The sequence below is a fragment of the Bradyrhizobium erythrophlei genome, from assembly GCF_042430365.1.
In the GTDB taxonomy this organism is placed as follows: Bacteria; Pseudomonadota; Alphaproteobacteria; order Rhizobiales; family Xanthobacteraceae; genus Bradyrhizobium; species Bradyrhizobium erythrophlei.
Map to the genome: position 1 here is coordinate 1 of NZ_JBHMET010000036.1, position 54,619 is coordinate 54,619.

Consider the following 54,619-nt stretch of genomic DNA (forward strand, 5'->3'; position numbering starts at 1 on the left):
CACCTGCCCAAACACACAGCAATGCTTCAATTTCTGGGTTTTTCAGCAGACTGCTAGACCTGATACTCGACCCAGGACGAATCCACGACCACGTACTCGGCCGGGAACCAGTAGTAATTGTCGGTCAGATCGTCATAGACCCAATAGCCGTAATAGTAGACGTCGGCTTGTGCGAGTTGCATGCTCGCAAGGCTCAAGCCAGGGGCCGTCTCGGCCAGCTTCTGACGGGACCGCACCTTCTTCACCTGCATTCCGGGCGCGCTGATGCCCGTGACCTTGCCGTTGTTCACTTCGGCAAAGACGTCGACTTTCTTTCCGGTGGTGTGGATCTTGTGCTTGCCGTTCTTCTTGATGTTCTCGCCAAGCAAGTCCTTTCCGTTGAGCTGATGTTTCTCCTTCGCGAAGGCGATGCGAGACGCGCCGATGGTGCTGGCTCCGGCAATCGCTCCGAGTACGAGACGCCGACTGATCATGAACTTGCTCCGTTTGGGAATGGGTCTGCGCCGACAACGCCGCGAGGATGTCCTGCAAGCATTGCGACGATGTCAGCTTGGTCATTTGGACTGAACCGGCGATGAACCGGTCGACCACAGATAAGCTGCAAAGACTTCAAGAAGCCGACATCGAGTTGTGACGTTTTGTAGGCGGCTTGCGAGGTGCTCCCTCCGCAGGCGCACAATCGGCAAGGGTCTATTTGATCTTCGCCTCGGCCGTGATCAGCTCCCTGCCGTCAACAGTCCTGATCGTCAGTTGCACCCGATCGCCACTGCCGCCCGACGGAATGGCCGCGGAGATGCGGTTGCCGTTTTTCGGATCGGCGGTCACAGCGTCGTCGAACACGACGGCATCGCCGCGCTTCAGCGTGATCCGCAACGGCACAGCCGGCGCGATGCTGAAGAACTCGAGGTTCACGCGGGATGCATCCGCCGAAAGGTTGATCAGGACGTGCTCGTTCGCCTGCGTCACGCTGCTCATGCCGACGGTCGGGCTGTAAGTCTCGGCGACCGATAGTTCGCCCAACGCCGGAAAATGCGCATCGTGGAAAAACTGGTCCGATACGCCGGCCCACAATTCGACGTAGGGCCGCTGCTCGTTCGGCGCCTTGCGGGGGTCGGTTTCGTTGGTGAACGACTGATATCCCCACGTCCACATCTTCAGGCCCCGCGTCACCCTGTTGTCGGCGATGCGGATGATCCCCTCGTCATTGTCGTGGTTGATGACGCCCCAGAAATTGCCGCCCTGCATGTCGGGCGCGGCATAGGCGATGCCCATCGTCGACCAGTTGCGGAAGTAGCGCAGGTTCTCGAAGCGGCGCGTGCCCGGGCCTGCGCGCGCGTCGCCGTCAGCCAGATTGGCCGACCAGTCGGGCGTGGTGTAGGCCGTGATCGGCGCAATGATTTCCACACCGCCGGTGGCCCTGGGATTGTTCGGGTGGGAGCCTGGCGCCAGCGTCGTGCAGGTCCAGTACTCGTATGCGATCGGTCGAGGCTGCGTGTTCTTCAGCACCACGCGCGTGTCGAGCGCGGCGCGGTCGGCCTTCAGCGTCACATAGGTGGTCGCCTCAATTCCGGTCTCGCCCTTGAACCGCTTCGGCGCTGCGGGATACGCGAAATCATCCGTGAGCGACATCGCCACCGTCACTTCGCCGGCCGTCTCCGTCACCACTCGGAAATCCCAGGGCTTCAGCCAGGTCCGGCCGTGCTCGGGGTCGGGAAAGGTCGGGAAGATGCCGCCATAGACCATCAGCCAGTCGTAGTAAAAGTTTCCGGCCTTGATGCCGTAGGGCACGCCCACCTCGCTGCGATAAAGCTGTTCATGGCCGGTCGGCTTGTAGACGATCGACAGGATGCGCCCGCCGAATTCGGGCACGAGCGTCACCTTCAGATAGCGGTTCTCGAGCACGCGGGTGCGGAACGTGCGGTCGACGATCACAGTCTTGTCGAGCGAGCCGTCGACGAATCCATTCTCCGCCGTGGTGGCGAATTTGACCGTGCTCCAGGTGATCGAGGACTCGCTGAGCGACACACCGTCGGCCCCAGGCGATGCGGCGTGTGCTACCGGCGGAAGCGCGGACAGCGCCAGGGGCAAGGCAACCGCACAGCGGATTCGGAGAGATCGGGCAGTAGGAATTGCCATTGATGTCGCCTTTGCGGGAGCGGTAACTCTAGTCCATCGACGCTTCCGGCGACATGCATGCGCGGGCACGTGCGTTGCGGCCCGTCATTCCGTGCTATGGAAGGGTTGGATTCGCTTCGAACGAACTCTCCTTCATGGCCAAATCGACCCTCTCCTTCGTCTGCCAGAATTGCGGCGCGGCGTATAATCGCTGGCAGGGCAAGTGCGACGCCTGCGGCGAGTGGAATACGCTCGCCGAGGAAGACACGACAGGCTCCGTGCCGGTCTCGATCCGCAGCAAGCGCAAGGGGCGGACGTTCGCGCTGGAGTCGCTGTCCGGCAAGACCCAGGATGCGCCGCGCCTCTCCTCCGGCATGGCCGAGCTCGACCGCGTCACCGGCGGCGGCTTCGTCCGCGGCTCGGTGCTGCTGGTCGGCGGCGATCCCGGCATCGGCAAATCGACACTGCTGACCCAAGCCACCAGCATGATGGCGCGCGCCCGACATCGCGTGGTCTACATCTCCGGCGAAGAGGCGGTCGCCCAGGTGCGGCTGCGCGCCGAGCGGCTCGGGCTTGCGGATGCGCCGGTGCAGCTCGCCTCCGAAACCTCGGTCGAGGACATCGTCTCGACGCTGTCGGAAGGCACCGTCCCGCGCCTGATCGTGATCGATTCGATCCAGACCATGTGGACCGACACGGTTGAATCCGCGCCCGGCACGGTGACGCAGGTCCGCGCCTCGGCTCAGGCGCTGATCCGGTTCGCGAAGAAGACCGGGGCGGCGATCATCCTGGTCGGGCACGTGACCAAGGACGGCCAGATCGCGGGGCCGCGCGTGGTCGAGCACATGGTCGACGCGGTGCTGTCGTTCGAGGGCGAAGGCTCGCAGCAGTTCCGCATCCTGCGCTCGGTGAAGAACCGTTTTGGCGCGACCGACGAGATCGGCGTGTTCGAGATGACCGGCTTGGGCCTGCGCGAGGTCACCAACCCCTCCGAATTGTTCCTGTCCGAACGCGATCTCGGCAGCCCCGGCACCGCCGTGTTTGCCGGTATCGAGGGCACCCGGCCGGTGCTGGTCGAGTTGCAGGCGCTGGTGGCGCCGACCTCGCTCGGCACGCCCCGCCGCGCCGTGGTCGGCTGGGACCCGAGCCGGCTGTCGATGGTGCTGGCAGTGCTGGAGGCCCATTGCGGGGTGAAACTGTCCGGCCACGACGTGTACCTGAACGTCGCCGGCGGGTTGCGGATCCAGGAACCGGCGGCGGACCTTGCCGCGGCCGCGGCGCTGGTCTCCTCGCTGGTGAACGCGCCGCTGCCGACGGATGCGGTCTATTTCGGCGAAATTTCGCTGTCCGGCGCGATCCGCCCGGTGGCGCAGACCGCAGGCCGCCTGAAAGAAGCCGCCAAGCTCGGCTTCGGCCGCGCCATCCTGCCCGAATCAGCCCGCGGCGAGGCGAACGGCGATGCCGGGCTCCAGTTCAACAGCGTCGGCAATCTGACCACTTTGGTCGCCGAAATTGCCGCGCGCGGGACCCCTAGAGGCGGCCCGGCCGCGCCTCGGGACGATGACGCCAATGAGAAAAATGCCACACCGGCCCGATTCCGTCGCGAGAACGGCTAAAGCGGGCGTGACGTCCCAGGCCCTCGCCGCTATACATCCGCCGCGCGGGACAGGGTGTTTCCGGCCTTGCCTGATACCCCCGATCCCCCTCAGCTAGAACGGCAGCACGACGCCGATTCGCGAGAGCCTAAAGACCGTACCCAAGACGTACCAGCGGACCTGACCAGCCGATGCCCATAACGATACTTGATCTCGTCCTGCTCGGGGTGATGCTGATCTCGGGCCTGCTTGCCATGGTGCGCGGCTTCATGCGCGAGATCCTGTCGATCGCGGCCTGGGGCGCGGCGGCCCTCGTCACGCTGTATGCTTTCTCGAAGCTGCTGCCGACCGCAAAAACTTACTTCAATAACGACACGGTCGCCGCCGTGGTCGTGGTCGCCGGCACCTTCATCGGCACGCTGATCGTGGTCTCGGTGGTCACGGTGCGGATCTCCGACATGATCCTGGATTCGCGAATCGGGGCGCTCGACCGCACGCTGGGCTTCCTGTTCGGGCTTGCCCGCGGGCTCTTGATCGTGGTCGTGGCCTTCCTGTTCTTCACCTGGCTGGTTCCCGACAAGCAGCGCCCGGACTGGGTGACGGCGGCGAAATCCCGGGTGGTTCTGGAGGGAACCGGGGAGTGGCTCAAGTCGCTCTTGCCAGATGACCCCGAGAACACCATCTTAAAGAAATTCAAGAAGAATAGACCCGACGAGGATCAGGCGGACACCGATCAGGCTGCCCCTGCATCCGGCGACGGCTATAGTAAACCTGCGCGTGACGGCTTGAAGAAGCTGATCGAGAAACCCGCGGGCCGCTAATTCTATTGGGCCCTAACGAGAGGCGATGAACGAGATGCAGACCCCTTCCGATCACGCCGACCAACTGGATCTCGACCTCGGCCCGATCGAATTGCAGGACGATCTCCAAAACTCCGATCTCAGGCACCCCGATCTCGATGGCGACACGCTCCGCGAGGAATGCGGCGTGTTCGGCGTCTTCGGCCACCCCGAAGCCGCCGCGATCACCGCGCTCGGATTGCACGCCCTGCAGCACCGCGGCCAGGAAGCCGCCGGCATCGTCTCCTTCGACGGCAGCCGCTTCCACAGTGAACGCCGGCTCGGCCTCGTCGGCGACACCTTCTCCCGCCGCGAGGTGATCGAGCGCCTGCCCGGCAATACCGCGGTCGGCCACGTCCGCTACTCCACGACCGGCGGCACCATCCTGCGCAACGTGCAGCCGCTGTTCGCCGAGCTCAGCGCCGGCGGCTTTGCGGTCGGCCACAACGGCAACCTCACCAACGCCCTGACGCTGCGCCGCGAGCTCGTGAAGGGCGGCGCGATGATGCAGTCGACCACCGACACCGAGGTGATCCTGCACCTCGTCGCGCAGTCCAAGCGAAATCGCTTCGTCGACCGTTTCATCGAGGCGCTGCGGACGATCGAGGGCGCCTATGCGCTGGTCGCGCTCACCAACAAGAAGCTGATCGGCGCGCGCGACCCGCTCGGCATCCGCCCGCTCGTGCTCGGCGATCTCGACGGCCGCCCGATCCTGACCTCCGAGACCTGCGCGCTCGACATGATCGGCGCCCGCTATGTCCGCGACGTCGAGCCCGGCGAGATCATCGTGTTCGACGAGCACGGCGCCCACAGCCACAAGCCGTTCCCGCCGAAGCCGCCGCGGCCCTGCATCTTCGAATACATCTATTTCGCGCGGCCGGATTCCATCGTCGGCGGCCGCTCGGTCTACGACGTGCGCAAGGCGTTCGGCGCGCAGCTCGCGCGCGAGAACCATCCCGAAGTCGATGTCGTGGTGCCGGTGCCGGACTCCGGCGTGCCCGCCGCCGTCGGCTACAGCCAGTATTCCGGCGTGCCGTTCGAGCTCGGCATCATCCGAAACCACTATGTCGGCCGCACCTTCATCCAGCCGAGCCAGAGCGTGCGTGAGCTCGGCGTGCGCATGAAGCATTCCGCCAACCGCGCCGCGATCGAGGGCAAGCGCATCATCCTGATCGACGACAGTCTCGTGCGCGGCACCACCTCGAAGAAGATCGTGCGCATGATGCGCGACGCCGGCGCCCGCGAGGTGCACTTCCGCCTCGCCTCGCCGCCGATCCTCTATCCCGACTATTACGGCATCGACCTGCCCGATCGCGGCGGCCTGCTCGCGGCCACGCATTCGGTCGAGGAGATGCGCGAGATCATCGGCGCCGACTCGCTCGCCTTCCTGTCGATCGACGGCATGTACCGCGCGATGGGTTATCAGGGACGCGATCCGGCAAACCCGAAATTCGCCGACCACTGCTTCACCGGCACCTATCCGACCCACCTCACCGACCAGAGCGACGTCGAGCCGCAGCCACGCCAGCTCTCGCTGCTGGCGGAAGCGAGCTGAGGCGAAGCAGGAACTTAGGTTTTTTCTGTCATGGCCGGGCTTGTCCCGGCCATTTCTGTCTGTAATACCCGCCGCAAAGACGCGGACAGACAGACATGACAAAACCCCTCGCCTCCCGTATCGCCCTCGTGACCGGCGCCTCGCGCGGCATCGGCTATGCAACAGCCGTCGCGCTGGCCAAGGCCGGCGCACATGTCGTGGCGGTGGCGCGCACGCAAGGCGGGCTGGAAGAGCTCGACGACGAGATCCGCAAGGACGGCGGCAGCGCCACGCTGGTGCCGCTCACCCTCACCGACTATGAGGGCATCGCGCGTCTGGGCCTCGCGCTGCACGAGCGCCACGGCAAGCTCGATATCCTCGTCGGCAATGCCGGCGTCGCCGGCCCCTCCTCGCCGCTCGGCCATATCGAATTGAAGCCGTGGAACGACGTGTTCGCGGTCAACGTCACCGCCAACTTCCAGCTGATCCGCTGCATGGACCCGCTGCTGCGCCAGTCGGACGCCGGGCGCGCGGTGTTCATCACCTCGGGCGCCGCCCACAAGGCCAACGCCTATCAGGGGCCCTACGCGGCCTCGAAGGCCGCGCTGGAGACGCTGGCACGCTCCTGGGCGAACGAGACGGCCAACACGAAGTTGCGCGTGAACCTGTTCAGCCCGGGGCCGATCCGCACCCGGATGCGCGCGGCGGTGTTTCCCGGCGAAGACCCGATGACGCTGGAGACGCCAGACCAGGCTGCCGCATTCATCGTGCCGATGTGCTCGCCCGACTGGACCGAGACCGGCAAGCTCTACGACTACAAGGCGCGCACGCTGAAGAGTTTTCTGCCGCCGGCGTAGCGGCGCGCTCGTGTCCCGGGCGCTGCGCAGCATGAAGTGCATGCCATGGCCGGTGACACCAAGGGTAACGTCTATACCGCCGAGGTCGACACCGGAAAACGCGTCCAGAAGTTCAAGCTGACCTCAGATGCACTCAAATCAGGCGATCGCCGGAGGACGCGTCGACGCCTTCCGGCTTTAGACGGATTGCCGGTTGCCCCAAGACAGGGTAAGCGGGTGCCCGAGTTACCGGACCACAGGCTCCGCCCAAGAGAGCTGCCCGGACTTTTCACAGCGGAGGAAATTTTCATGACGACGACGCTCGCGCAGCGTACTGCCGCGCTTCTTGCCTGTACCGCTTTCGGCCTCGCAACACCCGCACTCGCCCAGGACAAGACAGTCAAGATCGGCGTGCTCAACGACATGTCGAGCCTCTATGCCGACATCGGCGGCCCCAATTCGGTGGTCGCGGTGAAGATGGCCGTTGAAGACTCTGGCCTCAAGGCCAAGGGCTGGACTATCGAGGTCCTGAGCGGCGATCACCAGAACAAGCCGGACGTCGGCGTCAACATCGCCCGGCAATGGATCGATGCCGACAAGGTCGACGCCATCGCCGACACGCCGAGCTCCGGCGTTGCGCTCGCGGTGAACAACCTCGTCAAGGACAAGAACTCGGTGCTGCTCAATTCGGGCGCGGCGACCGCCGACCTTACCGGCAAGGCCTGCACGCCCAACACCGTCTCCTTCAGCTACGATACCTACATGCTCGCCAACGGCACCGGCAAGGCGCTGACGAAAGCGGGCGGCGATAGCTGGTTCTTCCTGACCGTGGATTACGCCTTCGGTCATGCTTTAGAGCGCGACACTACGTCCGCCGTTGCTGCGACCGGCGGCAAGATGGTGGGAGGCGTCAAGCATCCGCTCAATACTTCCGACTTCTCTTCCTTCTTGCTGCAGGCGCAGTCGTCGAAGGCCAAGGTGATCGGCCTTGCCAATGCCGGCGGCGACACCACCAACTCGATCAAGCAGGCGGCCGAATTCGGCATCGTCTCCGGCGGCCAGAAGCTCGCTCCGCTGCTGATGTTCATCAACGACGTGCACGCGCTCGGGCTGAAGACCGCGCAGGGACTTACTTTCACGGAGTCCTTTTACTGGGATCTCAACGACAAGACCCGCGAATGGTCGAAGCGCTTCCAGAAGGTCTCGCCCAAGGGCTCAATGCCCTCGATGACGGTCGCGGGCCTCTATGCAGAAATCCTGCACTACCTGAAGGCGATGGAAGCACTCGGCGGCAATCCGCATGACGGCGCCAAGGTGGTTGCCAAGATGAAGGAAATCCCGACCGACGATCCGCTGTTCGGCAAGGGCCCGCTGCGTGCCGACGGCCGCCGCATCATTCCGGCCTATCTGTTCGAGGTGAAGAAGCCGGAAGAGTCGAAGGGCCCGTGGGACTATTACAAGCTGGTCGCCACGATTGCGCCGGAAGACGCGGCCAAGCCGTTAGAGGCCAGCGACTGCCCGCTGGTGAAGAAGTAAGCGATGCACCGTAGGGCGGGTTAGCGGGGCGTAACCCACCGCTTTCCTCGCGGCGAGAAAGATGGTGGGTTACGCCTTCGGCTAACCCGCCTTACGCTTTTTGCGCCGCCGTCGCGCGCCACGCGATCATGAGCGCCAGCAGCAACAATGCGGCTGCAAGATAGAACGGCGCGCCGGGCAGCTTCAGCGATACGCTGTCGCCGATGAAATGGGCAAAGGTCAGCGTGAACAGGAACGGGCCGATCAGCTGCGAGACGCTCTGCACGCTGGTGGTCGCGCCCTGCAGCTGGCCCTGCTGGTCCGGCGCGACGAGTTGCGTCGTTAAAGCTTGCGTCGCCGCACCCGAGATGCCCCACAGCGCCATCACGGGAATGCCGATCCAGAACAAATGACCGGTCGGCGCCGCGCCGAAGATGAAGAAGCCGGCCGCGCCGAAGGCGAGCCCGATAAACAGCGCCTTGCGCTCGCCGAAACGCTTGACGATCGGGCCGATCGCCGCGCCCTGCACGATCATGGCACAGACGCCAACCAGCGCGAGCGTCGCGCCGACAGTGCCGGTGTTCCAGCCATAACGATAGGTCGCGTACAACACGAACACCGAGGGCAGCACGACATGTGCAAGCTGCGCGAAGAAATTCGCCAGCGACAGGCCGGCGAGCATCCGGTTCGACCGCAACAGATGCAGCGCGCCGACCGGATTGGCGCTCTTCCAGCGGAACGGCGAACGGCGCTCGGCGGGCAGCGATTCCGGCAGGATCAGGAGGCCATAGAGTCCGTTGACAAAACTCAGGCCGGCCGCGACCCAGAACGGCAGGCGCGGATCGAACTGGCCGAGCAGGCCGCCCAGCGCGGGCCCGAGGATGAAGCCCGCGCCGAAGGCAACGCCGATCTTGCCGAACACGGCTGCGCGCTTGTCCGGTACCGTGACGTCGGTGATATAGGCAAATGCGGTCGAGATGCTGGCAGCGGTGATGCCCGAGATCACCCGTCCGACGAACAGCCAGCTCAGCGTCGGCGCCAGCGCCATCACGATATAGTCGGCGGCAAGCCCGAAATTCGACAGCAGCACCACCGGCCTCCGGCCGAAGCGGTCCGACAGCGCGCCCAGGATCGGCGAGCAGAAAAACTGCATCAGCGCCCAGATGGTGCCGAACAGCCCGAAGATGCGCGCCGCGTGCGCGGTGTCGTTGTTGACGAAGCTTTCGATCAGCTTCGGCAGGATCGGGATGACGATGCCGAGCGCGAGCGTATCGAGCAGGATGGTGACGAAGATAAAGATGACCGCGGCGCCGCGCACTGGCCGCTCGCCGGCTTGTCCGTTCCCGGCCAGCCCGCTCAAGACGGCCGCTTGCGCTTGTGCGCGAACGGGTTGGCCTTCTCGCGCAGCGTGATCCGAACCGGCGTGCCCGGCAGATCGAAGGCCTCGCGCAACGAGTTGGTGAGATAACGCAGATAGGATTGCGGGATGGCGTCGGCGCGTGAGCAGAACAGCACGAAGCTCGGCGGGCGCGCCTTCACTTGCGTGATATAGTTCAGCTTCAGCCGGCGGCCGGAGACGGCGGGCGGCGGGTTGGTCTGGATCGCCTGCTCGAACCAGCGGTTGAGCGCCGAGGTCGGCAGGCGCCTGTTCCAGACCGCGTAGGCCTCCTGGATCGCCGTCATCAGGCGGTCGATGCCCTCGCCCATCAGGCCGGAGACCGCGACGATGGGCGCGCCCTTGACCTGCGGCAGCCAGTGGTCGGCGTCGGTGCGCAGCGCCGAGATCTGGTTCGGCTTGCGCTCGACGAGATCCCATTTGTTGACGGCGAGCACGATCGCGCGGCCCTCGCGCTCGATCAGGTCGGCGATGCGCAGGTCCTGCTCCTCGAACTTGTTCTGCGCATCCATCATCATCACGACGACCTCGGCGAAGCGCACCGCACGCAACGCGTCCGCCACCGAGAGCTTTTCCAGCTTCTCCTCGATCCGCGAGCGGCGCCGCAGGCCGGCGGTATCGAACAAGCGGAAGGCGCGGCCCTGCCAGGAGATCTCGACCGCGATGGAATCACGCGTGGTGCCGGCCTCGGGGCTGGTCAGCAGCCGTTCCTCGCCGAGCAGATGGTTGATCAGCGTCGATTTGCCGGCGTTGGGCCGGCCGACGATGGCGACGCGGATCGGGCGCTGCGCGAGCTCTTCTTCCGAGAGCTCCTCATCGTCCTCGACCTCGTCGTCGGCCTCCATCGGCTCCGGCATCAGCGGGCTGAGCGCATCGTACAGCTCGCCCATACCCTCGCCATGCTCGGCGGAGATTTGGACGGGGTCGCCGAGGCCGAGCGCATAGGATTCCATCGCCCCGATCTCGCCATGCTTGCCTTCGGCCTTGTTGGCGACCAGCACCACCGGCTTGTTGGCGCGGCGGGCGAAGTCGGCAAAGGCGCGGTCGGTCGGCGTGAGACCGATGCGCGCATCGATCACGAACATCAGCGCATCGGCGAGCGCGATTGCTGTCTCGGTCTGCTCCTGCATCCGCGCGGTCAGCGAGCCCCTGGCGCCCTCGTCGAGGCCGGCGGTGTCGATGATAGTGAATTCGAGGTCGCCGAGCCGGGCCTGCCCTTCGCGCCGGTCCCGCGTGACGCCGGGCTCGTCGTCGACCAGCGCGAGCTTCTGCCCGACCAGCCGGTTGAACAGCGTCGACTTTCCGACATTGGGCCGGCCGATAATGGCGATCGTGAAGGACATGGATCATCCAGGCGCTGCGTCGGCAGCGCGCGTCAAACGAATTGAACGAAATACCTAGCGGTTAAACGAGCCGCTCGGTAGCGGCGCGGGGAACGGCGCTGCGGATTGCTGAGTGGTCTGCGCCGATGACTGCGCGGCGGGCTGCTGCGCCGGCTGGTCCGGCGGCGGCGCCGTGGTGCGGCGGCGAACGATCTTCTTGGGCTTCGGCTCCGCCGGCAGCGCGGCAGGTGCGCCCTCTTCCGAAGGCGCAGCGTCGGCATCAGGCGCCGGCGCGGCGGCTTGATCCGCGGCCGGGGCCGGCTTGCCCTTGCCCTTCGCATTCTTCTTCGACGATTTCGGCGACTCGGGCGGCGCCGCGGTCGCGGTCGCCGCGGCATCGGCGTTCTGCTGGTTCAGCTGGTCCTGCTGCGCGCCCTTGTACAACTCCTTCGGCACGCCCTGCTCGAGGCCGGGCACGCCCTCCGGGAACACCGGCTTGCGATCGCCGGGCAGCTTCTTCTTGCTGTCAAGGAAGTCGAGCAGATCGCTCGGATCGAAATTGGCCATGCTGCCACCGCCACAGCCGGCCAGCACGCTGCAAAGCGCGACGGCGACGGCGGCTGCGATCAATCGTTGCGAGCGGCGCATGGTCGATCTCTCATTCAGCTCTTGGCCACCGGGGGCAGCAACGCCTGCAATGCCTCGGCGCGCGCGCGCAGGCTCTGCGGCGTCTCACCATCATTGGCGATCAGGTCGAGCCATTGCCGCGCCGCAGTGGCGTCGTTGGCGCGCCAGGCCGACAGCGCCAGCATCTCGCGCGCGGTGTGGCGGAAGGTCGAGCCCTGCGCGGTCGCCGGCTCGAGCCGCTGCAGCATGTTCGGATAGGTCGTGTTGTCCATCACGAGCTGGGCCGCGCGGATCCGCGCCAGGTCCTGCTCTGTTGCGCCGACGCTGCGGTCGGCGGCGATCTCGTCGTACAGTTTTGCGGCGGCCTGCTGGTCGCGGGTTGCAACCTCGGCGGCCAGGCGCAGCCGCGCCAGCGCACGATAGCCCGACGGCGCCTTTGTGATCAGGTCGGCAAAGGCGGCCTCCGCCTCGGCATGCTTGTTCTGCTCGGACAGCTCCGCGGCCCGGTCGAACGCCGCGCCGGCCTCGGCAGCCTTCTTGGCCTCGAGATATTCATAGCCGCGCCAGCCGCCGACGCCGGCGACGATCAGGACGGCCAGCGCCACGATATAGATCGAATATTTGTCCCACAGCTTCTTGAGCTGGTCGCGACGGACTTCCTCGTCGACTTCATCAAATAATTCAGACACTTAAGCTTATCCCATCCCCACAGGGCGCGCGCTTCGGGCCGGCCCGGCCCGGCGCCCGATCCCATATCGCGGCGGCGTTACCCTAATGATATGGCGGTGGCAAGGCAAAGCGAGGCAGATCAAAGCGTTAACGGTGGAGGGTGGCCCCCACCCGCCCTCACGCTCCGGCGGCCACCAGCGTCTCCCGCAACTGCCGCTTGATGACCTTGCCGTTGGCGTTGCGGGGCAGCGCCTCTGATGTCAGCGCCATCGTCTCCGGCACCTTGTAGTCGGACAGCCGCTCGGCGCACCAGGCGCGCAAGCTGTCGGCATCGACCGCGGCGCGGGTCACGACCACCGCATGCACCCGCTCGCCGAGCACCGGGCACGGCTTTGCGATGATGGCGCTCTCGACCACGGCGGGATGGCCTGAAAGCACCGACTCGACCTCGGCGGAATAGATCTTCAGGCCGCCGCGGTTGATCATGTCCTTCTGGCGGTCGAACACGCGCACGAAATTCTGGTCGTCGATCGAGCCGAGATCGCCGGAGTGCCAGAAGCCGGCGGTGAAGCTGTCCGCAGTCGCCGTCGGATTGTTCCAGTAGCCCTTGATGACGGAGCCGCTGCGGATCCAGATCTCGCCGATCTCGCCGCGCGGCAGCTCGCGGCCGTCGGGGCCCATCACGATGATCTCAGCGCCCGGGCACGGCAGGCCGACGCTGTCGATATGGGCGGCGGTCAACTCGCCGGGCATGATGGTCGAGGGCGATGTGGTCTCGGTCGCGCCGTAGCAGTTCACAAGCTTCAGGCCGGGAATCTTGGCGTCGAGTTTCTCGATGGTGGCAACCGGCATCGGTGCGCCGCCGAAGCCGCCGATGCGCCAGCTCGACAGATCGGTGCTGTCGAAATCCGGCTGCAGCAGGCAGAGATTGTACATCGCCGGCACCATCACCGTGTAGGTGACGCGCTCGCGGGCGGCGAGCTTGAGATATTCCGCGGCCTTGAACTCCGGCATGATGATCAGCGCGCCCGCGCAACGCACCATGGTCGTGATGTTGGCGACCGCGCCGGTGACGTGCGCGAGCGGCACCGCGGCGATCGAGCGGTCGGCCTTGGTCAGCTTCAGGCACGAGGCGAACACGGCAGAGGAATGGATCACGATGCAATGGGCGAGCATCGCGCCCTTCGGCCGCCCGGTCGTGCCCGAGGTGTAGAGGATCATCGCGGTGTCCTCTTCCCTCACCTCGGCCGGCGCCGATGACGGAGGATTGTCGCGCAGACGAGCGAACTGCGATGCGCCATCGTCGCTGACCGGGATCCGGTGCTGAAGAGCGGGAATGTCGGCCGCGTTGGGCACGCGTTCGGCAAGCGCAGCCTCGTGGACCAGGAGCTTCGCACCGCAATCATTCAGCACATAGGCGATCTCGGGCTTCTGCTGGCGGGTCGAGAGCAGCACCGTCACCAGTCCGGCCTGCGCGGCGGCGAACATGGTCAGCACGAACTCGATCCGGTTGCCGAGCAGGATCGCGACGCGATCGCCGCTCTGTAGCCCCAGCTTGTGAAAGCCCGCCGCCACCTTGGCCGATTGCTGCGCGACCTCGCGCCAGGTCATGCGCGCATCGCCGCACACCAGCGCCTCGCCGTCGCCGTTTTGCGCAACGGCGTCCTCGATCATCGCCCAGAGGCTCGACGGCCGCTCGACAAAGGCCGGCACGACGCGATCGCCGAACCGCGGCTCGAGCCGCATCGGTGGAATCGAATGCTGCGACCAGTCCATGTCGGCCTCGTTAGCTCTTCTTCATGTCGTAGACGTGCTCGGGTCCCGGAAACGCGCGGCTGCGCACATCGTTCGCGTAGCCCTGGATCGCCTCCTCGATCGCGGGACCAAGGTTGCCGTAGCGGCGCACGAATTTCGGGGAGCGCGGCGACAGGCCGAGCATGTCCTCGAGCACCAAGACCTGGCCGTCGCAGGCGGCGCTTGCGCCGATGCCGATGGTGGGCACCGCGATCGATTGCGTGATCTTGCGCGCTAGCGGCTCGGCCACCGCCTCGATCACGATCGAGAAGGCGCCAGCCTCCGCGATCGCCTTGGCGTCGTTCTCGATCGGCGCCCAGTTCGCCGCCTCGCGGCCCTGGGCGCGGAACGAGCCTAGCGTGTTGATCGATTGCGGCGTCAGCCCGATATGGCCCATCACCGGAATGCCGCGCTCCGACAGGAAGGCGGCCGTCTCGGCCATCCGGACCCCGCCCTCGAGCTTCACCGCGCCGCACTGCGTCTCCTTCAGGATCCGCACGGCGGAATGAAAGGCCTGCTCCTTCGACGCCTCATAGGAGCCGAACGGCATGTCGACGACAACGAGCGCATGCTTCGATCCGCGCATCACGGCGCGCCCCTGCAGGATCATCATGTCGAGGGTCACGGGCACGGTGGTCTCGAAGCCGTGCATGACGTTGCCGAGGGAGTCGCCGACCAGGATGACGTCGCAATGCTTGTCGACCAGCGCCGCGGTGTGCGCTTGGTACGACGTCAGCATCACGATCGGCTCGCCATTCTTGCGGGCACGGATATCGGGCGCAGTCTTGCGCCGGATCGCAGATTGAACCGACATATTAACCTCCAACCACCGGCACGCCGATCACGACCGGATGGAATGCAAATGCCAACGCCAGATAGGCGATCACGCCGACCGCGATTGCGATCACATCGTTGGTAGGACCACCGACCGGAATCGGCGGCCCGCCGGCATCGGCGCGGCGCTTCAGCGAGACGCGGTCGAACACCGCCCAGCCGAGGAACGAACCGAACAGAATGATCGAGCCGAGATCGCCGTTGGCGAGCAGATGCGCGGCCGCCCACAGCTTCACACCCGACAGCATCGGATGCTTCAGCGTGGCGTAGATGCGGCCGCGGACATAGGACGCCACCACCAGGATTACGGCGGGCAGCATCAGCGCCACCGTGATGTGCTTGAACGCGGTCGGCGGCGTCCAGACGTCGATCCAGCCGGTTGAGCGGTAATGCGCGAAGCCCCAGACGATCAGGGCGAGCCCCGCGAACGAGGCGACCGAATAGGCGATCTTGTAGCCGCCATCGCCCATCGCGTTGACGAAGCGCGCGCGCAGCTCGCGCTGGGTGGTCAGCGTATGGACGCCGAGGAACAGCACAAGGCCCAGGATCATCACCAGCAGTCCCACGATGTCCTCCCCTGATGTCGCTATTGCCGTCCTCGCCTATCATTTCCGGGCGGCGGAGCGCAATGCATCACGCGCCGTGCCGTCATTCCGGGGCCGCGTCCTCGGCGGGACCGAGGGATCACGGCTTTTCCGCCTGTTTGCCGAGGTCGCGATTGTCGACATAGCGGATCGCGATCGGGCGGCCGGCGAGCGCCCCACCGAGCCCGCCGGTGAATTTCAGCGGCAGGCAGGCGTCGAGCGAGGCATTGATGGCATTGAGGTAGGTGGTGCGCGTGTCGGCCGGCACGCCGGATGTGGCAAAGGTCACCCGCGGCGCGCCGATCATCTCGCCGGTCCGCTTGAAGCTGAAGCGCACCGACATCTGCATGCCCTCGCGCGCGCTGTCGGCGGGCGGCGGCGACCAGCACGACCGCAGCGCCGCGAACAGGTCGCCGATGGTATCGAGGTCATGGTCGGGCTTGCGGTACCTTGCGGCCTGATCCTGCGGCGGCACGGTCAGGATCGTGAGCTGCAGGTTCTGGCCGTAGGGATAGTTGATCTCGGGAAAGCACGGCCACGGGCCGAAGATGCTGCAGACGGACGGCGTGCACGGCTCGTTGTCGAGCACGCTGCACGGCGTATGCGCGAACGGCACCGGGTTGGTCCGGTCCCGCGCAGCGGCGGACGGAACCGCGGCGGCAAGGCCGGCCGCAACCAACAGACAGGCAGGGAGGCCCCGGACCATGGACAAGCCCTCGACGGCGGTCCCATGAAAAATGACGCGCGCGAACGGCGCCTTCAAGGCTTGCCGTCTTCACTTCCCCGCGTTCATGGCCGACAGTTCCGCGATCAGCGCCGTTTCGCTGGGCTGGTCGAGCACGCCTGCCGCATAGAGCGAAATGCCGCCGTAGAGCGTGATGTAGATCTTCATCACGGCGCGCCGCCGCGCGGCCGGCGCCTCGATGTCCCGGCAGAAGATCCGCATCGCTTCGGTGATGACCTTGTGCACGGCCGACTGCAGCGGCGGGTTGTACTTCATGGTCGCATGCGGGCGGCTTGTCATCAACGCATAGAGGGCGCGGTTGGCGAGCGCGAAGCGCACATATTTCGCGGTGTAGTCCTCCGGCGTATCCACCTTCACCAGGATCGCGGCGAGCCGCAGATAGGCGTCGGTCGCCACCGCATCCAGCAGCGCTTCCCGATCGGCGAAATGGTTGTAGAGCGAGCGATGCGCGACGCCGACGGCGTCGGCGACCTGGCGCAGGCTCACCTGCTCATGGCCGAGCTTCGCCACGAGGCGCGTCGCGGCCTTCAGCGCGGCGGATTTCAGATTGCCATGGCGATAGGTCGCCCGGAGCGGCTTCGCGGTCATTGCCCTTCTTACAAAGGCTGCCGCCGCAGCGCTACCGCCATGGCAGCACCTCAGGCCGGCGCGCGGCCGGCGACCCGGTCGGTGCCCTATTGCGGGGTGATGTCTTCGTCGATCACGGCGCGGATCATCTTGATCACGCTCCCCCTCGCCCGGGCCTTGGTGGCGGCATGGGAGGCCAGATTGATCTTGCTGAGCATAAGCGCCGTTTCCTCGGCGCTGCGCTCCAGAGCGTCGGCCGGCACCAGGCGATCGAAGAAGCCGGCGGTCACCGCCTCGGTGGGACCAAACATCTCCCCCGTCATGACGGCCCTGCTGAAATAGGCCGGCGTCAGCCGCTGCCGGGCGATCTCGATCGCAAAGCGCGGCACCGTCAGGCCGATCGCGACCTCGTTCATGCCGATGCGGTAATCGCCCTCGGCAGCGACCCGATGATCGCTCGACATGATTAGGAACGCCCCCATCGGGAAGGCATTGCCCTGGCACGCAGCGACCACCGGTGTCGGAAACGACAGGATGCGCAGCGCGAGCTCGGCGCCCGCCTTCACCATCAGGTACTGCTCCTCCGCGCTGCCGCGAGCGAACACGTTGAGATCGAAACCGCCAGAGAAATGCTTGCCCCGCGCCTTGAGGACCACCACCGCCCGGTCGCTTTCGGCACGATCGAATGCCGCATGCAGCGCATTCAGCATCTCAAGCGACATCACGTTGGCCTTGCCGTCATCGATCACGATGGTGCCGACGGGTCCGGAGCAGGAATAGGTCGCAAGTTCAGTCATGGCAGTCTCCCTGTTTGTTATAAGCATCCACTGGATACTTTATGACAACGGGAACCGGCGCAAGGAGCCTTTGTCTCCGGCCTGCGCATGGTGGCATCCACTGGATGCATATGTGCACGTTCAGTAGTAGGCGGTCATCGCCCGGCTTGACCCGGCGACCCAGTATTCCAGAGGCAGTCGTGATTGAGCCGATGGGCCGCGGCGTACTGGGTCCCCCGGTCAAGCCGAGGGACGACAAGCGGGAGGCAGCGTCGGCTGCGTTACGCCTTCTTCTTCACGTCCTTGACGTTGGAGAAGGTGATGCCTTCGGCGCGCTCGCTTGTGTAGCCGAGATAGAATTCGTTCTTCGCCATGAAGACGGGGTCGCCGTCGACGTCGTCGGCGATACCGGAATTGTTGGCGGCGATGAACGCCTCGAGCTTCTTGCGATCGTCGGAGGATATCCAGCGCGCGAGCGAGAATTCACTGACATCGAACTCGACCGGCAGCGAGTATTCGGCATCGAGCCGCGCCTTCAGCACGTCGAGCTGCAGCGGGCCGACGACGCCGACCAGGGCCGGCGCACCGTCGCGCGGACGGAACACCTGTACGACGCCCTCTTCCGACATCTGCTGCAAAGCTTCCTTCAGCTTCTTCGCCTTCATCGCATCGGTGAGACGAACACGGCGGACGATTTCCGGCGCAAAGCTCGGCACGCCGACGAAGGTCAGGTCTTCGCCCTCGGTCAAGGTGTCGCCGATCCTGAGCGTACCGTGATTGGGGATGCCGACGACGTCGCCGGCAAAGGCCTCGTCGGCGACCGAACGGTCCTGAGCGAAGAAGAACTGCGGGCTCGACAGGCTCATGTTCTTGCCGGTGCGCACCAGCTTGGCCTTCATGCCGCGGCTGAGCTTGCCCGAGCAGAGACGCGCGAACGCGATGCGGTCGCGGTGGTTCGGATCCATATTGGCCTGGATCTTGAACACGAAGGCGCTCATGCGCGGCTCGGACGCTTTCACCTTGCGCAGATCGGACTCCTGCGCGCGCGGCGCCGGCGCGAACTTGCCGAGGCCCTCCAGCAGGTCGCCGACGCCGAAATTGCGCAGCGCGCTGCCGAAATAGACCGGTGTCAGATGGCCCTCGCGGAAGGCGCCGAGCTCGAACGGCTTGCAGGCTTCCGAGGCCAGCGCAAGCTCGTCCTTGACCTCGGCGACGTCGAGATTGGGATTGCGCGCACCGAGATCGGCGATGTCGATCTGCTCGGCCTGCCCGGTCTTGGCGCCGCCGCCCTCGAGCAAGCGCACGCCGCCATTGACGACATCGTAGGTGCCGAGGAAGTCGCGGCCGCGGCCGACCGGCCAGGTCATCGGCGTGGTGTCGAGCGCGAGCGTCTTCTCGATCTCGTCGAGGAGTTCGAAGGTGTCGCGGCTCTCGCGGTCCATCTTGTTGATGAAGGTGATGATCGGGATGTCGCGCAGACGGCAGACTTCGAACAGTTTGCGCGTGCGCGCCTCGATGCCCTTGGCGGCGTCGATCACCATGACCGCGGAATCGACCGCGGTCAGCGTGCGATAGGTGTCCTCGGAGAAGTCCTCGTGGCCCGGCGTGTCCAGGAGGTTGAACACGAGCTCGTTGAACTCGAAGGTCATCACCGAGGTGACGACCGAGATGCCGCGCTCGCGCTCGATCTTCATCCAGTCCGAACGGGTGTTGCGCCGCTCGCCCTTGGCCTTGACCTGGCCGGCGAGATTGATGGCGCCGCCGAACAGCAGGAGCTTTTCAGTCAGCGTGGTCTTGCCGGCGTCCGGATGCGAGATGATCGCAAAGGTGCGACGTCGCGCCACTTCCTCAGAGAGCGGCGAGCGGGACGGCGATTCGGCGGGAACGGCGGTTTCGGACATGGCGGGGGAGCGTTTGGCAGGGAAAACCGCCGCAATCAAGGGCGTTTTGTCGCAATGCGGAATGACCCTGCCCTCCCCATATGGGGGTTGGGAAGGACGACCTTCTCTTCACGACATCATCTTGCGGGGACGACCCTGCCTCATCCGGAGGGTTCCGTCATGGCTTGGGCCGTGCTGTTTACCGCCGGTCTCCTCGAGATCGGCTGGGCCATTGGGCTGAAATATACCGAAGGTTTCTCGCGGCTGGTTCCGTCCGCCCTCACCCTGGCGGCGATGGCCGGCAGCGTTCTGCTGCTCGGCCTTGCCCTGAAGACGCTGCCGATTGGAACCGCCTATGCGGTCTGGACCGGAATCGGCGCCGTCGGCACCGCGACGCTGGGAATCTTCCTGTTCGGCGAGCCGGCCACCGCGCTGCGCCTCGCCAGCATCGGCCTGATCGTTGGCGGCATCGTCGGCCTGAAGCTGGTCGGGTAATCAGCGCAGGATCAGCACCGCCCAATAGGTCAACGCAGCGACCGCGGCTGACGCGGGAATCGTGATCACCCAGGCATAGACGATCGAGCTCGCCACATTCCAGCGCACCGCGGAGAGCCGCCGCGCCGCACCGACGCCGACGATGGCGCCGGTGATGGTGTGGGTGGTGGAAACGGGAACGCCGAGATAGGTCGCGATGAACAGCGTGGCGGCGCCGCCGGTCTCGGCGCAAAAGCCCTGCATCGGCGTCAGCTTGGTGATGCGCAGGCCCATGGTGCGGACGATGCGCCAGCCGCCCATCAGCGTGCCCAGCGCCATCGCGGTCTGGCAGGACAGCACCACCCAGAACGGGATCTCGAATTTCTCACCGATATGGCCCTGCGAATAGAGCAGCACGGCGATGATGCCCATGGTCTTCTGCGCGTCGTTGCCGCCATGGCCGAGCGAATAGAGCGAGGCCGAGACGAATTGCAGGATGCGGAAGGCGCGGTCCACCGCAAACGGTGTCGAGCGCACCGACAGCCATGAGACGATCGCGACCAGTACCAGCGCGAGGATGAAGCCGACCGCCGGCGACAGCACGATCGCAAGCAGCGTCTTCGACAGCCCGCTCCAGACCGCGGCCGAAATCCCGGCCTTGGCCATGCCGCCGCCGACCAGCCCGCCGATCAGCGCGTGCGAGCTCGACGAGGGAATGCCGAGCGCCCAGGTGATCAGGTTCCAGACGATCGCGCCGACCAGCGCAGCGAAGATCACGGTGGCGTCGACCACCGACGGCTCGATGATCCCGGTGCCGATGGTGTTGGCGACGTGCAGCCCGAACACCAGGAAGGCGACGAAGTTGAAGAACGCCGCCCAGAACACCGCATATTGCGGCCGCAGCACGCGGGTCGAGACGATGGTCGCGATCGAGTTCGCGGCGTCGTGCAGGCCGTTCAGGAAATCGAACAGCAGCGCGACCGCGATCAGAATAACGAGAACGGGAAGGCCCAGCGTGGCGTCCACGGCGCTTGCCCTAGACCTGCTCGATCACGATCGAATTGATCTCGTTGGCAACGTCGTCGAAGCGGTCCGCGACCTTCTCGAGATGGTCGTAGATCTCGGCGCCCACGATAAAATCCATCGTATTGGCGTCGCGGTGCTTGAGGAACAGCTCCTTTAATCCGATGTCGTGGAGGTCGTCGACCCGGCCCTCGAGTTTTGTGAGCTCCTCGGTGATCTGGGTCAGCATCGAGACGTTCTGGCCGATTGCCTGCAACAACGGCAGCGCGCGGACGACCAGGTTGGCGCATTCGACGATCAGGCCGCCCATCTCGCGCATCGGCGGCTCGAAGGCGCGCACCTCGAACAGCACCACTGCCTTGGCGGTCTGCTGCATCTGGTCGACGGCGTCGTCCATCGATGTGATCAAGCTCTTGATGTCGCCGCGGTCGAACGGCGTGATGAAGGTACGCCGGACCGCAGTCAAAACCTCCCGGGTGATGTTGTCAGCGTCGTTCTCAAACTGGTTGACGCGCTGGCAGTAGACCGGTGTCTCCTCCCCGCCCTTGAGCATATCCTGCAGCGCCTTGGCGCACTGGACCGAGGTCCCGGCGTGCCGGGCGAACAGCTCGAAGAACCGTTCTTCTTTAGGCAAAAAGGCGCGAAACCAGCGCAGCATGGGTCAATTCCATCGTTTCGGACGGGCCACGGAATGGCCCGTCACGAAACTGTCATAGAACATTTCCCGAGGAAAGCGCGGGGCACCGGCGCCCCGAGACCGGGTCATCCACCGCTTTGTCGGCTGAGGATGACCCTGCAACCCCCTGCCCTACAGCGAGCGCCGGAGCAGATGGGCGACCTCGCCGATCAGACCACGACGGAACAGCAGCACGCAGGCCACGAAGATCACGCCCTGGATCACCGTCACCCACTGGCCGAAGCCGGCGAGATATTGCTGCATGGCGATGATCACGAAGGCGCCGACCAGCGGTCCGAAGATGGTGCCGAGGCCGCCGACCAGCGTCATCAGCACGATTTCACCGGACATCGACCAGTGGACGTCGGTGAGCGAGGCGTTTTGCGCGACGAACACCTTCAGCGAGCCGGCAAAGCCCGCCAGCGTGCCCGACAGGATGAAGGCCAAGAGCTTGTACTGGTCGGTCTTGTAGCCGAGCGAGATCGCGCGCTGCTCGTTCTCGCGGATCGACTTCAGCACCTCGCCGAACGGCGAGTTGATGGTGCGGTAGATCAGGAGGAAGCCACCAAGGAATCCCGCCAGCACGACGTAATAGAGCACCATCGGCTTGGAGAGATTCAGGAAGCCGAACAGGTAGCCCTGCGGAATGCCCTGGATGCCGTCTTCACCGTGGGTGAACGGCGCCTGCAGGTAGATGAAGTAGAGCAGCTGCGACAGCGCCAGCGTGATCATCGAGAAATAGATGCCCTGCCGGCGGATCGAGATGTAGCCGGTGACGAGGCCGAGCAAGGCTGCCGCCGCGGTGCCGATCACGATGCCAAGCTCGGGCGGCAGCGCCCACACCTTCAGCGCGTGGGCCGTCACGTAGCCGGCGGTGCCCAGGAACATCGCGTGGCCGAACGACAACAGGCCGCCATAGCCGATCAACAGGTTGAAGGCGCATGCGAGCAGCGCGAAGCACAGCGCCTGCATGACGAAGAAGGGATAGATTCCCGTCCACGGCACCACCGCGAGCAACACCGCCATCACGGCGAACACGATCATCTCGTCGCGCATCGCGCGCGGCGTTATCGGAAGTGTATCGTCTGTCAATGCCGACATATCAGGCCGCCCGTCCCGTCAGTCCCGTTGGCTTCACCAGCAGCACCAGCACCATGAGCACGAACACCACGGTGTTGGAGGCTTCGGGATAAAAATACTTGGTCAGTCCCTCGATCACACCGAGCGCGAAGCCCGTGATGATCGATCCCATGATCGAGCCCATGCCGCCGATCACGACCACCGCGAACACCACGATGATGAGATCGGCGCCCATCAGCGGCCGGACCTGGTTGATCGGCGCCGACAGCACGCCTGCGAGCGCCGCAAGGCCGACGCCGAGCCCGTAGGTCAGCGTGATCATGCGCGGCACGTTGATGCCGAAGGCGCGGACCAGCGTCGGGTTCTCGGTGGCGGCGCGCAAATAGGCGCCGAGCTGCGTCTTCTCGATCAGGAACCAGGTGGCAAGACACACCACCAGGGAGAAGATCACGACCCAGCCGCGATAGATCGGCAGGAACATGAAGCCGAGGTTCATGCCACCCCTGAGCTGATCCGGGATCGCGTAGGGCAGACCGGACGAACCGAAATAGTTCTGGAAGACGCCCTGCACGATCAGCGCGATGCCGAACGTCAGCAACAGGCCGTAGAGGTGGTCGAGCCCGGCGAGCCACTGCAGCATCGTGCGCTCGAGGACCATGCCGAAGATGCCGACGACGACAGGCGCGATAATCAGCGCCCACCAGTATCCGAGGCCGGTGAGGCTAAGCAGAAAATACGCGCAGAAAGCACCCATCATGTAGAGTGCGCCATGCGCGAAATTGATGATGTTGAGCATGCCGAAAATAACGGCGAGCCCGAGACTGAGCAGCGCGTAGAACGAGCCGTTGATCAGTCCCACCAATAGTTGTGCGTAGAGAGCCTGCATCGCCTAAATGTCCATCACCAATCTCATTGTCACCCCGAAGCACCCGGATCTCCGGGCATCACGCCAAGCGATCTCCCGGCCTACTTCTTCACCAGCGGACAGACGCTTTCCGAAAGCGGCCGGAACGCCTGGTCGGCCGCGACCGTGCCCACCAGCTTGTAGTAGTCCCACGGGCCCTTCGATTCCGAAGGCTTCTTGACCTCGAACAGATAGGCCGGGTGAATCTTGCGGCCGTCGATCCGGATGCTGCCCGGCCCGAACAGCGGATCGTCGGTCGGCATCGACTTCATCTTGTCCACCACCTTGGCGCCGTCATGCGGGTTGCCGCCCATGGCCTCCAGCGCCTTGAAGTAATGGATCAGGCCCGAATAGACGCCGGCCTGCACCATCGAAGGCATCGCCTTGTTCTTCGTGCGCTCCGAAAAGCGCTTGGCGAACGCCCGCGTTCCATCGTTCAGGTCCCAATAGAAGGTCTCGGTGAAATTCAGCCCCTGCGCCACATTCAGGCCGAGCGAGTGAACGTCGGTGATGAACAACAGCAGGCCGGCGAGCTTCTGGCCTCCGGAAACGATGCCGAACTCGGCGGCCTGTTTGATCGAGTTGGTGGTGTCGCCGCCGGCATTGGCGAGACCGACAATCTTCGCCTTCGACGCCTGCGCCTGCAGCAGGAACGAGGAGAAGTCCGAGGAATTGAGCGGATGCTTGACGCTCCCGAGCACCTTACCGCCGGCCTTTTGCACGACCGTCGTGGTGTCGCGCTCCAGCGCTGCACCGAATGCGTAGTCGGCCGTCAGGAAATACCAGGTGTCGCCGCCAGCCTTCACCAGCGCCTGGCCCGTGCTGTTGGCCAGCATATAGGTGTCATAGGCCCAGTGGATCGTGTTCGGCGAACACTGCGCATTGGTCAGATCCGACGTGGCAGCGCCAGTGTCGATCAGGATCGCGTTCTTTTCCTTGACCACGTTGTTGACCGCGAGCGCGACGCCCGAGTTCAACACGTCCATGAAGATATCAACCTTCTCGACGTCGATCCACTGGCGCGCGATCGTGGTGCCGATGTCAGGCTTGTTCTGGTGGTCGGCGGAAATCACATCGACCTTCCAGCCCTTGGCAGCTAGTCCGGAGTCCTCGACCGCCATCTGGGCGGCCAGCGTCGATCCCGCGCCGCCCAAGTCGGCGTAGAGGCCGGAATTATCCGTAAGCACGCCGATCTTGACAGACTTGTCCTGGGCGGCCGCGAGGCTTGCCGACGCGAGTGTCAACGCAGTGCCGAGCAGCAGCGCCGAAATCGTATTCTTCATGTCGTATTCCCTCGTTTCTAATTTTCTGGTTTTGGAGCCTTAGACGCCGAGATAGGTGTGGAGCTTGTCCATGTTGGCCGACAGTTCCGAATTCGCGAATCCGTCGATCACCTTGCCGTGCTCGACGACGTAGTAGCGGTCGGCGACGGTCGAGGCGAAACGGAAGTTCTGCTCGACCAGCAGGATGGTGAACCCTTCCGACTTCAGCCGCGCGATGGTGTGGCCGATTTGCTGGATGATGACGGGTGCGAGCCCTTCGGTCGGCTCGTCCAGCATCAGGAAGCGGGCGCCGGTGCGCAGGATGCGCGCGATCGCGAGCATCTGCTGCTCGCCACCCGAGAGCTTGGTGCCCTGGCTGGAGAGACGCTCCTTCAGGTTCGGAAACAACGTGAAGATCTGGTCGAGCGACAGGCCGCCCGAGCGCACCACCGGCGGCAGCAGCAGGTTCTCGCGCACGTCGAGGCTCGAGAAGATACCACGCTCCTCGGGACAGAGCGCAATTCCCATCCGTGCGATCCGGTCGGACGAGGCGCGGATGATCTCCTGATTGTCGAAGCGGACCGAACCGGTGCGCTTGCCGATGATCCCCATCACCGACTTCAGCGTGGTGGTCTTGCCGGCGCCGTTGCGGCCGAGCAAGGTCACGACCTCGCCGGCCTTCACGTTGAAATTGATGCCGTGGAGGATGTGGGATTCGCCGTACCACGCCTGCAAATCCTTGACCGAGAGCACCTCGGCTCCGGCCGCCTTCGCGGGGGCTTCCGCCAGTTTCGCCTCAGCCATGACCCGCTCCCAGATAGGCTTCCTTCACGCGTTCGTCCTTGGAGAGGTCGGCGTAGTTGCCCTCCGCCAGCACCTGCCCGCGCGTCAGCACGGTGATGATGTCGGAGAGATTGGCCACGACCGAGAGGTTATGCTCCACCATCAGGATGGTGTACTTGGCGGAAATGCGCTTGATCAGCGCGGCGATCTTGTCGATGTCCTCGTGGCCCATGCCGGCCATCGGCTCGTCGAGCAGCATCATCTCCGGGTCGAGCGCAAGCGTGGTCGCAATCTCAAGCGCGCGCTTGCGGCCATAGGGCATCTCGACCGCCGGCGTGTTGGCGAATTCACTCAGGCCGACATCGTTCAGGAGCTCATGGGCTCGGGGATTGTAGCGATCGAGCACGCTCTTGGAGCGCCAGAAATCGAACGACGAGCCGTGCTGGCGCTGTAGCGCCACGCGGACGTTCTCGAGCGCGGTCAGGTGCGGAAACACCGCCGAGATCTGGAACGAACGCACCAGCCCGAGCCGCGCCACATCGGCCGGCGGCGTCGCGGTGATGTCCTGCCCTTTGTAGAGAATCTGGCCCGCCGACGGCTTCAGGAATTTGGTCAGCAGGTTGAAACACGTCGTCTTGCCGGCGCCGTTAGGCCCGATCAACGCATGGATACTGCCGCGACGCACTTTCAGCGCGACGTCGCGAACGGCGAAGAAACCCGCGAATTCCTTGGTCAATCCGTGGGTTTCGAGAATGAACTCATCGGCCAAATAGATTTCCCCCATAAGCCATCGCTGCGAGGCCTCTCGCCCGCGTAGCCAGTTTTGTCATGCCCGGGCAAGTTATCCCGGGACGTCTTGGAAACCGTCCCGGGCCGCCGCCTCCGGGGGCGGAATATGCCGTCAACCGCGTCGGTTAGGCAAGGAGGAAAGCTGTGCACTGCGGCAAAGAGAGTACCCGGTTCCGGTTCATCCTTAGTCGAATAGCATTCGACCGCGCTTTGCGCGTTGGCAAGCGGCCATTAACGGTGTTTTGCTTCGAGATTGCGCTTTCATAGAATATTTCCGCCTGTCACCGAAGCTTTGGCTTTTGGTCAGAGAGCGGACCCGGAAAGCCTTGCAGTTCGAGAGCGCCAACCCTTCGGTGATCAAGTCGATCAGGCAGCGTGATTTCCTGAACACGTGGCTGCGACTGTTTGCCCGCGACCGCACGATTCCGCGGCTGGACGAATTCCGTCCGGAGCGGATCGAGGATGACTTGCCCGACCTCGTGTTCTTTACCGTCGACGCGACAGGCGAGCAGCCACGGCTGACGATCCAGAGCGACGGCACGCGGATGGCCAACGCCTATGGGCACACCGGCAAGGGCCGCCTGCTCGACGAGTATCTCGGGCCGCGGCTCGCACCGGTCGTGATGCCAGTCTATCACCAATGCATCGCACGCCGCCTCCCGGCCTACACCATCGCCCATATCGACGATATCTATGGCCGCCTCGTCGCCTATGAGCGGCTGCTGCTGCCGTTCGCGGACAGCGGCCCGGTCAATCATCTCATCGCCTCGCTAAAGACGATCAGCGAGGATGGCGGCTTCGAGATCCGCAATCTGATGCGCGGCAACGACAAGCTGCCGGAGCCGAAGCTTACCGCCATCATCGATCGCGACCTCGTCCATCGTGCCCCGGGCCGCATTCCGGTCGGGGATGTGCTTGAGTTCGGCTGACCCCATGGAATTCGAAAGTGCCGATTCGTCGGTGCTCAAGTCGATCACCCAGCGCGTTCTGCTGAACGCATGGCGACGCGCGTCGCGCAAGCCGGATGCCCTTCCCCTGCTCAGCGATTTCCGCACCGAGGACACCACGGACGAGCGGGCCGACATGATGGGCTTCGAGGTCGTGCGCCACGGCGACACCGAGCGCTTCCTCATCACCCAGGTCGGCGCGCGGCTGACCGCGGCCTATGGCAACGAACACATCGATCCCGCCGAGCGGATCAACCGCTACCTCGACGACGCGATCGGGGCAGACCGCTATGCCCGCGTCGTGCCGCCCTATCGCGCGTGCCTGGCGCACAAGCGGCCGACCTACACCGTCTCCGCCGTCCAGGACGCCGACGGCAAGGAAGTCGCCTACGAACGGCTGCTGCTGCCGTTTGGGCGCGGCGACACCGTCGAACAGCTCGTTGGCTCCTGCAAGGCGATCAGCATCGACGGCGGCTTCAGGCTCGACAATCTGATGGGCACAATGCCGAGCGCCGTGCCTGTCGTCGTCATCAGCGCCGTGATCGACCGCGCCTTCGCGCCCGCTCCGCGCCCATCCGCGCAGGATATCGAGCTGATCTAGGCTCGCTTGAAAACGCTCTACCCTTTGCGCGCCTTCGCCGGCACCTCCTTGGCGTAGAGGTCGGGCTTGAAGCCGACCAGGCGCTTTGGACCGAGATCGAGCACCGGCCGCTTGATCATCGATGGCTGCTCGGCCATCAGCGCCAGCGCCTTGCGCCCATTCAACCCTTCCTTGTCGCCGTCGGGCAGCTTCTTGAAGGTGGTGCCGGCGCGGTTGAGCAGCGCCTCCCAGCCGACCTCGTCGCTCCATTGCTTGAGCTTGTCCTTGGCAATACCTGCGGTCTTGTAGTCGTGAAAGTCGTAGGCGACGCCATGGTCGTCGAGCCAGGCGCGCGCCTTCTTCATGGTGTCACAGTTCTTGATGCCGTAGATCGTGATCGTCAAGGCCGTTCCCCGGATGCGTGTGCGCCGGGAAATTAGCCGCACGGCTCTGACGACGCCAGATCGGAGCGGGCTTGTCTCCACATTGATCTGGTCACGGGTCCGTGCTCAGCCCTGGGCTGTGCTCAGCCATGTCCTCAGCCCTGGGCGACGTCGATGATGGCTTGCGCAAACGCCTGGGGTGCCTCCTGCGGCAAATTATGTCCGATACCGCCTGTGAGCAGCCGGTGCTCATAACGCCCGGAGAACTTCTTGGCATAGGCGCTCGGCTCCGGATGCGGCGCGCCATTGGCATCGCCTTCCATGGTGATGGTCGGCACCGCAATCACCGGCGCCTGCGCAAGCTGCTTCTCGAACGCGTCGTACTTCGCCTCGCCTTCGGCAAGACCGAGCCGCCAGCGATAATTGTGGACCACGACATCGACATGGTCGGGATTGTGGAACGCGGCCGCGCTGCGATCGAAAGTGGCGTCGTCGAACTGCCACTTCGGCGAGGCGATCTGCCAGATCAGCTTGGCGAAGTCGTGCCGGTACTTGTCGTAGCCTTCGCGGCCGCGCTCGGTCGCGAAATAGAACTGATACCACCATTGCAGCTCGGCCTTCGGCGGCAGCGGCATCCTCCCCGCCTCCTGGCTGCCGATCAGGTAGCCGCTCACCGAGACCATCGCCTTGCAGCGCTCGGGCCAGAGCGCCGCCATGATGTTGGCGGTCCGCGCACCCCAATCGTAGCCGCCAAGGATGGCCTTCTCGATCTTCAGCGCATCCATCAGCGCGATGATGTCGGCGGCGACCGCGATCGGCTGGCCGCTTCGCTTCGTCTCGCGGGACAGGAAGCGCGTGCTGCCATAGCCGCGCAGATAGGGCACGATCACGCGGTAGCCGGCCTCGGCCAGCGCCGGCGCGACGTCGGCATAGCTGTGGATATCGTACGGCCAGCCATGCAGCAGGATGACGGCGGCGCCGGAGGCCGGGCCCATCTCGACATAACCGACATTGAGCACGCCGACATCGATCTGCTTCAACGGACCGAGCGACGTATGCGCGCCGGGCTTAATCGCCGGCAGGGTCGCCCTGGCCTGCGCATGCGCCGGTCCGGTGATGCCAAACCTGGCGGCGACGAGGGTCCCGGCGGCGATGCCGAGGAAGCGGCGGCGTTGCTGATCGATGAAGTGGGACATGGTGATCTCCCGCAAACATTTGTCGGACATGACTATGTCAGAGCCCGGACCGGCCCGCTTTCAGACCACATGGATTTGCCGTTCAGACCATGTTGATTTTTGCTCCGCCCGGCCTGTGCTAGGTTCCGCCACCGGCACGGGGACCGGTCACCGGACTTTCGAATTTGCCTTACTGTTTCAATGACTTCACGTTAGATCCTGACCGCCGCGAACTGCGCCGCGGCGACGCCCTGGTGGCGGTCGAGCCGCAGGTCTTCGATCTCATCGAGTTCCTCATTCGCACGCGCGACCGCGTGGTCAGCCGCAACGAAGTCCTCGCCGCTGTCTGGCACGGGCGGATCGTTTCGGAAGCGACGCTGGGCAGCCGGATCAATGCCGCACGGACCGCGATCGGTGACAATGGCGACGAACAGCGCCTGATCCGCACCTTTCCGCGCAAGGGCGTTCGCTTTGTCGGCGAGGTCCGGGAGGATGCGAGCCCAGACCGGACCAAGGGAGCGAACGCCGGTGCCCGCCCGACCGAGGGCCCGGCGATCGCGGTCCTTCCCTTCACCAATATGAGCGGCGATCCCGAACAGGACTATTTTGCCGACGGCATTGCCGAGGACATCACCACGGCGCTGTCCCGCTGCAGCGGGCTGATCGTGATCGCGCGCAACTCCGCCTTCACCTACAAGGGCAAGGCCGTCGATATCAGGCAGGTCGGACGCGACCTCGGCGTCGGCTACGTGCTCGAGGGCAGCGTCCGGCGCGGCGGCGATCGCCTGCGGATCACCGGACAGTTGATCGATGCGACATCAGGCGCGCATTTGTGGGCCGACCGATTCGACGGCACAGCGGATGACGTGTTCGATTTGCAGGACCGCATCACCGAGAGCGTCGTCGGCGCGATCGAACCGACGCTGCACATCGCCGAGGCCGAGCGGCGCCGGGCAGCACCGCCGGACCGGCTCGACGCCTACGACCTGCTGCTTCGCGCCTACAGCCTGCGCTACGCGTTCACGCCGGACAGCATGGCGGCCGCGCTCGATTGCCTCGACCGGGCGCTCGCGCTCGATCCGAACTATGCGCCCGCGATGGCGGCATCGGCCTATTGTCACGCGCTTCGCCACGTTCAGGGCTGGCTCACGCCGGACACTGCCTATCGCGACAAGGCCGTCGCGCTGGCGTGGCGGGCGGTCGAGATTGCGCCCGGCGATGCGCAGGTGTTGTGGATGGCCGCCTTCGCGATCTGGAACATGGCTGACGAGATCGAGCCGGCGCGCGACCTGTTCACTCGATCGCTCGCGATCAATCCGAACTCCGCAATGGCGCTGACGCTTGGCGGTTGGATCGAGGCCGTGCGCGGCAACCAGCTGACCGGCCGGGCCATGATCGAACGCGCGCAACGGCTCAATCCACGCGACCCGCGCGGCTGGTTTGCCTCCGGTGCGCTGGCGATCTGCGCGGTGCTTGACGAGAACTTTGCCGAGGCGGTGATGTGGGCGGACAAGGCGCTGGCGCAGAACCGCCGCTTTGCCGTCGCGCTGCGCGTCCTCATCGTGGCGCTGGTGAAGACCGGCGAGCGCGAGCGCGCGACCCAGGTCGCGCGCGAACTGCTCAAGATCGAGCCGCAATTCACGATCTCCGGCTTCCTGTCCCGGATTCCTATTCCGGTGGAGCAGATGTCGACAACTTATGTCGAGACGCTGAAGGCCGCCGGCGTTCCGGACTGATCCAGCGCGATCAACGCCCGCCGGGCTCGAGCGCTTCGCCGAGCTCGATCGGATGCGCCAAAAGGCAGGGAGCGCAAGGTAGATCGTGATCATGGCGGAGTGCCGCGCAGGCGACAATGCAAATCCTCGTTCACCTGAGCACGCCGATCGCACCGCATGAGTTTGCGCCCGCGCGATCGGCGAATCTGTCATAGACTGCGGCCGGTTCGCTTTCCGGAGGCCGACGATGGAATTCACCGCATTGTTTCTCGCCATCAGAATCGTGATGGTGATGGCTTGGCGCGGTCCGCGTCCAGTCGCGATCGGCCTGTTTGGCGTCGTCCTCATCGCCTGCGTCGCGACCTTCCTGCACCACGCCACCGACCGGCTCACTCTTTCGTTCTGACGGCCATGACCCGCACCCAGGCGATCACCCTGAACGCAATAGCGCTTTACGGCGCCGCGCTGGTGCTGGCCGCGGCATTTGCTGCGCAGTTCGTGCTCCACGAACTGCCCTGCCCGCTGTGCCTCTTGCAGCGCATCCTGTTCGCCGTGCTGGCGGTCGGGCCGATCCTGAACATCCGCTTCGGACCGCGGCCGAGCCACTACGCGCTGTCGCTGCTGACCGCCGTCGCCGGCGCGGTGGTGTCGACGCGGCAGGTTCTGCTGCACATCCTTCCGGGCGACGCCGGTTACGGCTCGGCCCTGCTCGGCTATCACTACTACACCTGGGCGCTGATCGGCTTCATCGCAGCCATCGTCCTGCTCGCGGCGATCCTGCTGTTTGATCGCCAGTTCGTCGACGACGGCGCGCCGCAAACCAGCCCAGCCGGCGGCTTTGCGCAGGCCGCGGTGTGGCTGGTGATCGGCCTCACCGCACTGAACGTGATCTCTACCCTCCTGGAATGCGGCTTCGGTGCCTGCGCCGACAATCCGACGATCTATGAACTGCTGAAGCGCGGATCTTAAGGCCGTTTCGGAATGTTCAAGCCGCGCTGCACCGCGGGGCGCGCCAGCCCGCGTTCCAGCCAGGCCGCGACGTCCTTGAACTGGTCGAACTCGACGAGCTCGCGCGCACCATAGAAGCCGATCAGGTTACGGACCCAGCCGAACAGCGAGATGTCGGCGATCGTATATTCGTCATCCATGAACCATTGCCGACCGGCAAGGTGCGTTTCCATCACGCCGAGCAGCCGCTTCGATTCCGCCACGTAGCGCTGCAGCGGCCGCTTGTCCTCGTACTCCCTGCCGGCGAATTTGTTGAAGAAGCCGACCTGGCCGAACATCGGCCCGACGCCGCCCATCTGGAAGTGGACCCACTGAATGGTCTGGTAGCGCCGCGCGGCATCCACCGGCAGCAGCTTGCCGGTCTTCTCGGCGAGATATTGCAGGATGGCGCCGGACTCGAACAAGGGCAGCGGCCTGCCGTCAGGACCATTCGGATCGAGGATCGCCGGGATCTTGCCGTTCGGATTGAGCGACAGGAACTCGGGCGTCTTCTGGTCGTCCTTGTTGAAGTCGACGAGATGCACCTCGTAGGGCAGCCCGATCTCCTCCAGCATGATCGAGATCTTGACCCCGTTCGGGGTCGGCAACGAGTAGAGCTGAAGTCGGTCAGGATATTGGGCGGGCCAGCGTTTGGTGATGGAGAAGCTTGCGAGATCGGGCATTGCGACGTCTTTGCCTGGTTGTTGTTGGGTGTAATGTACGAGCATCAGTGCAAGCCGCAAGGGCTGTCCGACGATGAATGATCACACGACGCAGAAGCTCGGCCTCTCCGACGACGAACTGGCATCGCATCAGACTGTATTCGCACCCGATGCGCTGAAGGGCCGGGTCGTGATCGTGACCGGCGGCGCCGGCGGCATCGGCCGCGCCATCGTCTTTCTGTTCGCGCGCTTGGGCGCGCATGTCATTGCGGTCGGCCGCGACAGCGGCAAGCTCGATACACTGGTCGGCAGTCTCGCAAGCCGCGGCCTGCAGGCCTCGGCGCATGTCGCTGATATCAAGGAGCCCGACGCCATCAACGCGCTGTTCGATGCGGCGTGGGCCGCGCATGGCCGCGTCGACATCCTCGTCAACAGCGCCGGCGGGCAGTTTCCGCAGGCCGCGATCGATTTTTCGATCAAGGGCTGGAATGCGGTCATCAATACCAACCTCAACGGCACCTGGTACATGATGCAGGCGGCCGCCCAGCGCTGGCGCGACCGCAAGCACGCCGGCAGCATCGTCAACATCGTCGTGGTGACGAGCCACGGCCTCTACGGCATCGCGCATACGATCGCGGCGCGGTCCGGCGTGATCGGGCTGTCGCGCGCGCTCGCGGTCGAATGGGCGCCGCTCGACATCCGCGTCAACTGCATCGCGCCCGGCGCGATCGAAACCGAAGGCTGGAACGTCTACACGGAAACGGCGCGCGCCGCCTATCCGCGCTCCAACCCGATGATGCGACCCGGCTCGCCCTGGGACATCGCCGAGGCCGCCGTCTACCTCGCCGGCCCCTCCGGCAAGTTCATCACCGGCGAGACGCTGACCGTCGACGGCGGCGGCCAGCATTGGGGCGAGACCTGGACCACGGGCAAGCCTGACTACTTCAAAGGCGGCGAGTAACCACCGCCTTCGCCCCCACCGGGCAGCGCACGGTCTCTCAGAGCACGCAGCCATAGTGTGCCGACGACACCAGCCGCGTGTACTTGTCGTGCACCGACCCCGGCCGCACGCCGCGATCTGGCGCGCGCCAGTCGGCCATGCGACGGGCGATCTCCTCCGCAGGGAGCTCGACATTGAGGGTCCGCGCGGCCGGATCGATCACGATCATGTCGCCATCGCGGATTGCGGCGATCGGGCCGCCGCGCGCAGCCTCCGGCGAGATGTGCCCGATCAGGATGCCGTGCGACACGCCGGAGAAGCGGCCGTCGGTGATCAGCGCGACGTCTTCGCCAAGGCCCCGCCCCTGCAGTTGGATCGTCAGCATCACCATCTCAGGCATGCCGGGCCCGCCGACCGGACCGACATTGCGCACCACGATGACGGTGCCCGGCGTGATCGCGCCGGCGCGGATCGCCGCCATCGTATCGGCCTCGGAATCGAACACGCGCGCGGTGCCGCGGAAGATGCCCTTCTCCAGCGTCTTGCCCGAGAGCTTCAAGAGACAGCTCTCCGGCGCGATGTTGCCCTTGAGCACGCTGATATGGCGGTTGGGCGGCGCGAGCGGACTGGACACCGGAGACACGATCTCCTGCCGCGCGATCTGTTCGAGCGTCGGCACCGCGGCAAGATTCTCCGCCAGCGTCCTGCCGGTCACCGTCATGACATCGCCATGCAGCAGACCGTTGCGCAGCAGCTCCTTCATCACGACAGGCACGCCGCCGATCGCGTGCAGGCTTCCCATCGCGAACGGACCGTGCGGCTGCAGATTGGCGAGCAGCGGAATCCGCTCGCCGACCGCCTGGATGCGCTCAATGGTGATCGGCACCTGCGCCTCGCGCGCCACCGCGAGCAGATGCAGATACAAGTTGGTCGAGCCGCCCATCGCATAGACAGTTGCGATCGCATTCTCGAAGGCGCGCTCGGTCATGATGTCGCGCGGGCGAATGCCTGCCTCCATCAGTCGATAGAGCGCATCGACCGAGGCGCGCGCCTGGGCGCGGACGTCGGCATGGATGTCCTTGCCGGCGCCGTAATCGGCCGGATGCGAGGCGCCGTGCGGCAGCATCATGCCGATGGCTTCCGCGATCGTGCTCATGGTGTTGGCGGTGAACATCGCGCCGCAGGTGCCGCTGCCAGGCATCACGTTGCGCTCGAGCTCGAGCATCTCGTCGGCGGAGATCCGGCCGGCTTCATGCGCGGCGCGGCCCTCGGCGTAATCCATGATGGTGAGATTGTTGCCCTTGGCCGCCCAGGCGCCGAACGACATCTGCCCCGGTGAACTGGTGCCGGGATAGAGCACAAGGCCGAACGCATTGGTCCGGGCCAGCGGCATCAATGCCGCCGCGCCGGTCTTGTCGCAGCCGGAGATCACGATCATGGCGTCGCCGTGATGGGCGTAGTGGCCGATCTCGAAGCAGTCGGCGACGACGTCGCGCGAGGCAAGGCTATAGCCCGCGGTCGGCGTGCCCTGGGTCAGCGCATCGGACACCGCCGGCGCGCCGACGATCAGTCCCTGCCCGCCGCGCTCGGCGAGCAGCTCGACCAGCAGGTCGGTGATCGCCCGCACGCGGTTGTTGCAGCGATGCGCATTGGTGTAGGCGCTGGCGATCGTGACCACGGCGCTCGCTTTCGCCGCGCGGTCGGGCTCGAAGCCCGCGGCGCGCAGTTCGACGCGTGAGTTCTTCCAATAGGTGCTGCTGTCCTGTGTCACGATGGTTCCACCCTTCGATTGGTTATTGCGGGCTCGCGCGCGAGCCCGGTCAGCTTGTCCAGACGGAGTTAGCCGGTCTTGCCGTCGTCGAAGCTCACGATCACGGCAGCATTGGCGATCAGAATGGGATCATTGCCCTGGTCCGACGGGATCTCGAGCCCACCGGCGATCGCCTTCACCGCCACCGTGCCGTAGGGCAATTCCTTGGCCACGGCAGCCGTATCGACGCCTTCCGGATTGGGCACGGCGATCGTGACGTCGACGAACATGTCGTTGGCGGTCTTGCCGATCATGCGGAAGAAGCCGAGGCTGGAGTGGCGGATGGCGTCGGAGACCGCGCGTTTGGCGGCCTTGGTGGCATCGCGTCCGTGGACGTCGACGCCCATGCCCATCTCGGTGATACAGCGCACGCGTGTCATGAAAGATTCCTGTTGTCGGTAGGCGGTGAGAACTCGCCTCTCATCGGCCACCGCGCCCGCGAGGTCAAGCCGTGCGTCCGCGATCTCGCGGCCTAGTGAGCCCGAGCTTTGCGTGTCGTTCCGCCCTCATGAAGAGCAGAGGGCGCAGGGAAAGCCGGGTGCCGATTGCACCCATGGGTCCCGTGCAACAAAAAGCACGGGGGTAGGACCACAGGTGAAAACTTCGTGCTCTCCCCGGTGAGACCGGGCTTGTTTGCCACCGTCTTCGCAAAGACGCTTTCGCGTCTTGCGATGAGACACCAGCCACTGGGGCGTCAGGACCACACGACTTCGCCGTCCGCCCCACACGCACTCGTCAGTTGCGCATTCGGCGTCCACCGCATCCCACACCACGTTCGTGACGATCGCGAGCCGCCCCTCAGGATGAGACGGGCGGATTCATACACCGACTTTCGCTTCTAAAAAACAGAAATATTTCTTCTGCGGGGTCTTGACCCGTCGGGCAAATCAGTGATCGAGGTCATGAACGCCCCATCTCCGTGCAGCACGCTCCCGACCAGCAAGGATTTGTGCCCGCCTCACCCCTGCTTTTGCAGCACCGTCACGTGCAGACGGCGGCGGATCTCCATGCCTTGCCGCCGGTAAAGCGCGATTGCCGAGGTATTGCTGGTGAAGACGTGCAGGAACGGAATTTCCCCGCGCGCCGCGATCTGCCGCGAGACCGCCGCCAGCAGCGCCTGCGCATAGCCGCGCCCGCGATGATCCGGATGGACGCAGACCGCGGTCATCTCGGTGAAGTTGCCCGGCTTCATCCGCTCGCCGGCCATCGCGACGAGTTCGCCACCGACCCTTATGCCGAGAAACGTTCCGAGCTCATGCGTGCGCGTGCTGAACGGTCCGGGCTTTGTCAGCTCGGTCAACGCCAGCATCGCGGGCACGTCGTCGGCACCAAGCCTGACGATCTCGGCGCCGCGAAGCGAACTCTCCGCCGGCATGCCGATCATCTGCTCGCCGGTCTCGGCCAGCAGCACCTTGAACGTGTCAGGCGCGCTCACCGGATCGGGCGTGAACAGCACCGCGATCTCGGGCCCCGTCAGCAGCGCAGCCAGCGCGGCAAACCCCTCCGGCGACATCTCCGCCATATCGGCAAACGGCGTGACCGCAGGATGATAGCGACGCGCCAGCGCGCCGCCTTCGGCGAACATCTGCTGGCTGGTCGTCAACGCGCTCCAGATCGGGCGATCAAGCTGACGGATCGATAGGTCTGATGTGGACATGCGGTTCGCTCGCTGATGTTTGCACGCGAAATGAGCCGCATTGGGGCCGTGATGTCCAGCCGGACCGCGTTGCATCGATGATCGGCTCGCGCAAGCTTGATCGCGCCTTCCCGCTTGCCCGCTCGCAAAGTCGTGGCCATGTCGTGACGAGACACTTCTGAAGGAGGCCGGCGATGGGGTTCTCGGGCGGCTGCGCCTGCGGCGCGGTGCGGTACACGATCTCCGCGGAACCGATCCGCGGCTTCCAATGCCAGTGCCGCGATTGCCAGCGCGACACCGGCGGCGGTCACAGTTCGGTGTTCGTGTTCGCGCGCGATGCGTTGACCGTGACCGGCGAGGTTCGCGAGATCGCGCGAACCTCGGACGGCGGCACGATCAAGCGAAAGGGCTTTTGTCCTTCGTGCGGCTCGCCGATCTACAACAAGCCGGACAAGAGTCCCGAATTCGTCGGCATCTATGTCGGCGGCCTCGACGACGCCTCAGCATTCAAGCCGGCCGTCGCTCTGTTCTGCTCGCGCGGCTATGCCTGGGATCATCTCGACCCCGATCTCAGGAGATTGCCGGAGTGGTATCCGGCCCCGAGATAGGCCCGCGCCCTGGCCTCACCCCGGCGGCATCTTGTCGAATTTCGGCAACGCCGGATCGAGCTGGTCCCAGTCGTAACCGCGCACGGCGTATGTGACGGCCTGTGGCGTGAAACGCCGCGGGTCGTCGAGGCTCGCCGCGTGGATGGTGAAGAGTTCGGGCCGCGCCGCAAAGGTCAGGTACACCGGCGAACCACAGGTCGGGCAGAAGGCACGGGTCTTCACATTGCCGCTGTCGCCGATAATGTCCCAATGCGTCGCCTCGCCCCTCAGCGTCACGCCCTCGCGCATGAAGGTGAGGTAGGATCCGTGCCCCGTGCCGCTCTTGCGCTGGCAATCGCGACACTGGCAATGGTTGGTAAAAATCGGCTCGGCTGCGATCTTGTAGTGGATCGCGCCGCACGCGCATCCGCCGGTAAAGGCCTCGCTCATCACGTCTCTCTCCTGTCATCAAAGCGCCGTCGGGCGTCTTATGGAAACTGCGTCACGCCTTGTCGTCGACGAGCGCGACGAGGTCGCGGACGACAATCGGCCATCCCTCGCCCATGCCCTTGAAGGCGGTATGGTTCCTCGGCAGCACGAAGCCGGAATGGACGAGGCGAAGGCGCGTGCCTTCGGCGAGCCTCGACAGCGTCCAGGTGACGATGGTGTCCAGTCGCGCGCCGTAGCCGACATTGGCCTCGTGCCCGCCCCTCCACGAATAGGTGAGGCGCTGGTTCGGCACCACCTCCAGCACCTCGCAGTGAATGGTGCCGTCCCACTCGCCCGCCGGCTTGGTCCGGAACGTGAAGCACGTGCCTGTCTCGGCTGCGAACCCGGTCGGCGACATCGGTAGCCAACGAGCGATCAGCTCGGTCGTGGTCAGCACCTTCCAGATCGTCTCAGGCGCGTGCGGAAAGACCTCGTCGACGACGATGTTATGGGTGTCGGTGATCGGCACAGGGGCATTCATGGGTCAATCTCCTTCAGGAGGGTACGGAGGTCGGCGAACCGCTCGCGCCAGAACAGCGCGTAATGGCTCATCCAATCGGCGAGCGGCGCGAGCCCTTCGGGCTCGGCGCGATAGAAGACGTTGCGGCCTTCGGGGCGTTCAGCGACCAGTCCGGCCTGCTTCAGCGATTTGAGATGCTGCGAAATCGCGCCCTGGGTCACGCCGCTTCCCCGCGTGAGCTCCGCCACGGTGATCTCCGTCGCGCCAACGACGCGCTCGAAGACGGCCCGCCGGGTCGGGTCGGCGAGCGCGCGCATGACGGTATCGATGGGTGCGGGTGCGAGCATGTCGATAAATTAGTTAACACTAATGCATTAGTCAACACTAATTAATCGCCAGCCCACGCTTTCGTGAGTGGATGACCCGCGTGCCATCCGCGACGCCGCTCCGTCCCACAACTGCCCACTTGTCTGCCTTTGCGCGTCCGGCCTATGGCTTGGCGCATTCTCTGACCATTGCCACGGCATGACCCCCAAAGCCTTCGAAACTCGCTGCCTGCGCCTGCCCGCCGTCACCAAGGTGGTGCAGTGGGAAGGCACGTCGGTGTTCAAGGTCGGCGGCAAGATGTTCGCGCTCGCCGGCGGCTTCGTCGCGCAGTCCGGCGGCGGCTTCATGTTCAAGACCTCGACCATGGCCTACCAGCTCCTGATCGATCAGGGCCTGGCGCGCCCGGCGCCCTATCTCGCGCGCGCCACATGGGTGCAGCTCGTCGGCAACGACGCGTTGTCCGATTCCGAGCTCGCAGCCTATCTCACCCAGGCTCACGCATTGGTCGCAGCAAAGCTGACGCAAAAGTCGCGCAAGCTATTGGGGCTGGCATAATGCTCGGCCTGTCAGCGATGCGCGTGACCAGCTGACCCGGTCAGCCATCGAGTGGCTTGTCGATGCTCGGCCCTTGCCGGAGATCAGATCTTCCTGAAGCTCGATCGGTATTGTGCGGGTGAAACGCCGAGCCGTTCGCTGAACACGACGCGCATGCGGTCGGCGGAGCCGAAGCCGCAATCATAGGCGACTGCCTTCAGCGGCCGGTCGCTGCCCTCGAGCAGTCGCCGCGCGGCATCGACCCGCGCACGCTCGACGAATTCGTGCGGCGTGATGCCCGTCTCCTGCGCGAAGTAGCGGCCGAAATTGCGTACGCTCATGCCGACCGCTTCCGCGAGCGACTGCAACGTGTGACGCGCGCCGACATGCTGCATGATGTGGGCCTGCGCCCGCGCGATCGGCGAATCCTCGTCGACCGGTGCAGTGAGATAGGGACTGAACTGCGACTGGCCGCCCTGGCGCTGCGCGACCACGACCAGCCGTTTGGCAACCGCGACCGCGACCTGCGGCCCGTGGCGTTCGGCGACCAGCGCAAGCCCGAGATCGATTCCCGCCGTGACGCCCGCCGACGTCATCAGCCGCCCGTCGCGGATATAGATGCGATCATGCAGGACTTCGGCGGCGGGAAAGCGCGCGGCAAGCCGCTGCGCATTCTGCCAGTGCGTGGTCACCTTGTGGCCGTCGAGCAGCCCGGCGTGGCCGAGCGCGAAGGCGCCGGTGCAGATCGAACCATAGAGCTCGGCGCGCCCGGGCGCCGCGCGCAGCCATGGCGTCAGTTCCGGATCAGGCCCGGCGTCGGGCAATGCCGGTCCGCCGGCAACGAGCAGGATGTCGAATGTCCCCTGCGCCTCGGCGAAGCCGAGGTCGGCCGCGATCCTCATGCCGTTCGATGCGCGCAGCGGTTCGCGGTTGCCGGCCACCAGCACCGTCTCATAGCCGTCGCCGGCCGCGACGAAGGCGTTCGCCTCCGCGAACACGTCGACGGGCCCGGCGACGTCAAGCGCCTGCACCCCTTCGTGGATCGCGATTGCCACCTTCTGAACCGCCATGCCCTTCCCTCCGCTCATTGGCGCGAAACGACGTGTCGTTGGCCCGATCCGGCGGAGCCCCATCGTTGCGGCCGGCGGCCGGATCACCGAGAGATGTCGCCCAGGGATCGCAGACCGTTTCGCTCGGCGATTCCGGATAAGCCGCAGAGAACGCCCGCCGCACGCGTGGAGCAACGCCACGGCGCCGTCTTGCCACAGGAAGGAGTGCCTTGAAATGACCGACATCATCGCCGGGATCCGGGTGCCCGACAGCGCCATGGCCCGCGCCGCGACCCAGCTCGTCCGCGACACCGAGGACGACCTGCTCTACAACCACAGTCGCCGGGTGTTCTTCTGGGGCGCGCTGACCGGCGATCGCCGCGGCCTCAACTACGATCCCGAACTGCTCTATATCGGCGCGATGTTTCACGACATGGGCCTGACGGACGCCCATTCGAGCCCCGATCTCCGCTTCGAGGTCGACGGCGCCAATGCGGCGCGCGACTTCCTCAAAGGCTATGGCGTGCCCGAGCGCGACATCGAGGACGTCTGGACAGCGATCGCGCTGCACACCACGCCCGGCATTCCCGAATACATGCGCCCCACCGTCGCGCTGGTGACGGCCGGCGTCGAGATGGACGTGCTCGGCATCGCCTATGACGACTTCTCGCACGACCACCGCGACCATGTCTGCGCGCATCATCCGCGCGAGGCGAACTTCAAGGCTGATATCATCGACCACTTCGCCAAGAGCATCATCAAGAAGCCGCAGACCACCTTCGGCAACGTCAAGGCCGACGTGCTGGCGCTGAAGGATCCGAGCTACCGCCGCATCAACTTCTGCTCGATCATCCTCGGCTCGAAATGGCCGGGATGATCGGGCGCGGATTACGCGCTGCGCGCCGGACCGCCGTCCGGGCCGGGATCGGTGCCCGAGGCCCTGAGTGCGAGCCGGCCCAGATAATGTGCCCATCCCTTGTTGTGGCTGGCGCACTGGGCCTCATTGGGCAGGCCGCTATGCGTCATCCGCAGCAAGGTGCCGCTGTCGTGGTCGACCAGGTCGATCTCGATCAGGCTCGATCCGGGCGACACCTCTTCGCTGCCCTCCCACCCGAACGTGTAGGCGAGACGATGCACCGGAACGACCTCGCGGAACGCGCCGCGCGCGACTTTCGCGCGATCACCGGCAACGCCCTTGAGGAGATAGAGCCCGCCCGGATGGGTCTCGGTGGCAGCCTCCAGGCCCATCCAGCTCACGATCTTCTGCGGATCGGTCAGAAACGCGAAAACGGTCGAAGGCGGAGCGGCGATCTGGATCTCGCGCCGGACAACGAGCGGTTCTGTCATCGGTACCTCCTGTGAAACCACCCCGTGATAGCTAGGAATTCGGGATAGCGCGTGACAAGGGTGGCACGTCACCCCCATGATGGGCCGATGCAGCTTCCTTCGACGCTTTCCTGGCTCGTCGACACAGCCGCCGAGACCGCGGGCGCCGACCGGTTGCTTGCGGAACTCGGCGCGCATCTGGTGGCGGACGGCCTGCCGCTCGCCGGCGGCACGCTGACGCTCGCCGTCCCGCACCCCCTGATTGCACGCCGCACCTGGCTGTGGCGCGCCGACAGCGGCGACGTCATCGAGGCGCTGGGATTTGCACCCGAAGGACTTGCCATGCTCGAAGCAAGGCCGTCCGCCGGCCGGCGCTGGCTCGCCGAACTCGCGTCCGGTCCTGTCCATGAGGACACGATCGGCCGTGGCGAAGACGGACCGATGCTGAGCTGGATCGGCCCGCGTCCGTTCACGCCTGACGAGACCGACCAGTTGAGCCAGGCCGCGCGCTTCGCCGCAGCGCCGCTTGCCGTTCTCGCCACGCGCGCGACGTTGACCGCGGCGCTGGAGGCCTATCTCGGCCGGCGTAGCGCGGCGCGCGTGCTTGTCTCCCCGTTGCGACGCAACACCGGCGAGACCATCAAAGCAGCCCTGCTCTTTGCCGACCTGCGCGGCTTCACCATGCTCTCCGAAAGCCACCCACCGGCTGAGGTGATCGCGGCGCTCGATGCCTGGTTCGATCGCATCGCCGGGGCGATCCATGCGTTCGGCGGCGAGGTGCTGAAATTCATCGGCGACGGCATCCTCGCGATCTTTCCGGTCACGACAAGCGCGCGCAGCGCGTGCGAGGCGGCGCTCCGCGCGGTGTCCGCTGCCCGCGTCGGAATGGCCCATCTCGATGCGGACCGGCGCAAGCACGGCCTGCCACCGCTGTCGTTCGGCGCCGCGCTGCATCTCGGCGAGATGCTGTGGGGCAATATCGGCGCCGCCGATCGCCTCGACTTCACCGCGATCGGCCCGGCCGTCAATCTGGTCAGCCGGCTGGAAGGACTGTGCAAGCCGCTGGAGAAGACCGTGCTGGTGTCGGGCGCGCTCGCTGCCGAGACCGACATGCCGCTGGTCCCGCTCGGGACGCATGAGTTGCGCGGAATCGCGCGGCCATGCGCGGTGTTCACTCTGCCCGAGGATTGAACCGATCATCTGACAAGCCTCAGCCAGGGCGCCAAATGGAAGGCGCTCATCAGCGCGTACATCGCAACCATTCCACCGAGCGGTGACGCGTCGTGCATGCTCGCGCAGACCATGTCGACCGGTCCGCCGAACGCAGAGACCAGCGCCATAATCGCGAAGATGGGCGCGGCCGCGAGCGACAGGAAGCGCGCCACACCAACGGCGGCCGCGTTGCCGCGCTTGGCACCGGTGTTCTCCGCGGCAGGCCGCTCCTCGCACGTCACGGTCATTTGATCGGTCATTGCTGCTCTTCCTGATCGATCAACGCGTGTCGTAGCGATCGTGATGGCGCCACCAGACGCCGTCGGCCTCGTTGCGGCCCTTCGGCGCGCGGTCGAGCCAGGGGTAGATGCCCCAGATGCCGTCGAGGCCGCGCGCATAGGTGGAATAGGTGTGATAGATCGTGCCGTCCTCCCGCACGAACGCGCTCATGCCGGGCCGGTCGCGGAGAAACGTTGCGGTGTCGGTCCCGGCCAGCGCCGCATGGGAGTCCGCGGCGCCGCCCTCTTCGCCCGCGCGCCACACGAACGCCGGCTCGCGGCGGTAGTTGTAGTCGATATTGCCCGTGCGCTGCTGTTCCTCGGTGAACCAGACGTTGAAGTCACGGTTGAAATCGCCGGGAGACGAGGACGCCCAGGGAAAGCTCCAGCCCATCCGCTGCTTGAACGCCTGCAGCTTCGCAAGCGGCGCCCGCGAGACCGCCCAGAGCATCACGTCGTGGTTGGCAAGGTGAACGGCATACCCGTTGAAGCCGTCCGCGATCATCGAGCAGGACGGACAGCCGGCCGCATAGTCGGGCCCGAACATGAAATGGTAGATCAGGAGCTGCGAGCGGCCCTGGAACAGGTCCGCCAGCAACACCCTCCCGCTGTCGGTGTCGAAGCGATAATCCTTGTCGATCCGCACCCATGGCAGGTCCTGCCGCTGCCGTGCCACTTCGTCGCTGCGGTGCGTCAAGTCCTTCTCCGCCTTGAGCAGTTCCAGCCGGGCCGCAAGCCATTCCGCGCGCGTTCCAATCGTGTGACGGGTCATGATCCTTCTCCTGGACATGCTGGTTTGTCGTCGCGTGGTAGGTTAGGACCGGTGCAGGGACGGTGAGAGTGACAAGTGTGTCGGGATTTCGATGGACTCGCTGATCACGGCTGCGGCGCGCGCGCTTGCCGTCGGTGACCCGATCGGTGCGCTGAAACGGGTCGCGCTGCGCGACGACGCGCCGGCGCTGGCGCTGCGCGGCATCGCGATGGGCCGGCTCGGCGATTTCGTCCGCGCCAAGGACCTGCTGCGGCGTGCCGCGCGCGGCTTCGGCCCGCGCGAGCCGATGGCCCGCGCGCGCTGCGTCGTCGCCGAGGCCGAAATCGCCCTGGTGTCGCGCGACCTCGGCTTTCCCGCGAAGACTCTCGATGCGGCGCGCGTGACGCTCGAAAAGCATGGCGACGCCGCGAATGCCACCCATGCCCGCTATCTCGAGGTGCGCCTCCTGCTCCTGGTCGGACGCCTCGACGAGGCCGAGCGCATGCTTGGCGATCTCGACCCCGCGCCCTTCCCGCCCGCCTTGCGGGTCGGCCACGAGCTCGTCGTCGCGGGGATCGCGATGCGACGGCTCCGCAGCGGCGCGGCGCGTGCGGCACTCGCGCGGGCTGCACAGGCCGCGCAGCGTGCAGGCATCGCGGCGTTGACGGCTGAAGTCGAAAGCACAGCACGTCTGCTGATCATGCCCGCGGCGCGTTTGATCGCACGCGGCGGGGAGCACCCACTCCTGCTCGAGGACGTCGAAGCTCTGCTCGCGTCAAAAGCGGTCGTCGTCGATGCCTGCCGCCACGTCGTCCGCAGCATCGGCACGGCGGTCTCTCTCACCAGGCGACCGGTGCTGTTCACGCTGGCGCGCGCGCTCGCCGAAGCGTGGCCCGAGGACGTGTCGCGCGGCACGCTGATCGCACAGGCGTTTCGCGGCAAGCACGCCGATGAATCGCATCGCGCGCGGTTGCGGGTCGAGATCGGCCGGCTGCGCCGGGCGCTGCGGCCGCTCGCCGGCGTGCGCGCGACCGCGCAGGGGTTCGTGCTGGAGCCGCGCGTCGCGCGCGAGGTCGTGGTGCTGGCGCGTCCGGTCGAGGAGGAACACGCGGCGGTGTTCGCATTCCTCGCCGACGGCGAGGCCTGGTCGAGTTCTGCGCTGTCGCTTGCACTCCGCGCGAGCCAGCGCACCGTGCAGCGGGCGCTCGACGAGCTCGCGGCGTCGGGCAAGGTGCAATCGATCGGCCGCGGGCGGGCGCGCCGCTGGATGACCCCGCCGGTGCCGGGATTCACGACGACCTTGTTACTCCCGGCACCGCTGCCGAGCGGCTAGGATCGCGCCGCCTAACAAGCGATCAGGAGCACGACATGAAGCGATCCGCCGCCGACATCATCCGTGAATACGGTCCCTTCCCCGGCGTCGAGAGCGTGCATGGGGTGACCTTCGACGGGGAGCAGGTCTGGTTTGCGGCCGGCGACCGGATGATCGCCTTCGATCCCGCCAGCGGCAAGATGGTGCGCGCGATCGACGTCGCAGCCCATGCCGGCACCGCCTTCGACGGCCGCCATCTCTATCAGATCGCGGAGGATCGGATTCAGAAGATCGATCCGAAGACCGGGCGCGTCGTATCGACGATCCCCTCGCCGGGCGGCGGCAAGGATTCCGGGCTCGCCTGGGCCGAAGGCACGCTCTGGGTCGGACAGTATCGCGACCGCAAGATCCACCAGATCGATCCCGAGACCGGCACCATCTTGCGCACCATCGAGTCCAACCGCTTCGTCACCGGCGTCACCTGGGTCGACGGCGAGCTCTGGCACGGCACCTCGGAGGACGACGAGAGCGACGTGCGGCGCATCGATCCGCTAACCGGCGAGGTGCTGGAGCGTCTCGACATGCCGAAAGGCGCGGCCGTCTCCGGGCTCGAATCCGATGGACGCGATCAGTTCTTCTGCGGTGCCGGCAGCACCAGCAACAAGGTCCGCGCCGTCCGTCGCCCGAAGCGAAGCGCGCGCGGGTGATGCCGCGCACCCCGCGTGCATCGCCGCGTCACGCCGGCACTGGCTCCGGCCGCGCCACCGCGGGCACCGGGCGGAACGTCATGATGATCAGGAAGGCGCCGAGGCCCATCGCAAAGGAGCCGACATAGAGCCACGTGTAGCTCGCGAACGTGTCGTAGATCAGGCCGCCGGCGAGCGGTCCCGTCGCCATGCCGAGGCTGCCGGCCATCGCGGTGCCGCCGATTACGGTGCCCATCATCCTGAGCGGGAAGTTTTCGCGCACCAGAACGGAATAGAGTGGCATGGTGCCGGCATAGATGAAGCCGAACGCCGCCGCCACCGCGTAGAACGCAGCAAGCTCGCGCACGAAGACGTAGCCGAGCGCGCCGAACGCCTGCGCGAGCAGCGCCAGCGTCAGCACGCGCTTTGCGCCGAAGCGGTCGCCGAGCAGGCCGAAGGCAAGGCGGCCGCCCATCCCTGCGAGCCCCTCCACGCTGTAGATCGTGACTGCCGCGATCATCGGGATGCCGCAGGTGATCGCATAGCTCACGGTGTGGATGATCGGGCCCGAATGGGTGGCGCAACAAAAGAAATTCGTCGCGATCAAAATGATGAACTGCGGCGAGCGCAGCGCCTGCGCGAGCGACATCTCCGGCTCCCCGTTGCCGGGCGCGGCGGATTGCGCGACCTGGAGCGCCGGCGGTCGCCGCACCAGGAGCGACACCGGGATCATCAGGCCGGCAACGACGGCGGCCACGATCAGCATCGAGGTGCGCCAGTCATGATTGGAGACGAGCCAGGCCGCGAGCGGCGACATCGTCATCGGCGCCATGCCCATGCCCGCCGACACCAGCGAGACGGCGAGACTACGATGGGTGTCGAACCAGCCGGTGACGCAGGCCATCATCGGCGCGAAGATCGCCGCGGTGGCGCCGCCGACCATCACGCCGAAGACGAACTGAAACACGAGCAATGACGGCGCGAAACTCGCCAGTGCGAGGCTCGCCGCCAGCACGACCGACCCCGTCAGCACCACCGGCAGCGGCCCGAACCGATCGGACAGCGTACCCCAGATCATGCTGGTGAACGCCATCGCGAGGAACCCGATCGTCATGGCGCTGGAGATGCCGGTGACCGACCAGCCGGTCTCCCGCGCCATGGGCTGCAGGAACACCGGCAGCGAGAACATGCCGCCGATCGCGACGCAGCCGAGCAGGCCACCGGCTGCGACAATCACCCAGCGATAGTGCGAATTGGTCATTTCCGGATCTCCAATGCAGGTCTCTCCGGGTGGAAGACGAACGGGACCTGCCGGAACCGACAGGCTGCGCCGCCGCCCGCTCACGTTTTTGCGAGCGTGGCGGCGTCTAGCGCAGCATGCAGACTATCAAAGCGGGTAGCGCGCGACCCGATCGCCGTCGAAGCGACGGTCTCCCAGGCCCCCTGCCTGGCAGGACGATCAGCGGTCCGCCAGCTTGCATCCGGGCTGCGGGGCGATCTCGCCAAGCGCGCGGACCTGCACGAGGGCGGCGCCTTCCGTCTTCGCGATGAACATGCTCATTGCGGCGTGGTGATCGCGGCCGAGCGTCACCGGTCCGGTCGGCGACGGGATCGTTAGCCCGGCCATGGCATCGATGACGGCTTCCCTGTCGACCTTGCCGGCCTTCGCGATCGCAGCCTTCAGCGCCATCAGCGTGTTGTAATGCGTGACGACATAGTTCGACACGGCGACATCCGCACCGGCTTCGGCGCGGGCCTTTGCGACAAACACCTTGACCACGGGATCGTCGCTCGCCGCGACCGACGGCACCACCGCATACATGTTCTGGCCCTTGCCGCGGAAAATGCCGAGATCGATCTCCGACAGACCGAGGAAAGCGACAGTGACGTCCTTCAGCAATCCCTGCTCGTCCGCCTGACGGATGAAATCGATGCCGTCGCCCTTCAGCGCAAACAGCAGCACCTTGGCCTTGCTCGCGGCGACTTCCCTGATCAGCGGCGTGAAATCCGTCTCGGTTCCGAGCGTGTATTTCGTCCCGACGACCTTACCCCCGAGTTGCTCGATCAGCGGCCGGGCGATGTCCAACATCTGGTGCGGCCAGACCCGGTCGGCGCCGAGCAGGAAATAGCTGTTGCCGAAGGTTTGCGTCATGTAGGGCAGCAACTGCCCCAGCTCCTGGTTCGGAACGGTGCTGAACGAAAACAGGTACCGGCTACATTTGCCACCTTCGTAGTTCGTGGCGTAGAGCAGCGGCGTCTTCAGGTTTTCGGCGATCGGCACGATCGCGTTCAGGTTTCGCGACGTGATCGGTCCGACCACCGCCAGGACGCCGTCCTTTCTGATCGCCGGCAGCCTCCTGACCATGCCCACCGCGCAGGCGCAACAGGCCGGCGTGACGCGCATCGACCTGCAGCGGCACGACCTCAGCGCTCCCGGCCGCGAAGCGGTGCAGGTGCGCGTCGATCTCGCACCGGGCGTGGCGTTCGGCCAGCATACCCATCCCGGCGAAGAGATCATCTACGTGCTGTCAGGCTCACTGGAATACGCGGTCGCGGGCAAGCCGCCGGTGACGCTGCAGGCCGGTGACGTGCTGTTCATCCCTGCCGGTACGGTCCATGCAGCAAGAAATGTCGGCAGCACCCCCGCGAGCGAGCTTGCGACCTACATCGTCGAGAAGGGCAAACCGCTGCTGACGTTGGTCAAGTGATGCGCGATTGCGTCTCGTCTGCCGTCGACCGCGTCGACCTGCATGTCGACGCGGCCCTGGCCTGCTCCCACGTGGCGAGCTATTTCTTCGCCACCTCGAGAAGCGTGTTGTAGATCCACTCGGTCCCCTGCCGGATGGCGTGGACGCCGATCCGCTCGTCGTTGCCGTGCATCCGGCTCAGGATGTCATCGTCCAGCGGATACGGGTAAATGCCATAGACGGGAACGTTGCGCTCCCGCCAGGCCGTTGCATCGGTTCCTGCCTCGAACATCGTCGGCACCAGGACGGCGTCTTTCCAGACCCGCTTCGCGTTGCGGTCAAGCGCTTCGTAAAGTGCAGTGTTGACTGGCGAAGCCGGAGTGTTCGCACGCTTCCGGTAGTAGTCCGCGGCTTCCTTCTGGGCCATGGGCGTCACGATGCTGACGTCGATCTCCGGATCCGCAATCACGCGCCTGATCTCCGCCATCATCTGATCCGCCGTCGTCCCCGGCAAGAGCCGGGTGTTCACGATCGCCTTCGCGTCACCGGGGATCACATTGGGCTTGATGCCGGCCTCGATCATGGTGATGACCATCGTATCGCGGAGCAGCGCGTGCAGCAGGAGGCCGTCCTTGGGATTGTCGGAAACAAGCTTCTTGCCTGCCGCTTCGAGTGCACCCTGATCCTTCGCGTCCAGCAGCAGCTTGATGTCCGACGCCGTTTGGGCAGAGCTGATCGGGAGCAGTGCCTTGAAGTAGGCCTCGGTCGCCGGCACGATCCTGACCATCGGATCGCGCGCCGCGAGCTTTGCCAGAGCCGCGATCAAGCGATCGTTTGCCATCTCCCCCGACGGGAGCGGGCGCGAGGAATGCCCGGAGCGGCCGGTCGATTTCAGCGCAAAGGTGACGGAGAGCTTTTCCGCCGTCGTGACGTTGATCTGCCGTACCGTCCCGTCCTGCCGCTGCAGCACGTAGCCGCCTTCGTTCAGCGCGAACTCCGCATCGATCTTGTCCCAGTGATCCTTTGCCAGCCAGCTCGTATGGTACTGCCCCTGCTCCTCGTCGGCCTCCGCCAGGAGGATGACGTCGCGCGCCAACGACGTCTTCTCCTCCGCAAGCCGCATCACGGCGCTTGCGAACACGGCAAGCCCACCCTTGAAATCCATCGCGCCTCGTCCATAGACGAAGCCATCCTTCTCGGTGCCGGCGAACGGCTCCTCGGGCCATTTCTCGCGCTCGACCGGAACGACGTCGGCGTGAGCGGCCAACAGGACCGGCTTCCTGGAGCCGTCACCGCGCAGCCGCGATGAAGTGAGCCGCCTTTCCATTGGGAGCGACGATGATGTCGACCTTGGCACCGAGCGGCTCGAACTGCGACTTCAGGTACTCCGCCAGCGCACGCGTGTCTCCCGGCCCATTTGACGTATCGAAGGCGATCAGCTTCTTCAGCAACGCAACGGTCTTGTCTCCCTGCGAAGGAGCGGCGGATTCCGCAACTGCATGGCCTGTCCCCACGCCGAGAGGCCCCGCGGCAAGGGCCAGTGCCGCAAGGCGACGACCTTTGATCTGCAATGTCATAGTTTCATTTCCTCATGCGCCTTGTGTTTTGTTTTTCCCCGCGCGCTCAGCGCACACGACACGGGGACCAGGCTCGGCCTCCGGACCGCTCCTCGGATACAGAACCCTCAGGAGGAACGCCGCAGCCAACGTCACGATGGCAATGCCGGCCGACAAATACAACGCCCCTGCATTGCCCAGCCGGTCGATGACAACAGCATAGATCAGCGGCGCCGCCGCAGGCAGGACGAAGCTCGGCACGATGAGCCGGCCGACGAGCGTGCCGTAACTGCGATGGTCGAACAGAACAAGCGGCAGCGTCCCCCGCGTGATCGTCAGGATGCCGTTGCAGGCGCCGTACAACAGCGCGAACGCAATCGCCATTTCCCGTGAGGACCCGCTGAGCAACCCGGCGATAAAGGACACCGGTATGATCAGGCAGGCCAAGAGATTGAGTTCGACAGGATCGATCCGTCGGCCGAACAGCACTTCGCAAAGGCGCGCCGCAGACTGCCCGACCCCTCGCAACGTCGCGATCCACACGGCCACCGAGGCGCTCAACCCCAGGCCGGCAAGGACTGCGATCATGTGGGCCGACATGCCCGCGTTGAGAAAGTTGGCGCCCGTGGCAATCACCGCATAGAGCCCTCCTGCGAGGACGACCTGCTGCCGGCTCGCCGCCAGCGGCCGCCTTGGTCCCGCGGCGTCAGCGCGCGGTCGACCGGCATATCGCCGGCCCGGAATCGTCAAATAGAGCGGAACCGTCAGAACCGCGAATCCCGCATAGGCGAGTAACGCCGCGCGCCAGCCGAATTGCTCCGAGAGAATATGTCCGAGCGGCCAGAACACCGTGGCGGCTAATCCGCCGGGCAGCGTGATCTCCGACATTGCGCGGCGCGCGCCCGCCCCGCCGATCCGGGCCAGCGCCGCGAAGGCGGCATCGTAGAGCGTCATTCTCATACCGAGACCGAGGACGATCCACGAACCGACATACGCTTCGACGTGATGCGACAAAGCGAGACCGGCACAGCCGGCGGCATTCACGACGGCGCCCGCCACCATGACGTCCCGGCCGCCACGGCGATCGACCAACCTGCCGACCAGCGGTGAGCTCAACCCCATCACCAGTAGCGAGGCGGCGAAGCCGCCGTAGACGACGTCACGGCTCCAGCCGAGATCGGCAGCGATCTGCTCGCCGAAGCCTCCGATCAGATAGTAGGTGACGCCCCAGGATACCAGTTGGCCAAGCCCGAGGGCGACGACGACCCGGCGTGCGATCACCTCGGAAACTCTCCGGTGCCAGACGGAGCTGCGGAGGCACCCGGACCAAGCGCCCGCTGCATCAGGACGGTGTCGACCCATTGCCCGAGTTTGAAGCCAACCGACCACAGCGTACCCACCGGCAGGAAACCCAGGCGGCCGTGCAACGCGATGGATCCGGCGTTTCCGCTGTTGCCGATCACGGCGAGCATCTGCCGCCACGGCCCTGCTTCGCAGCGCGCGATCAATTCCCGCAGCAACGCCGCGCCGATGCCACGTCCACGCATCGCCTCGGACACGTAGACCGAGTCCTCGATCGTATGGCGATAGGCCGGCCGTGGCCGGTACGATGTCGCGTAGGAATAGCCGGCGACGCGTCCATCGATCTCGGCCACGAGATACGGCAGGCCTGCGGCCAGCACGGCGGCACGGCGCGTGCGCAGTTCCTCGACGGTCGGCGGCACCTCTTCAAAGCTCGCCAGCCCGTGCAGCACATGATGTTCGTAAATCCGCTGCACGTCGGCCATGTCGGTTTCCGTCGCATCGCGGATCGTGATGTCACGATGCACCGCCGCCCTCGCCGCCGCTCTCATCCAAGTCTCCCTTCAGTCGACCTTCACCTTGCGCGCAGCACCGCCCCCGTTCGACCTCGCATCGCGAGAGCCCGATATCCCTGAGCAGATGATCATCCAGCTCACGCAACGCCGCCCATCGCCGGATCCGCGAGTGCGGCGAGGCCGTGAGGTAGCGCGCCAGCTCGATCAGAAAATCGCCCATCGTCGCGACGCCCCACAATGCTCGCCCTGATCTCGTGAAACCGGAAGAAGCCGTTCGCATTGCCCAAGCATGCCGGTCCACGTTATATAAAGGAAGCTTTGGAAACTTATGCCGAGCATAAGAGATACTTTGATGAAGAACCTCAATCTCGACTATTTGCAGAGTTTCCTCGTGGTGATCGAGTGCGGCAGCTTCTCGGCCGCCGCCGAACGGCTGCAGCTCACCCAGCCCGCGGTCAGCCTGCAGGTTCGGCAGCTCGAAAGAAGCCTCAATGCGACGCTGATCGAACGTGTCGGGAGAAAGGCACGGCCGACGGCCGCCGGGACGGCGTTGCTGGCGCACGCGCAGCAGATCAACACCGCGGTCGCCTCGGCCGTCGACGCCGTCGCGAACCATACAACCGGAACTGCGGGACGCGTTCGACTGGGGACCGGCGCCACCGCATGCATCTTCCTACTGCCGCCGATTCTGAGGGAGCTGCGGACGGCGTTCCCCGCCCTTGAGATCACGGTCACGACGGGAAACACGGCCGAGATCGCCAGGGCGATCGAGGACAACACGATCGATATCGGGCTGGTGACGATGCCAGTGTCCGGGCGAAGTTTCGAGATCACGCCCGTGCTGAACGACGAGTTCGTCCTGATCGCTCCCGCCGCCATGCCGCTGCCTGCGCGGATTACGCCAGCGGTTCTGTCGACCAGGCCGGTCCTGCTGTTCGAGCCCGGCGGACACACCCGGCGCATTGCCGACGAGTGGCTGGCGCGCGGCGGCGTATCGATCAAACCGCTGATGTCCCTCGGCAGCGTCGAGGCCATCAAGGAAATGGTGCGCGCCGGATTGGGCTGCGCGATCCTTCCGGGCATGGCGTTGTCAGCGAAAGGCAGGCAACGGGATTTGGTCGTGCGGTCGCTGTCGCCAAAGCTCCATCGTCGGCTCGCGGTCGTGGTTCGCCGCGACAAGCGGCTTGATCGCGGATTGAGAAAGACGCTGGCCGCCCTGAAGGCGATCTCGCAGAAAGGCGACCATCACCTGGGATAGTGCTGCCCCCGGGTGATGACCGCCTCCCCGCGCCGGTTTACTCCGGGCACTGAACTTTGGCCTCCGCGAGCGAGCGCGGGTTGAAGATCATGAAGCTGATCGCCGCCATGATCCAGACGCCGATGCCGCCATAGAGCATCACCCAGCCAAAGCCGTTCACGAGCGCCGCATGCACGACGGATGGCGACAGTCCGGGCATCGATACGGCGTTCCCCGCTGCAATCTGCTCGGCGAGACGATGCAGCTCGGAAGCCCCCAGATTGGGGATCGCGCCCCGCAGATGCGCTTGCACGCCGCTCGCCAGGATGAAGCCCATCACCGCGATGTTGACGGCGAGCGCGACCATTCGCGCGCTCATGTCGATGCCCGACGCCATGCCGGCGCGGTCGCTCGAAACGGATCCCGTTGTGGTGTTGGTGACCGGTGTGTTGGTGATGCCAAGGCCAATTCCGGCAATCAGGCACCCCGGCAGCATGGTCAGCCAATTCGGCTGGCTGGCGGCGCTGCCGAACTTCATCAGGATGAAGCCGAGGCCGATCGTGAACAGCCCGGCCGGAATGACCAGGCTCGGCTGATAGCGCAGCGACAGCCGCTCCGCGAATGGCGGCATCACCAGCGTTGGCAGCGTATAGGCCAGCAACGCCATGCCGGCGAACACACTGTCGTAGCCGAGCCCGAACTGGAACCAGATCGGCAGATAGATCATGAACGGCCAGTAGCTCGTGTTCATCGCCGACGAGCCAACGATCGCGCCGGAGAACGGGCGGATGCGGAACACCGAGAAATCGAACATCGGCCGTGGGCTGACCCTTTCGGCAATCACGAAGGCGACGAGG

General features: G+C 65.4%; 61 protein-coding genes (1 of these 61 cut by a window edge). 20 read left to right on the top strand and 41 right to left on the bottom strand.

All coding sequences use genetic code 11. The features are described 5' to 3' along the window. Window positions 1-53: 53 nt before the first annotated feature. Both ACFFWD_RS05165 and ACFFWD_RS05170 read right to left on the bottom strand, forming a co-directional pair. On the bottom strand, window positions 54-473 hold the full coding sequence (locus tag ACFFWD_RS05165; RefSeq protein ID WP_376962133.1) for a hypothetical protein: 420 nt from the start codon (window positions 471-473) through the stop codon (window positions 54-56). Window positions 474-690: 217 nt separating this feature from the next. Next, window positions 691-2,025, bottom strand: coding sequence for a DUF5107 domain-containing protein (locus tag ACFFWD_RS05170; protein ID WP_376962135.1), 1,335 nt, complete (start codon window positions 2,023-2,025; stop codon window positions 691-693). A gap of 245 nt (window positions 2,026-2,270) precedes the next feature. On the opposite strand from ACFFWD_RS05170, the gene radA reads away from it, so the two are divergent. The 5 genes from radA to ACFFWD_RS05195 all read left to right on the top strand — a co-directional run bounded on the left by radA (window position 2,271) and on the right by ACFFWD_RS05195 (window position 8,455). Next, window positions 2,271-3,731, top strand: a complete 1,461-nt coding sequence (gene radA, locus ACFFWD_RS05175) for a DNA repair protein RadA (RefSeq protein ID WP_376962137.1) — start codon at window positions 2,271-2,273, stop codon at window positions 3,729-3,731. Between the two features lie 170 nt (window positions 3,732-3,901). After that, window positions 3,902-4,531, top strand: a complete 630-nt coding sequence (locus ACFFWD_RS05180; protein ID WP_376962139.1) for a CvpA family protein — start codon at window positions 3,902-3,904, stop codon at window positions 4,529-4,531. Window positions 4,532-4,565: 34 nt separating this feature from the next. Then, the gene (purF, locus tag ACFFWD_RS05185) at window positions 4,566-6,104 is read left to right on the top strand and encodes an amidophosphoribosyltransferase (RefSeq protein ID WP_376962455.1); all 1,539 of its coding nucleotides are present in this window, start codon (window positions 4,566-4,568) and stop codon (window positions 6,102-6,104) included. A 95-nt stretch (window positions 6,105-6,199) separates the two neighbouring features. Then, complete coding sequence (locus ACFFWD_RS05190) at window positions 6,200-6,940, top strand: SDR family NAD(P)-dependent oxidoreductase (RefSeq protein ID WP_376962141.1); 741 nt, start codon at window positions 6,200-6,202, stop codon at window positions 6,938-6,940. Between the two features lie 288 nt (window positions 6,941-7,228). Continuing rightward, a complete protein-coding gene (locus ACFFWD_RS05195; protein ID WP_376962143.1) occupies window positions 7,229-8,455 on the top strand; it encodes an ABC transporter substrate-binding protein in 1,227 nt (408 codons plus the stop codon). 91 nt (window positions 8,456-8,546) lie between these two features. On the opposite strand, the gene ACFFWD_RS05200 is transcribed toward ACFFWD_RS05195, so the two are convergent. The 11 genes from ACFFWD_RS05200 to ACFFWD_RS05250 form a co-directional block, all read right to left on the bottom strand. Then, window positions 8,547-9,794 (bottom strand): TCR/Tet family MFS transporter, encoded by a 1,248-nt coding sequence (locus tag ACFFWD_RS05200; protein WP_376962145.1) that lies wholly within the window; start codon window positions 9,792-9,794, stop codon window positions 8,547-8,549. Beyond that, entirely contained in the window at window positions 9,791-11,173 is a 1,383-nt protein-coding gene (gene der / locus ACFFWD_RS05205; RefSeq protein ID WP_376962147.1) for a ribosome biogenesis GTPase Der, read from the bottom strand. Before der ends, ACFFWD_RS05200 begins: the two co-directional genes overlap by 4 nt. A 54-nt stretch (window positions 11,174-11,227) precedes the next feature. Further along, window positions 11,228-11,800 carry a hypothetical protein gene (locus tag ACFFWD_RS05210; RefSeq protein ID WP_376962149.1) on the bottom strand — a complete coding sequence of 191 codons (573 nt, stop codon included), beginning with the start codon at window positions 11,798-11,800 and terminating at the stop codon, window positions 11,228-11,230. Window positions 11,801-11,814: 14 nt separating this feature from the next. After that, window positions 11,815-12,468, bottom strand: a complete 654-nt coding sequence (locus tag ACFFWD_RS05215) for a tetratricopeptide repeat protein (RefSeq protein ID WP_376962151.1) — start codon at window positions 12,466-12,468, stop codon at window positions 11,815-11,817. Between the two features lie 157 nt (window positions 12,469-12,625). After that, on the bottom strand, window positions 12,626-14,224 hold the full coding sequence (locus ACFFWD_RS05220) for a class I adenylate-forming enzyme family protein (protein WP_376962153.1): 1,599 nt from the start codon (window positions 14,222-14,224) through the stop codon (window positions 12,626-12,628). Window positions 14,225-14,234: 10 nt separating this feature from the next. Continuing rightward, window positions 14,235-15,056, bottom strand: coding sequence for a 3-methyl-2-oxobutanoate hydroxymethyltransferase (gene panB / locus ACFFWD_RS05225; protein WP_376962155.1), 822 nt, complete (start codon window positions 15,054-15,056; stop codon window positions 14,235-14,237). Window position 15,057: 1 nt separating this feature from the next. Then, a complete protein-coding gene (locus ACFFWD_RS05230) occupies window positions 15,058-15,642 on the bottom strand; it encodes an NnrU family protein (RefSeq protein WP_376962157.1) in 585 nt (194 codons plus the stop codon). 118 nt (window positions 15,643-15,760) lie between these two features. Further along, window positions 15,761-16,366: a UCP034077 family protein gene (locus ACFFWD_RS05235; protein WP_376962159.1), complete on the bottom strand. Its 606-nt coding sequence runs from the start codon at window positions 16,364-16,366 to the stop codon at window positions 15,761-15,763. A gap of 69 nt (window positions 16,367-16,435) precedes the next feature. Continuing rightward, the gene (locus tag ACFFWD_RS05240) at window positions 16,436-16,993 is read right to left on the bottom strand and encodes a TetR/AcrR family transcriptional regulator (RefSeq protein WP_376962161.1); all 558 of its coding nucleotides are present in this window, start codon (window positions 16,991-16,993) and stop codon (window positions 16,436-16,438) included. An 86-nt stretch (window positions 16,994-17,079) separates the two neighbouring features. Next, window positions 17,080-17,769 (bottom strand): crotonase/enoyl-CoA hydratase family protein, encoded by a 690-nt coding sequence (locus ACFFWD_RS05245; RefSeq protein ID WP_376962162.1) that lies wholly within the window; start codon window positions 17,767-17,769, stop codon window positions 17,080-17,082. A 260-nt stretch (window positions 17,770-18,029) separates the two neighbouring features. Continuing rightward, window positions 18,030-19,649, bottom strand: a complete 1,620-nt coding sequence (locus ACFFWD_RS05250; protein ID WP_376962164.1) for a peptide chain release factor 3 — start codon at window positions 19,647-19,649, stop codon at window positions 18,030-18,032. Window positions 19,650-19,808: 159 nt separating this feature from the next. On the opposite strand from ACFFWD_RS05250, the gene sugE reads away from it, so the two are divergent. Then, window positions 19,809-20,123 carry a quaternary ammonium compound efflux SMR transporter SugE gene (gene sugE, locus ACFFWD_RS05255; RefSeq protein WP_376962166.1) on the top strand — a complete coding sequence of 105 codons (315 nt, stop codon included), beginning with the start codon at window positions 19,809-19,811 and terminating at the stop codon, window positions 20,121-20,123. Here the strand turns inward: sugE and ACFFWD_RS05260 are convergent, their stop codons facing one another. The 7 genes from ACFFWD_RS05260 to ACFFWD_RS05290 form a co-directional block, all read right to left on the bottom strand. Further along, complete coding sequence (locus tag ACFFWD_RS05260) at window positions 20,124-21,128, bottom strand: inorganic phosphate transporter (protein WP_376962168.1); 1,005 nt, start codon at window positions 21,126-21,128, stop codon at window positions 20,124-20,126. 10 nt (window positions 21,129-21,138) lie between these two features. Further along, window positions 21,139-21,783 (bottom strand): DUF47 domain-containing protein, encoded by a 645-nt coding sequence (locus ACFFWD_RS05265; RefSeq protein WP_376962169.1) that lies wholly within the window; start codon window positions 21,781-21,783, stop codon window positions 21,139-21,141. Window positions 21,784-21,933: 150 nt separating this feature from the next. Beyond that, complete coding sequence (locus tag ACFFWD_RS05270; RefSeq protein WP_376962170.1) at window positions 21,934-22,902, bottom strand: branched-chain amino acid ABC transporter permease; 969 nt, start codon at window positions 22,900-22,902, stop codon at window positions 21,934-21,936. 1 nt (window position 22,903) lies between these two features. Next, entirely contained in the window at window positions 22,904-23,767 is an 864-nt protein-coding gene (locus ACFFWD_RS05275) for a branched-chain amino acid ABC transporter permease (protein WP_376962171.1), read from the bottom strand. Window positions 23,768-23,847: 80 nt separating this feature from the next. Beyond that, the gene (locus ACFFWD_RS05280; RefSeq protein WP_376962173.1) at window positions 23,848-25,068 is read right to left on the bottom strand and encodes an ABC transporter substrate-binding protein; all 1,221 of its coding nucleotides are present in this window, start codon (window positions 25,066-25,068) and stop codon (window positions 23,848-23,850) included. A gap of 39 nt (window positions 25,069-25,107) precedes the next feature. Then, window positions 25,108-25,851, bottom strand: a complete 744-nt coding sequence (locus tag ACFFWD_RS05285) for an ABC transporter ATP-binding protein (protein WP_376962175.1) — start codon at window positions 25,849-25,851, stop codon at window positions 25,108-25,110. Next, window positions 25,844-26,599, bottom strand: a complete 756-nt coding sequence (locus tag ACFFWD_RS05290) for an ABC transporter ATP-binding protein (RefSeq protein ID WP_376962177.1) — start codon at window positions 26,597-26,599, stop codon at window positions 25,844-25,846. The genes ACFFWD_RS05285 and ACFFWD_RS05290 overlap by 8 nt, the downstream gene beginning before the upstream one ends. 346 nt (window positions 26,600-26,945) lie before the next feature. Between ACFFWD_RS05290 and ACFFWD_RS05295 the strand changes: the two genes are divergently transcribed. Then, window positions 26,946-27,548: a PAS domain-containing protein gene (locus tag ACFFWD_RS05295; RefSeq protein ID WP_376962179.1), complete on the top strand. Its 603-nt coding sequence runs from the start codon at window positions 26,946-26,948 to the stop codon at window positions 27,546-27,548. 4 nt (window positions 27,549-27,552) lie between these two features. Then, window positions 27,553-28,167, top strand: coding sequence for a hypothetical protein (locus ACFFWD_RS05300; RefSeq protein WP_376962181.1), 615 nt, complete (start codon window positions 27,553-27,555; stop codon window positions 28,165-28,167). Window positions 28,168-28,184: 17 nt separating this feature from the next. Here ACFFWD_RS05300 and ACFFWD_RS05305 read toward each other — a convergent pair whose 3' ends face one another. Both ACFFWD_RS05305 and ACFFWD_RS05310 read right to left on the bottom strand, forming a co-directional pair. Beyond that, window positions 28,185-28,550: an ArsC family reductase gene (locus ACFFWD_RS05305; protein ID WP_376962183.1), complete on the bottom strand. Its 366-nt coding sequence runs from the start codon at window positions 28,548-28,550 to the stop codon at window positions 28,185-28,187. 134 nt (window positions 28,551-28,684) lie between these two features. Further along, window positions 28,685-29,725, bottom strand: coding sequence for an alpha/beta fold hydrolase (locus ACFFWD_RS05310; protein WP_376962185.1), 1,041 nt, complete (start codon window positions 29,723-29,725; stop codon window positions 28,685-28,687). A 164-nt stretch (window positions 29,726-29,889) separates the two neighbouring features. Between ACFFWD_RS05310 and ACFFWD_RS05315 the strand changes: the two genes are divergently transcribed. The 3 genes from ACFFWD_RS05315 (at window position 29,890) to ACFFWD_RS05325 (ending at window position 32,388) form a co-directional block, all read left to right on the top strand. Further along, window positions 29,890-31,440 (top strand): winged helix-turn-helix domain-containing tetratricopeptide repeat protein, encoded by a 1,551-nt coding sequence (locus tag ACFFWD_RS05315; RefSeq protein WP_376962187.1) that lies wholly within the window; start codon window positions 29,890-29,892, stop codon window positions 31,438-31,440. Window positions 31,441-31,666: 226 nt separating this feature from the next. Continuing rightward, a complete protein-coding gene (locus ACFFWD_RS05320; RefSeq protein WP_376962189.1) occupies window positions 31,667-31,825 on the top strand; it encodes a DUF5993 family protein in 159 nt (52 codons plus the stop codon). Window positions 31,826-31,830: 5 nt separating this feature from the next. Beyond that, window positions 31,831-32,388, top strand: a complete 558-nt coding sequence (locus tag ACFFWD_RS05325; RefSeq protein ID WP_376962191.1) for a disulfide bond formation protein B — start codon at window positions 31,831-31,833, stop codon at window positions 32,386-32,388. Here ACFFWD_RS05325 and ACFFWD_RS05330 read toward each other — a convergent pair. Next, entirely contained in the window at window positions 32,385-33,089 is a 705-nt protein-coding gene (locus ACFFWD_RS05330; protein ID WP_376962193.1) for a glutathione S-transferase family protein, read from the bottom strand. The two genes, ACFFWD_RS05325 and ACFFWD_RS05330, sit on opposite strands and share 4 nt — an antisense overlap. A gap of 73 nt (window positions 33,090-33,162) precedes the next feature. Between ACFFWD_RS05330 and ACFFWD_RS05335 the strand changes: the two genes are divergently transcribed. Further along, the gene (locus ACFFWD_RS05335; RefSeq protein ID WP_376962194.1) at window positions 33,163-34,029 is read left to right on the top strand and encodes an SDR family oxidoreductase; all 867 of its coding nucleotides are present in this window, start codon (window positions 33,163-33,165) and stop codon (window positions 34,027-34,029) included. Between the two features lie 37 nt (window positions 34,030-34,066). On the opposite strand, the gene ilvD is transcribed toward ACFFWD_RS05335, so the two are convergent. The 3 genes from ilvD to ACFFWD_RS05350 form a co-directional block, all read right to left on the bottom strand. Continuing rightward, a complete protein-coding gene (gene ilvD, locus ACFFWD_RS05340) occupies window positions 34,067-35,779 on the bottom strand; it encodes a dihydroxy-acid dehydratase (RefSeq protein ID WP_376962196.1) in 1,713 nt (570 codons plus the stop codon). A 68-nt stretch (window positions 35,780-35,847) separates the two neighbouring features. Continuing rightward, on the bottom strand, window positions 35,848-36,198 hold the full coding sequence (locus tag ACFFWD_RS05345; protein ID WP_376962198.1) for a Lin0512 family protein: 351 nt from the start codon (window positions 36,196-36,198) through the stop codon (window positions 35,848-35,850). Between the two features lie 578 nt (window positions 36,199-36,776). Beyond that, window positions 36,777-37,475, bottom strand: a complete 699-nt coding sequence (locus ACFFWD_RS05350; protein WP_376962200.1) for a GNAT family N-acetyltransferase — start codon at window positions 37,473-37,475, stop codon at window positions 36,777-36,779. A 173-nt stretch (window positions 37,476-37,648) separates the two neighbouring features. Between ACFFWD_RS05350 and ACFFWD_RS05355 the strand changes: the two genes are divergently transcribed. Further along, window positions 37,649-38,062 carry a GFA family protein gene (locus tag ACFFWD_RS05355; protein ID WP_376962202.1) on the top strand — a complete coding sequence of 138 codons (414 nt, stop codon included), beginning with the start codon at window positions 37,649-37,651 and terminating at the stop codon, window positions 38,060-38,062. 15 nt (window positions 38,063-38,077) lie between these two features. Here ACFFWD_RS05355 and ACFFWD_RS05360 read toward each other — a convergent pair whose 3' ends face one another. The 3 genes from ACFFWD_RS05360 to ACFFWD_RS05370 are packed head-to-tail and all read right to left on the bottom strand — an operon-like array spanning window position 38,078 to window position 39,337. Then, window positions 38,078-38,491, bottom strand: a complete 414-nt coding sequence (locus ACFFWD_RS05360; protein ID WP_376962457.1) for a GFA family protein — start codon at window positions 38,489-38,491, stop codon at window positions 38,078-38,080. A 52-nt stretch (window positions 38,492-38,543) separates the two neighbouring features. Further along, a complete protein-coding gene (locus tag ACFFWD_RS05365) occupies window positions 38,544-39,011 on the bottom strand; it encodes an SRPBCC family protein (RefSeq protein WP_376962204.1) in 468 nt (155 codons plus the stop codon). Beyond that, window positions 39,008-39,337, bottom strand: coding sequence for an ArsR/SmtB family transcription factor (locus tag ACFFWD_RS05370; protein ID WP_376962206.1), 330 nt, complete (start codon window positions 39,335-39,337; stop codon window positions 39,008-39,010). Before ACFFWD_RS05370 ends, ACFFWD_RS05365 begins: the two co-directional genes overlap by 4 nt. Before the next feature lie 178 nt (window positions 39,338-39,515). Here ACFFWD_RS05370 and ACFFWD_RS05375 point away from each other — a divergent pair, with 178 nt between their 5' ends. Further along, complete coding sequence (locus ACFFWD_RS05375; RefSeq protein WP_376962208.1) at window positions 39,516-39,872, top strand: MmcQ/YjbR family DNA-binding protein; 357 nt, start codon at window positions 39,516-39,518, stop codon at window positions 39,870-39,872. A gap of 83 nt (window positions 39,873-39,955) precedes the next feature. Here the strand turns inward: ACFFWD_RS05375 and ACFFWD_RS05380 are convergent, their stop codons facing one another. Continuing rightward, window positions 39,956-40,921, bottom strand: a complete 966-nt coding sequence (locus ACFFWD_RS05380) for a GlxA family transcriptional regulator (protein ID WP_376962210.1) — start codon at window positions 40,919-40,921, stop codon at window positions 39,956-39,958. A gap of 214 nt (window positions 40,922-41,135) precedes the next feature. Between ACFFWD_RS05380 and ACFFWD_RS05385 the strand changes: the two genes are divergently transcribed. Next, window positions 41,136-41,777: an HD domain-containing protein gene (locus ACFFWD_RS05385; protein ID WP_376962212.1), complete on the top strand. Its 642-nt coding sequence runs from the start codon at window positions 41,136-41,138 to the stop codon at window positions 41,775-41,777. An 11-nt stretch (window positions 41,778-41,788) separates the two neighbouring features. Here the strand turns inward: ACFFWD_RS05385 and ACFFWD_RS05390 are convergent, their stop codons facing one another. Further along, window positions 41,789-42,247, bottom strand: coding sequence for an SRPBCC family protein (locus tag ACFFWD_RS05390; RefSeq protein ID WP_376962214.1), 459 nt, complete (start codon window positions 42,245-42,247; stop codon window positions 41,789-41,791). 87 nt (window positions 42,248-42,334) lie between these two features. On the opposite strand from ACFFWD_RS05390, the gene ACFFWD_RS05395 reads away from it, so the two are divergent. Continuing rightward, window positions 42,335-43,417: an adenylate/guanylate cyclase domain-containing protein gene (locus ACFFWD_RS05395; RefSeq protein ID WP_376962216.1), complete on the top strand. Its 1,083-nt coding sequence runs from the start codon at window positions 42,335-42,337 to the stop codon at window positions 43,415-43,417. Window positions 43,418-43,422: 5 nt separating this feature from the next. On the opposite strand, the gene ACFFWD_RS05400 is transcribed toward ACFFWD_RS05395, so the two are convergent. Both ACFFWD_RS05400 and ACFFWD_RS05405 read right to left on the bottom strand, forming a co-directional pair. Continuing rightward, on the bottom strand, window positions 43,423-43,698 hold the full coding sequence (locus ACFFWD_RS05400; RefSeq protein ID WP_376962218.1) for a hypothetical protein: 276 nt from the start codon (window positions 43,696-43,698) through the stop codon (window positions 43,423-43,425). 19 nt (window positions 43,699-43,717) lie between these two features. Beyond that, window positions 43,718-44,488: a DUF899 domain-containing protein gene (locus ACFFWD_RS05405; RefSeq protein WP_376962220.1), complete on the bottom strand. Its 771-nt coding sequence runs from the start codon at window positions 44,486-44,488 to the stop codon at window positions 43,718-43,720. Between the two features lie 91 nt (window positions 44,489-44,579). Between ACFFWD_RS05405 and ACFFWD_RS05410 the strand changes: the two genes are divergently transcribed. Both ACFFWD_RS05410 and ACFFWD_RS05415 read left to right on the top strand, forming a co-directional pair. Continuing rightward, complete coding sequence (locus tag ACFFWD_RS05410; protein ID WP_376962222.1) at window positions 44,580-45,800, top strand: winged helix-turn-helix domain-containing protein; 1,221 nt, start codon at window positions 44,580-44,582, stop codon at window positions 45,798-45,800. Window positions 45,801-45,835: 35 nt separating this feature from the next. After that, window positions 45,836-46,486, top strand: coding sequence for a Vgb family protein (locus tag ACFFWD_RS05415; protein WP_376962224.1), 651 nt, complete (start codon window positions 45,836-45,838; stop codon window positions 46,484-46,486). Window positions 46,487-46,514: 28 nt separating this feature from the next. On the opposite strand, the gene ACFFWD_RS05420 is transcribed toward ACFFWD_RS05415, so the two are convergent. Continuing rightward, window positions 46,515-47,726 carry an MFS transporter gene (locus ACFFWD_RS05420; RefSeq protein ID WP_376962226.1) on the bottom strand — a complete coding sequence of 404 codons (1,212 nt, stop codon included), beginning with the start codon at window positions 47,724-47,726 and terminating at the stop codon, window positions 46,515-46,517. Between the two features lie 198 nt (window positions 47,727-47,924). Next, window positions 47,925-48,830, bottom strand: a complete 906-nt coding sequence (locus ACFFWD_RS05425) for an ABC transporter substrate-binding protein (protein WP_376962228.1) — start codon at window positions 48,828-48,830, stop codon at window positions 47,925-47,927. Between ACFFWD_RS05425 and ACFFWD_RS05430 the strand changes: the two genes are divergently transcribed. Continuing rightward, window positions 48,829-49,173 (top strand): cupin domain-containing protein, encoded by a 345-nt coding sequence (locus ACFFWD_RS05430; RefSeq protein WP_376962230.1) that lies wholly within the window; start codon window positions 48,829-48,831, stop codon window positions 49,171-49,173. The two genes, ACFFWD_RS05425 and ACFFWD_RS05430, sit on opposite strands and share 2 nt — an antisense overlap. Before the next feature lie 79 nt (window positions 49,174-49,252). Here ACFFWD_RS05430 and ACFFWD_RS05435 read toward each other — a convergent pair whose 3' ends face one another. The 5 genes from ACFFWD_RS05435 to ACFFWD_RS05455 are packed head-to-tail and all read right to left on the bottom strand — an operon-like array spanning window position 49,253 to window position 52,745. Further along, window positions 49,253-50,419: a M20/M25/M40 family metallo-hydrolase gene (locus ACFFWD_RS05435; RefSeq protein WP_376962232.1), complete on the bottom strand. Its 1,167-nt coding sequence runs from the start codon at window positions 50,417-50,419 to the stop codon at window positions 49,253-49,255. A 22-nt stretch (window positions 50,420-50,441) separates the two neighbouring features. Continuing rightward, a complete protein-coding gene (locus ACFFWD_RS05440; protein WP_376962234.1) occupies window positions 50,442-50,729 on the bottom strand; it encodes a hypothetical protein in 288 nt (95 codons plus the stop codon). Between the two features lie 12 nt (window positions 50,730-50,741). Further along, window positions 50,742-51,989, bottom strand: a complete 1,248-nt coding sequence (locus ACFFWD_RS05445; RefSeq protein WP_376962235.1) for an MFS transporter — start codon at window positions 51,987-51,989, stop codon at window positions 50,742-50,744. Next, window positions 51,986-52,561, bottom strand: coding sequence for a GNAT family N-acetyltransferase (locus tag ACFFWD_RS05450; protein WP_376962237.1), 576 nt, complete (start codon window positions 52,559-52,561; stop codon window positions 51,986-51,988). Before ACFFWD_RS05450 ends, ACFFWD_RS05445 begins: the two co-directional genes overlap by 4 nt. Further along, window positions 52,527-52,745, bottom strand: a complete 219-nt coding sequence (locus ACFFWD_RS05455; RefSeq protein WP_376962239.1) for a DUF1127 domain-containing protein — start codon at window positions 52,743-52,745, stop codon at window positions 52,527-52,529. The genes ACFFWD_RS05450 and ACFFWD_RS05455 overlap by 35 nt, the downstream gene beginning before the upstream one ends. A gap of 132 nt (window positions 52,746-52,877) precedes the next feature. On the opposite strand from ACFFWD_RS05455, the gene ACFFWD_RS05460 reads away from it, so the two are divergent. Further along, complete coding sequence (locus tag ACFFWD_RS05460; RefSeq protein ID WP_376962241.1) at window positions 52,878-53,783, top strand: LysR family transcriptional regulator; 906 nt, start codon at window positions 52,878-52,880, stop codon at window positions 53,781-53,783. A gap of 37 nt (window positions 53,784-53,820) precedes the next feature. On the opposite strand, the gene ACFFWD_RS05465 is transcribed toward ACFFWD_RS05460, so the two are convergent. Continuing rightward, window positions 53,821-54,619 carry the 3' portion of an MFS transporter gene (locus tag ACFFWD_RS05465; RefSeq protein ID WP_376962243.1) on the bottom strand. 719 nt of this gene lie beyond the right edge of the window, so only the last 799 of its 1,518 coding nucleotides appear in the window; the start codon falls outside the window, past its right edge — the gene reads right to left on this strand; it ends in the stop codon at window positions 53,821-53,823.

Bases quoted from the DNA above. Each gene is read 5' to 3' on its own strand.
- ACFFWD_RS05165 (WP_376962133.1), bottom strand. From the start codon at position 473: ATGATCAGTCGGCGTCTCGTACTCGGAGCGATTGCCGGAGCCAGCACC.
- radA (WP_376962137.1), top strand. From the start codon at position 2,271: ATGGCCAAATCGACCCTCTCCTTCGTCTGCCAGAATTGCGGCGCGGCG.
- ACFFWD_RS05180 (WP_376962139.1), top strand. From the start codon at position 3,902: ATGCCCATAACGATACTTGATCTCGTCCTGCTCGGGGTGATGCTGATC.
- purF (WP_376962455.1), top strand. From the start codon at position 4,566: ATGCAGACCCCTTCCGATCACGCCGACCAACTGGATCTCGACCTCGGC.
- ACFFWD_RS05190 (WP_376962141.1), top strand. From the start codon at position 6,200: ATGACAAAACCCCTCGCCTCCCGTATCGCCCTCGTGACCGGCGCCTCG.
- ACFFWD_RS05195 (WP_376962143.1), top strand. From the start codon at position 7,229: ATGACGACGACGCTCGCGCAGCGTACTGCCGCGCTTCTTGCCTGTACC.
- der (WP_376962147.1), bottom strand. From the start codon at position 11,173: ATGTCCTTCACGATCGCCATTATCGGCCGGCCCAATGTCGGAAAGTCG.
- ACFFWD_RS05210 (WP_376962149.1), bottom strand. From the start codon at position 11,800: ATGCGCCGCTCGCAACGATTGATCGCAGCCGCCGTCGCCGTCGCGCTT.
- ACFFWD_RS05220 (WP_376962153.1), bottom strand. From the start codon at position 14,224: ATGGACTGGTCGCAGCATTCGATTCCACCGATGCGGCTCGAGCCGCGG.
- panB (WP_376962155.1), bottom strand. From the start codon at position 15,056: ATGTCGGTTCAATCTGCGATCCGGCGCAAGACTGCGCCCGATATCCGT.
- ACFFWD_RS05235 (WP_376962159.1), bottom strand. From the start codon at position 16,366: ATGGTCCGGGGCCTCCCTGCCTGTCTGTTGGTTGCGGCCGGCCTTGCC.
- ACFFWD_RS05240 (WP_376962161.1), bottom strand. From the start codon at position 16,993: ATGACCGCGAAGCCGCTCCGGGCGACCTATCGCCATGGCAATCTGAAA.
- ACFFWD_RS05245 (WP_376962162.1), bottom strand. From the start codon at position 17,769: ATGACTGAACTTGCGACCTATTCCTGCTCCGGACCCGTCGGCACCATC.
- ACFFWD_RS05250 (WP_376962164.1), bottom strand. From the start codon at position 19,649: ATGTCCGAAACCGCCGTTCCCGCCGAATCGCCGTCCCGCTCGCCGCTC.
- sugE (WP_376962166.1), top strand. From the start codon at position 19,809: ATGGCTTGGGCCGTGCTGTTTACCGCCGGTCTCCTCGAGATCGGCTGG.
- ACFFWD_RS05265 (WP_376962169.1), bottom strand. From the start codon at position 21,783: ATGCTGCGCTGGTTTCGCGCCTTTTTGCCTAAAGAAGAACGGTTCTTC.
- ACFFWD_RS05270 (WP_376962170.1), bottom strand. From the start codon at position 22,902: ATGTCGGCATTGACAGACGATACACTTCCGATAACGCCGCGCGCGATG.
- ACFFWD_RS05275 (WP_376962171.1), bottom strand. From the start codon at position 23,767: ATGCAGGCTCTCTACGCACAACTATTGGTGGGACTGATCAACGGCTCG.
- ACFFWD_RS05280 (WP_376962173.1), bottom strand. From the start codon at position 25,068: ATGAAGAATACGATTTCGGCGCTGCTGCTCGGCACTGCGTTGACACTC.
- ACFFWD_RS05285 (WP_376962175.1), bottom strand. From the start codon at position 25,851: ATGGCTGAGGCGAAACTGGCGGAAGCCCCCGCGAAGGCGGCCGGAGCC.
- ACFFWD_RS05300 (WP_376962181.1), top strand. From the start codon at position 27,553: ATGGAATTCGAAAGTGCCGATTCGTCGGTGCTCAAGTCGATCACCCAG.
- ACFFWD_RS05310 (WP_376962185.1), bottom strand. From the start codon at position 29,725: ATGTCCCACTTCATCGATCAGCAACGCCGCCGCTTCCTCGGCATCGCC.
- ACFFWD_RS05320 (WP_376962189.1), top strand. From the start codon at position 31,667: ATGGAATTCACCGCATTGTTTCTCGCCATCAGAATCGTGATGGTGATG.
- ACFFWD_RS05325 (WP_376962191.1), top strand. From the start codon at position 31,831: ATGACCCGCACCCAGGCGATCACCCTGAACGCAATAGCGCTTTACGGC.
- ACFFWD_RS05330 (WP_376962193.1), bottom strand. From the start codon at position 33,089: ATGCCCGATCTCGCAAGCTTCTCCATCACCAAACGCTGGCCCGCCCAA.
- ACFFWD_RS05335 (WP_376962194.1), top strand. From the start codon at position 33,163: ATGAATGATCACACGACGCAGAAGCTCGGCCTCTCCGACGACGAACTG.
- ACFFWD_RS05345 (WP_376962198.1), bottom strand. From the start codon at position 36,198: ATGACACGCGTGCGCTGTATCACCGAGATGGGCATGGGCGTCGACGTC.
- ACFFWD_RS05350 (WP_376962200.1), bottom strand. From the start codon at position 37,475: ATGTCCACATCAGACCTATCGATCCGTCAGCTTGATCGCCCGATCTGG.
- ACFFWD_RS05355 (WP_376962202.1), top strand. From the start codon at position 37,649: ATGGGGTTCTCGGGCGGCTGCGCCTGCGGCGCGGTGCGGTACACGATC.
- ACFFWD_RS05360 (WP_376962457.1), bottom strand. From the start codon at position 38,491: ATGAGCGAGGCCTTTACCGGCGGATGCGCGTGCGGCGCGATCCACTAC.
- ACFFWD_RS05365 (WP_376962204.1), bottom strand. From the start codon at position 39,011: ATGAATGCCCCTGTGCCGATCACCGACACCCATAACATCGTCGTCGAC.
- ACFFWD_RS05370 (WP_376962206.1), bottom strand. From the start codon at position 39,337: ATGCTCGCACCCGCACCCATCGATACCGTCATGCGCGCGCTCGCCGAC.
- ACFFWD_RS05375 (WP_376962208.1), top strand. From the start codon at position 39,516: ATGACCCCCAAAGCCTTCGAAACTCGCTGCCTGCGCCTGCCCGCCGTC.
- ACFFWD_RS05380 (WP_376962210.1), bottom strand. From the start codon at position 40,921: ATGGCGGTTCAGAAGGTGGCAATCGCGATCCACGAAGGGGTGCAGGCG.
- ACFFWD_RS05385 (WP_376962212.1), top strand. From the start codon at position 41,136: ATGACCGACATCATCGCCGGGATCCGGGTGCCCGACAGCGCCATGGCC.
- ACFFWD_RS05390 (WP_376962214.1), bottom strand. From the start codon at position 42,247: ATGACAGAACCGCTCGTTGTCCGGCGCGAGATCCAGATCGCCGCTCCG.
- ACFFWD_RS05395 (WP_376962216.1), top strand. From the start codon at position 42,335: ATGCAGCTTCCTTCGACGCTTTCCTGGCTCGTCGACACAGCCGCCGAG.
- ACFFWD_RS05400 (WP_376962218.1), bottom strand. From the start codon at position 43,698: ATGACCGATCAAATGACCGTGACGTGCGAGGAGCGGCCTGCCGCGGAG.
- ACFFWD_RS05405 (WP_376962220.1), bottom strand. From the start codon at position 44,488: ATGACCCGTCACACGATTGGAACGCGCGCGGAATGGCTTGCGGCCCGG.
- ACFFWD_RS05410 (WP_376962222.1), top strand. From the start codon at position 44,580: ATGGACTCGCTGATCACGGCTGCGGCGCGCGCGCTTGCCGTCGGTGAC.
- ACFFWD_RS05415 (WP_376962224.1), top strand. From the start codon at position 45,836: ATGAAGCGATCCGCCGCCGACATCATCCGTGAATACGGTCCCTTCCCC.
- ACFFWD_RS05420 (WP_376962226.1), bottom strand. From the start codon at position 47,726: ATGACCAATTCGCACTATCGCTGGGTGATTGTCGCAGCCGGTGGCCTG.
- ACFFWD_RS05430 (WP_376962230.1), top strand. From the start codon at position 48,829: ATGCCCACCGCGCAGGCGCAACAGGCCGGCGTGACGCGCATCGACCTG.
- ACFFWD_RS05425 (WP_376962228.1), bottom strand. From the start codon at position 48,830: ATGGTCAGGAGGCTGCCGGCGATCAGAAAGGACGGCGTCCTGGCGGTG.
- ACFFWD_RS05440 (WP_376962234.1), bottom strand. From the start codon at position 50,729: ATGACATTGCAGATCAAAGGTCGTCGCCTTGCGGCACTGGCCCTTGCC.
- ACFFWD_RS05450 (WP_376962237.1), bottom strand. From the start codon at position 52,561: ATGAGAGCGGCGGCGAGGGCGGCGGTGCATCGTGACATCACGATCCGC.
- ACFFWD_RS05455 (WP_376962239.1), bottom strand. From the start codon at position 52,745: ATGGGCGATTTTCTGATCGAGCTGGCGCGCTACCTCACGGCCTCGCCG.
- ACFFWD_RS05460 (WP_376962241.1), top strand. From the start codon at position 52,878: ATGAAGAACCTCAATCTCGACTATTTGCAGAGTTTCCTCGTGGTGATC.